Here is a 57,671-nt window from a genome sequence, read left to right as displayed (position 1 = left end):
GGTGACGGGGATTTTAAACATGCAAAGCTTTATAATTATAAAGTTGAGCGTGTTGTGAACGATGTGGTTGTCGATGTAATTGCTCTTCAAACATCAGCTTTTGCCGAGGAGCGTAATGTCGAGAATCCCCTTCAGTCCCTTGTCATGACAACCATTGTCACAGAAGAACAAATTGCCTTGTCATGGGAAGAAATTGAGGATGTTGATGAGTACAACGTATTTCGTAACGGGACTTTCATGGAAACAGTGCACGTAAATCGCTATATTGATCGTGACTTTTCATTAGAGGAACCTTATATCTATGCGGTCTATTCAAAACGTTCCCTTGCGAAATCTAAAGAGGCTTTGAGTAAAAGTAAATCTGCATTAGCAAGTGTTTTTGGTAAGTTGAAAGCAGATAGTAATACTGCAGAAGCAGAAATTGAAGAGTTTTCTATTCATAAATTAATAGATAGCCCCAAAAACCTGCTCGTTTCTACTTTACAGCAAGATGAGCATGGTGATGTGAATAGATGGCGTTTTCGTTATACGACGTTTTTAAAAGATGCCTTAATTAAAAATCCGAATTTTTTATCTGGGAATCGGTTTTTTAAGGGCGATGGCAGAGGGTTCGATGCGGAAGGTGAAAGTTTTCGAACACGTGTGGATATTGAACTTGCTTATGATAAAAAAGATGCGCCGTTGACGTTTACAAAAGATGTAGGACAAACAACCGCATACAATTATATGAAACGAATACGGGAGCAGGGCGTTGCGTCAAATGAGGGCATCACTTTAGAACGCCAGGATCATAATAGAAGGGAAACTGGGTTTCTCTTGACGCATGCTGTGGGAAATCCGCTTATGATTGCGCCCGATATAGATTATGAAGTGAAGGCTGTATTAAGGCGGGATGGTACAGTAGATATAACGGGTTTTCATGATCAAGCGCCGCATCATGAGGTTTATGTGATGCGCGGGGATGCGAGTCAATGGATACCTATTCATTTGGCTGAAAGTAAGGGGTTAGAATGGATGTCAGGAATTACAGGTTGGCATTATTGGCGATTTTCAAATTTCGAGTGAGAAGGCGAATTGCTTTCTCTTTTTTTGTTGAATAAACAAGTACTTTGACAAGCAACCAATCATTAGGTAAAATTATCTTGAATTCAAGGTAATTAAGTTGTAGGGGGATTGAAATGAAATATATATTTAAAGTTGGAAAGAATCCAAATAAACCAGTAATTTTACTACTTCACGGTACGGGTGGAACTGAAGAAGATTTATTGCCGATTGCTGAATTAATTGACTCGGAAGCTTCTGTTTTAAGTGTTAGGGGAAATGTACTGGAAAACGATATGCCACGTTTTTTTCGTCGTTTAGCGGAAGGTGTATTCGATGAAGAAGATTTAATTTTTCGAACGAAAGAATTACATAATTTTCTAGATGAAGCATCAATAGAGCATAATTTCAATCGTTCAAATATACTTGCAGTAGGTTATTCAAACGGGGCAAATATTGCGGCGAGTTTGTTATTCCACTACGAACATTCATTAGTTGGTGCCGTATTGCATCATCCGATGGTTCCGAGACGTGGACTATTATTACCTAATCTTACTGATGCGAAGGTGTTTATTGCTGCAGGTAAAAATGATCCTCTTTGCTCGGCTGAAGAATCTGTAGAGCTGGCGTATTTGCTCACAGAAGCGGGTGTAGAAGTTGTGACGCATTGGGAAATGAATGGGCACTCGCTGACAGGTACTGAAGTTGCAGCAGCATCGGCGTGGTATAAAGAAAAGTTTGAAGGCTAAATATAATATTAAAGCGGTGAATAAAAATGGGCTACTTATACAGACTATTTGGGAACATGACAACAAAGGAGACTGAACAAGTGTCTAATGTAAAAACGGCGATCGTTTATTATACTTCAGGTGGGACAAATTATCAGTTAGCGCAGTGGGCGAGTGATGCTGCTAAAGAGCTTGGTTCTGAAGTGAAAATATTGAAGGTTGCTGAAACTGCACCGCAAGCAGCAATTGATTCAAACCCAGCTTGGAAGGCAACGATTGAAGCGATGAAAGATGTACCCGAAGTAACACCAGAAGACCTTGCATGGGCAGATGCAATAATTTTCAGTGTTCCAACTCGGTTTGGAAATATGCCAGGACAAGTTAAAAACTTCTTGGATACAACAGGCGGTGTTTGGGCACAAGGAAAGCTTGCGAATAAAGCCGTCAGTGCCATGACATCCGCTGGGAATGCGCATGGAGGGCAAGAAGCTACCCTTCTTTCGCTTTACACAGCGATGTATCATTGGGGCGCAGTCGTTGCAGCACCAGGTTATACTGATGCATCTGCTTATGCGGCGGGTGGAAATCCATATGGTACAAGCGTAACAGTTGGTAACGATGGAAAAATGGTAGATGATGCCGAAGCGATTAAAGCGGCTGTTCAGCATCAAGCGAAACGCACAGTAAAAGTGGCGGAAGCAATGAAGCATTACCAAGTATGAAAAGAAGAATTGAAAACCGGCCTAGTGGGTCGGTTTTTTTGTACGTCAGCTAATTAGTTAGGAATCTTCGTTTTATTCTTGAATCACCGATCGTTAATCTATAAGCGCTAATTTCTGTAATTTTGGGTATACCAATATTATAGGATTGGTTTATTTGATATGGTATCGGAGGAATTAACATGAAAACTGAAGGTAGAAGAGGAAGTAGTAATGTTGAGGACCGTCGCGGGATGGGTAGTAAAACCGCAATAGGTGGTGGTCTTGGCGGAATTGTAATTGTTATTTTATTTATGTTGTTTGGCGGTAATCCTGACGATTTGACAAATTTACAAACAGATTCGGCGTCAGATGCTCCTTATACGGAAACTGCTGAAGAAAAAGAACTTGCCAATTTTGTATCTGTCGTATTAGCGGATACGGAAGAAGTTTGGACGGATTTATTTAAAAAAGAAGGGCTTGTTTATGAGGAACCCAAATTAGTGCTATATACGAATAGTGTAGAATCGGCTTGCGGTGTAGCGGGGTCTTCAGTTGGACCTTTTTATTGTCCGGGAGATCATAAGCTTTATATTGATTTGAGTTTTTATAATGAACTACGTCAAAAATTTAATGCGCCTGGTGATTTTGCAATGGCTTATGTAATTGCGCATGAGGTAGGACATCATGTGCAAACACTTTTAGGGACGACAGACAAACTTGCGCCTTTACGTCAACAGCTCAGTGAAACGGAATATAACAAATACCAAGTTAGCTTCGAATTACAGGCAGATTATTTGGCAGGCGTATGGGCGCATCATGCAGAGGGAATGGGTGTGCTTGATGAAGGTGATTTAGACGAAGCGCTGAATGCAGCTAGTGCAATTGGAGATGACACGCTTCAAAAGAGAGCGCAAGGATATGTTGTGCCTGAGAGTTTTACGCATGGTACATCTGAGCAACGTAGAAGTTGGCTTTATAAAGGATTTCAAAACGGTACGATAGAAGGTGGAGATACCTTCAATGCTAGTGGTTTCTAATAATAAAAAAAATCCATTTCACTGAAATTAGCTGAAATGGATTTTTTTATTCATTTATACAATAAAGTAAGCAAACACTGCAAGACAGATAGAAGATATTGTCATCGCAATAAGTGGTTTCAAAGCACGTGTGCGTAAATCACGTAAGCTGACATTTAAGCCGAGTCCGACCATAGCAGAAGTGAGTAACCATGCTGTGAATGTAGAAATTCCTTGCATCACGCCATCTGAAACTGGAATTGAATGACCGAACACATAACTGCCTAAAATACTTAATAAAACGAATCCGAGTAGGAAGTATGGGAATTCAATTTTAGCTTGTTCTTCGCCTGAGTTTTTGTTTTTTCTTTTCATAATAAAAATAAAGATAAAGGATAGTGGAACAAGTAAGAAAACACGACCTAGTTTTGCGAGTAACGCAATGGCAAGCGCGTCCTGTCCAGCAGGTTCCGCGGCAATCGCAACATGGGCAAGTTCATGTAAACTAAGGCCCGACCAAATACCATAATCCAAAGGAATCATTGGTAAAATAGGTCTTAAAATGGTGAATCCAATTGCGAATACTGTTCCCATAAGTGCAATAATACCAACACCAATTGCAGTATCTTCGTCTTTGGCTTTGACAATCGGTGCAATGGCTGCGATGGCTGCTGCTCCGCATACGCCGGTGCCAACTCCTAATAAGAGAGAAATCATATTGTCAGCCTTAATTAATTTAGCAATCCAAAGTGTTAAGCCGATTGCAAAAGCAATTACTAGGACGTCACGTGCGAGTAGTCCTAACCCATCACGGAAAACGACATCAATATTTAATTTTAGACCATATAAAATAATTGCAAATCTAAGTAGTTTTTTAGATGAAAAAGTAATGCCGTTTCTAAGTATTTCTGGATAACCAAAGAATTGTCGGTAGGCAACTGCGATGATAATTGCACAGGCTAACTGGCCAATATGATCAAATCCTGGAACCTTTGCTAAAAAGAATCCGAGTAAAGCAATGAGAAATGTAAATGCTATTCCTGCAACCCATGTAACATTTTTGTTTTTTAAAGTCATTAGCGCACCTCCTATTTCTATAATATTCTTGCCATATGTATAAGTAAAATAATTTATTATGATAACAATGATAAGTAAAATGATATAATAGATGAAAAAGGGTGGTGGATAAAGATGGATCCGCATTTACGAGTATTTATTACAGTTGCTGAGAAACAAAGTTTTTCGAGGGCGGCTGAAGAGCATCATATGACACAACCAGCAGTCAGTCAGTTTATCCGAGTATTTGAGGAAAATATCGGTACACGTTTACTAGAACGGAATAGTAAGTATGTACGTTTAAATAAAGCAGGTGAAATTGTTTATCACCACGGCAAAGAAATACTGGGACTTTATGTGAAAATGCAAAACCTCGTGGATGATTTAACAAAAAAAGCGAATGGATCTTTACTAATAGGTGCGAGCTATACTTTCGGTGAATATGTACTTCCGCGTATTATTGCCCAGTTACAGCATAACTATCCTGACATTCATCCTTCAATAACAATTGGTAACACAGCTAAAATTGCTGATTTAGTGGGAAGTCATCAGTTAGACATAGGGATTGTAGAAGGAAAATTTGATGTAGAACAATTAATTTCAGAGGAATTTTCGAAAGATTCCATGGTAATTGTCGCTCCGTCAAATCATCTTTTAACAAGTAAACAAATAGTAGTTGTTAAAGATTTGGAACAGGAGCCGTGGATTGTACGCGAGCAAGGATCAGGTACGCGTGAAGCGACGGAATCGCTATTTCAGTTGTTTCAAATTTGCCCTGCTAAAGTGATGAGTTTTAGTAGTACACAGCTTATTAAAGAATCAGTAGAAGTGGGGCTTGGCATTAGTTTATTGTCCAGGTGGACGATTCAGAAGGAACTAAGAACTGGTGATTTAAAAATAATAAACATTGAAGGACTACCGCTATCCCGCGACTTTTCTATGTTAACAAAATCACATTTTCAAACGAAGGCATTGGAAGTCTTTATTGATTTATTGCGTAATGATAAGACGCTGACGACATTGTAAAGGGTCGCTCTTGTTTTAATTACAGAAATAGTAATTGACAAGCCTCCTTCAGTTCATATAAAATATAAGTCAACCAACTATTATAAAAGGTTTACAGAAAAGGGGACTTATATATAATGACAGGATCGAATCTTAAACTACGTATGATGATTGTAACAGCACTTTTTGCAGCAATTATTGGCATATTAGCACAAGTAACTATTCCGCTTCCGCTTGTTCCAATTACAGGTCAGACATTAGCAATCGGACTTGCAGCAACTATTTTAGGTGCTAGATACGGCACGATTTCCGTAATCGTTTATTTGGGACTTGGGGCAGTAGGTGTTCCAGTTTTTGCAGGAATGTCTGGTGGGCTAGGAAGCTTGTTTGGACCGACGGGTGGCTTTTTGTTCGGCTTTATCCCAGCGACGTTCACCATTGGTTATTATTTGGAGAAAACGAGTTTCACAGTTAAAAATGCAATCATTGCCAATATTATTGGAATGTTTATCACGTTGGCGTTTGGTACTGTTTGGTTAAAGTTTGTTGCTGACCTTGCATGGACTGGTGCATTTATGGGTGGATTTGCTCCATTTATTCCAGTTGGTATCATTAAAGCATTACTTGCAGCATGGGTTGGAATTGCGGTTAGAAATCGATTGAAGTCAGCAAGTTTGTTGTATGTAGCAAATCATTGATTTTAAAGAGGTCACTTTACGCCATTAGGGGGCGTAAAGTGATTTTTTTATTTTGTATTTCCCGTACCGATTTATTTAACTTGTTATAGACCAAAGATTAAAAACTAATATGTAAATTATATACTTTTCAAAAAGCTGTTTACTTGGTATATTATTATTTTTATGTCAAAAATACTTCATTTGCCAGAATAAAAGAGTAGTTTGACATTATTGAATATTTGATATATGATGTTTTTAATCCAAAAAACACTAAAGGAATTTACCAATGAAAAAGTTGAATTCAGTCATTGTTACAGGTTATGCAAAAGCACCACAGGGAACTTCAATGTATGAAATATATCGACATGCGGGATTAGTATTAGAGATAAATCTTGTGACTCATGAAATCATTGATGCCGAATTTACAATGATTGCAGATCTAACAAAAAGGTTTCTAAAAAAACTTGTAGTTGGTTACGTTTTAAGTAATGGATTGGCCGATTTGGTGAAGCGTATAGAAGAGCATTATTTAGCGCCTTCTCAACAAGCAATTATAGTAGCGCTACAAGCAGCAAATCAAAGATATTGGAATCACTTGGAAAGTTAAGAACAATAACTCACATATGTATATTGGTTATATTGAAGTGGAAAGGTAACCCCAATCCATGGTCTCAATAAAGCCGAGCGAATGTCACATATTTTAAGAATGTACAAGTTTGTACAGATCTTATAATATACGATGTTTCTGCTCGGTTTTTTTATTTTTAAAATTATGACTGTAGGAGGATTATGGAGATGAAAGAAGTAATTACAGCAGATCAGGCAATTCAAATGATAGGCGATGATTCAACGATTATGGTTGGTGGATTTGGGCTTGTTGGATGTCCACTCGATTTGGTTGATGCGCTTTGTCGCTCAACGGTGAAAGGGCTTACAATTATTAGTAATAACTTAGGGGAACCTGGAAAAGGGCTCGGTTTATTAGTAGAAAATAAGCAGGTTAAAAAAGCAATAGGTTCTTACTTTACATCGAACAGAGAAGTTGTCAATGCGTATAAAAAAGGTGAAATTCAAATAGAATTAATCCCTCAAGGGACGTTGTCAGAAGCAATTCGTGCTGGAGGCGCTGGATTAGGTGGTATTTATACATCAGTAGGCGTGGGAACTTTACTTGCTGAGAAAAAAGAGAAAAAAGTGATTGCTGAAAAAGAATATTTATTGCAAGAGTCGATTAAAGCTGACTTTTGTTTGGTGAAGGCGAAGAAAGCAGATCGTTTAGGAAATTTAATATATAGTAAATCATCACGTAATTTCAATCCGGTAATGGCGACTGCTGCTAAAAAAGTGATTGTAGAAGTGGATGAAATTGTTGAAGTAGGCATGTTGAACCCAGAAGAAATAGTAACACCACATTTATATGTGGACTACTTAGTATTGAGTGGGGGGGGAAACAAGTGAAATCAAAAGAATATATTGCCTGCCGCGCAGCTGAAGAATTACAAAATGGAGACACTGTCAATTTAGGGATAGGAATTCCGACAATGGTCGTAGATTATATACCAAAGGATGTTCTTATTCATATACATTCCGAAAACGGTATTTTGGGACTAGGACCGACACCGGCAGAAGGAGATATTGATCCGGATTTAATTAATGCAGGAAAATTACCAGTTTCAATTGTAAATGGCTCCTCATTCTTTGATAGCGCTACATCATTTGCCATGATTCGCGGTGGACATATCGGAACTTCAATATTAGGAGTACTTCAAGTTGATCAGTTTGGACGTATTGCAAATTGGGCAATACCAGGGAAGAATGTATTGGGCGTAGGTGGTGCTATGGATTTATTAGAAGGTTCAAATAAAGTTATAGTGGCAATGCTCCATTCGACAAAAAATGGAGAAGCGAAAATCGTTAAAGAACTGACCTATCCGTTGACGTCATTGAGACAAGTAGACGTTATTATTACAGAACTCGCTGTTTTCCATTCAGATAAAGATGGGCTTATTTTAACTGAATTAGCCCCTGGAATAACAATTGAAGAAGTGACAAGTAATACAAGTGCGCCGTTTAGGGTACATCCTAAATTACAAAATAATGCAGTAGGGAGAGTAGTAAAAATATGATAGCAATCATTAATGCTTTTAGATCACCTATAGGCAAGTTTGGAGGCTCCTTAAAAGATATAGAACCAGATGAATTGGTAGCAACAATAATGAAGAACAATTTGTCAGCAGCTGGATACAACGGTTCAATAATTGACGAAGTTATTATTGGACAGACGAAACAAAGTGCACATTATCCAAATATCGCTAGGGTTGCATTATTGAAAGCAGGTATTCCAGAACATGTTCCTGGACATACGGTGAATATGCAGTGTGCATCCGGTATGCAGGCAATTGTTAATGGAATGATGTCTATAGAAACTGGACAAAGCAACGTTGTTTTAGCGGGTGGTGTAGAAAGTATGTCACAAGCTCCTTACTATCTCTTGAACAACAGATTTGGGGTCAATTCGGGGGATCTAACATTACTAGACTCAAATATTGAAAGTCAGCCTCGCTCTCAACCTGAGGAAATGTATGGACGTTTTTCAATGGGTGAAACGGCAGAAAACCTTGCAGTAAAATATGAGATTACGAGGGAAGAGCAAGATCAATTCTCAGTAAGAAGCCAAGAAAAAGCTAGAATCGCAATTGCTAATTCCCGCTTCACAGATGAAATCGTCCCGATAGCAGTAAAAAAAGGGAAAAATAATTATTTATACTTCGCACAGGATGAATTTCCTAGGGAGAGTTCACTGGAAAAACTCGGCAAATTAAAACCGGTTTTTAAAGAAAATGGAACTGTTACTGCTGGAAACTCTACGGGACGAAATGATGGTGCTGCAATGTTGTTATTAATGAGCGATTCGAAAGCGAAAGAACTTGGACTGACGCCGATGGCTTATATTAAATCGATTGCTTCGTCGGGTGTTGCTCCGAAAGAGATGGGAATTGGTCCAGTAACAGCAACAGAAAAAGCATTGTCGAAAGCAAACTTGACCATGGATGACATAAATATCGTGGAATTGAATGAAGCATTTGCAGCACAAAGTTTGGCCGTGTTAAAGGAGTGGGATATTGACGAACAAAAAGTTAATGTGAACGGTGGAGCAATCGCTCTGGGGCATCCGCTCGGTAGTTCGGGTGCAAGAATTTTAGTATCGTTAATACATGAAATGGCTAAAGAAAAACACCGCTATGGATTAGCAACGCTATGTGTAGCTGGTGGACAAGGAATTGCAATGGTGGTGGAAAGATATGAATAATAAAGAAGATTCTATATTCCATAGAGATTTTACAATAGATTATCCAATTATCAGTCATGGCGAGGGAATCTATCTTTATGACAATGAAGGTAAAAGTTATATTGATGCTTCGTCTGGCGCTGTAGCAGCAAATTTAGGTCATAGTAATCCGCAAATAGCTCAAGCAATGGCGGACCAAGCCACAAAGGTTGGTTTTGTCCACACAATGAGGTTTGAGACGGAAGTAATTCATCTATTGGCAAATAAAATAACAGACTTAACATCAAGTACTTTAAATAAAGTGTATTTCACATCAGGTGGTTCCGAAGCGAATGAAAGTGCTTTAAAACTTGCACGTCAATACCACCGTGATCGTGGTAATAACGATAAAACAATAACGATTGGTAGATGGCAATCTTATCACGGAAATACAATTGGTTCACTTTCGGTAGGGGGAGATGTCAAACGAAGACATCCATTTACACCGAATCTAGTACATGCTGAACATGTGTATTCTCCTTATTGTCATAGATGTCCATATAATCGAAATAAGGAAGAGTGCATCCAAAAACAAAATTGGTCATGTGTTACAGATATAGAGAGAAAAGTGTTGGAGTTAGGTGCAGAAAATGTAGCATCGATTATTATGGAACCAATTGTTGGATCACAGCAAGGAGCAGTTGTCCCGCCGGAAGGATATTTCCAGAAAGTTAGGGAGATTTGTGATAAGAATGATATTATTCTTATTATCGATGAAGTAATGACTGGATTTGGAAGAACTGGTAAGCACTTTGCAGTCGAACATATTGGCATTGAACCGGATATTCTAACTTTCGGAAAAGGGGTTTCAGCTGGATATGCACCTTTAGCGGGAATGATTGTAAACGATAAAATAGTCGATAGCATTATCGTAAACAGTAACGGTAAATTCATTCATGGTTACACTTATAGCGGTCATCCTGTTACAGCAGCTGCGGGTCTATCTGCTTTAGAAACATACGAAGAGCAAGCGATTATTAATAACTGTCAGAATGCTTCAAAGCATCTGGTTGAAAGACTAGAAGAGTTGAAGAGTAAGACTTCAATCATCTCTGATATTCGCGGAAAAGGGCTTCTAATTGGTATTGAATTAGTTTTAGATAATAAAAAAGATATATTGTTTGATCCTAGTGTACAAGCAGCTAATCAAATTAATAATATTGCTATCGAGCTAGGGGCTGTGTTTTATCCGGGGTCTGGTGGAATAGACGGTCATAATGGCGAGCATTTAATAATTAGCCCTCCGTTAAATGTATCTATTGAAGAAATCGATATCATTGTTGATATATTAGAAAACGCGATTGAGAAGTTTGAAAAGAAAATTCAAATGGATGAAAGGGGAGTGTTTTGTTATGAATAAAAAAATGTTGATGATAGTGGCTTTAATAGGGAGCATATTGCTAGTATTAACTGCTTGTGGAGGTAGTAAATCAAGTGAATCTACCAAAGAAGAAAATGCTGGCGGAGATGCTCTAAACAAGATTAAAGAAAGCGGTGTCATTAAAGTTGGCATTGAAGGCGCATACCCTCCGTTCAACTTTTTTGATGATAAAAATGAACTAGTTGGTTTTGACGTTGATATTTCAAATGAAATAGCATCACGTATGGGTGTTGAAGCTGAATTTATCGCAACACCATGGGATACAATCATCGGAGGATTGGTTTCTAATAAGTTTGATATCATTTTGTCAAGTATGGCAATTACTGAGGAACGTAAAAAGAAAGTGGATTTTACAGAAGCTTATTATCGCACAGGTGCACAGTTATTCACTCTAAACGAAAATGAAGAGATTAAAGATCCTGAAACTGATCTTAAAGGGAAAAATATCGGCGTCGCGACAGGAACAACCTTTACTGAAAAAGTAGAGGAATTGGGCGCAACACCTCAATTTTACAAAAATGATCTATTGGCATTTCAAGACCTAAGTAATGGACGGATTGATGGAGTTGTTACTGATAAAGCAGTTGGTAGCAGACTAATTCTTGAACATGATTACCCAGCACATGGGGCTGGCGATATTTTATATGATGAAATTGCAGGTATTACACTGAATAAAAACCAAAAAGACCTAATGGACGAAATTAACAAGCATTTAGCAGACATAACGGAGGATGGAACATATGAAGAAATTAGTCTGAAATGGTTTGGTGAAAATATACGGTAGAGGTGGATTAATATGCTAGATTTTAGCTTAGTAACTAATTTTATACCGTTCATGATAGAGGCAGCCTGGGTTACTTTAAAGTTATCTGTACTCTCTATAATCATCGGTGCGGTATTAGGTCTATTTATTGCATTAATGAAGATTTCGAATAATAAAGTTCTTTCTATTTTAGCTGATCTTTATTTGTGGATAATTCGAGGGACACCGATGTTAGTTCAATTGTTCCTTGTCTATTTTGGACTTCCTCAAATTGGTATTGAATTATCGCCATTTGTTTCGGCAGTTATTGCATTAGGAATTAATGCAGCAGCGTATATCGCTGAAATTTATCGAGGTGGTATTATGTCTATCTCGAATGGTCAGATAGAAGCTGCAGAATCACTTGGGATGAAATATCCATTAATTATGCGTAAAGTTATTCTTCCACAAGCAATAAGAGTAAGTATTCCTTCTTTAGGAAACCAGGCGATAATGTTGCTGAAAGATTCATCATTGGCATCTTTGGTCACAGTTTCTGAACTAATGATGGTTTCGCAAAGATATGCATCAACAAACTATGCATTCATTGAATTTTACTTGGCGGCCGCAGTATTTTATTTATTCATGACTACGATTTTCACTATGTTATTAAACAGACTTGAGCGAAGAATGTCCGTGAGTGAAAGATAGATAGAGCGAGGGAGGTAATTCAATGGTAGCGCAAACTTCAATGCAGGGAGAAAATAATATGGATAAGGTAACGGGTACAAGTACCGATGCAATTATTCGAGTAAACCAATTGAAGAAAAACTTTGGAGATGTGGAAGTATTAAAAGGAATAGATTTACAAATTAAAAAAGGAGAAGTAGTTGCACTCCTTGGTGCAAGTGGATCTGGAAAAAGTACGCTCCTAAGATGTTTAAATAATCTTGAAGAATTAACAGAAGGAAAAATTGTTATTGATAATATTCCTTTGGATGGTTCCAAGAAGAATATGAGTATTATTAAACAAGAAGTAGGAATGGTATTTCAGCAGTTTAATTTATTTCCACATATGACAGTATTAGAGAATATTACAGTTGCACCTATGTTTGTCTTGAAAAAAAGTAAGAAAGACGCTGAACTGGAAGCGTTAACTTTACTAAAAAAGGTTGGTCTAGAGGATAAGAAAGATTATTATCCGAAAAAGTTGTCTGGTGGCCAACAACAACGGGTTGCAATAGCAAGAGCGCTTGCGATGAATCCGAAAATTATGTTGTTTGATGAACCTACATCAGCTTTGGACCCTGAGCTAGTTGGAGAAGTTTTAGCAGTAATGAAACAGTTGGCACTGGATGGGATGACTATGGTTGTCGTTACACATGAAATTACGTTTGCCCATGATGTGGCCGACCGTGTGATTTTCGTTTGTGACGGAAAGATTGAAGAAGAAGGCGACCCGAAAATTATATTGAAAACACCAAAAAGTGAACGACTAAGTTCTTTTTTACGATTGGTAAAAATGGAGGACTAATGAAAAGAGGGAAGCAAAGAAATGGAAAACTCAACGTTATTTATAGATGGAGAATGGGTTTCAGAAGATGATCAAAAGTATGAATCTAGTATAGACCCAGCTACATTAGAAGAAGTCGGTATATATAGTTTGGCGACAGAAAAGCAAGTGAATGATGCTGTAATAGCTGCGGATAATGCTTATCATAATTGGAGAAATATGCAGATACCTACTCGTGCAGGTTATATCAAAAAAATTGTCTTAGCACTTCAAGATAAAAAGTCGGAAATGGCAGAAGTTATGACTAGAGAAATGGGGAAAGTTTTAACTGAATCATTAGGTGAAGTAGATGTGGTCATTCAAAATGGCGAGTATATGGCAGGAGAAGGTAAGAGGTTCCTGGGAGAAATAGTCCCGTCTGCAACTCCTAATAGAACAATACACATGATCCGCGAACCATTGGGTGTAGTAGCGTGCATCACACCATGGAACTTCCCGATTTCATTAGCTGCATATAAAATATTTTCAGCACTCATTGCAGGAAATACGATTGTTTGGAAGCCGGCTTCAGAAGTTGCTCTTTCCGCTAAGCTTTTGTCTGAAGTGATCGAAGAGGCGGGTTTACCAAAGGGTGTGTTTAATTTGGTAACTGGGTCCGGTAGTAAAATTGGTTCTTCTTTAGCGTCTCATGAAAAAGTGAAAGTCGTTGCATTTACTGGTTCAACTGAAGTAGGTAAAGCAATTTCCCAAATGAGTATTGAAGGATTGAAACGAGTTTCACTTGAATTGGGTGGGAAAAATGCGGTAGTTGTTTTGAAGGATGCTGATATTGAAAGTGCTGCTATTGGGATTATACAATCTGCATTTGCAACTACTGGGCAAAGATGCACTGCTGCAAGTAGAGTCATCGTAGAAAAAGATGTTAAAGAAGAGCTACTTTTAAAATTAAAAGAAAAAACAATGGCATTAAAAGTTGGTAATGGGCTTGAAAAAGAGAGTCAGGTCGGACCAATTGTAAATGAAAAACAATTAATTTCGATTAACGATTATGTGCAAAAGGCAATAAGTGAGGGTGGAGTACTTATTACAGGTGGGAAGAAAATAGAAGGAACAGGTTATTTCTATGAACCTACTATTATTTCAGAAGTTAAAAGAAACCATTTAATAGCGAAAGATGAGATTTTTGGGCCTGTATTGGCAATAATCGAAGTCGATTCATTTGATGAAGCAATGTCAGTAAATAATGATACCATTTATGGTCTTTCCACAGCTGTTTATACACGTGATTTGAACTTAGCGAATCGTGCTTCACGTGAAGCGGTTACCGGCCTCGTTTATATAAATAGTGGAACTTCAAGTGCTGAAATGGGCGTTGCATTCGGAGGTATGAAAATGTCAGGTAATGGACATCGGGAAGTCTCTCACCACGCGTTCGATGTGATGACAGAGTGGAAGTCTATCTACACTAATTATTAAGGGTGATGAAAATGAAGCAAGAAACAAATCTTTTAACAATGCTTGCTTTGAATGATGAAAAGGAAAACGAGAAAGATGCAGAAAGAGCAAAGTTTTCCTACTCAGCAATTCAAGGTTATTTAGATATAAAAAGAGAAGAGTCAAAAGCAAAACCCCATATTGCTATGGTTGGTGGAGGAATTATAAGCCTAATGACCGCTCATTATATGAGTGAATTAGGTTTTGAAATTTCTATAATTGAGAAAAAGTCAATTGGAGCGGCTGCATCTGGACGAAATGGTGGAGCCATCATGACGATGGGGCGTGAATTGTCCGAAGTCGCATTTGCCAAACATTCGGTAGACCTGTGGGGTAAGTTGAATCAAAAAGGTATATTAACGCATTACGAAAAAAAGGGACATTTAATGGTTGCCCGAAATCAGTTAGAAATAGAAAAGCTTGAATTGGCATATGAGCTGTATTTGAAAGCTGGCATTGATGTCAAAATGATGAATTATGATGAAATGAAAGAACAGGTGCCGTACTTAAATAAAGATATCCGTCGAGGACTTTTTAGTTATGATGATGCTCAAGCCTATCCCTTTACAACGATTCAAAGTCTTATAAAGTTGTTGAAAGAAAAAGGCGTAAAGTTTTATCCTCATACGGTAGCGAAATCTTTCGAAACTACTGGTCAATCGATTACAGCTGTAGTCACTGAAACGGGAAAGATTACTGCAGATTACTTTTTAATTAGCACGGGTCCTTGGTCTACAGATGTGTGTGAGTTGTTGGGTGAACATGTTTTGATTAGACCAAGAAGATCTCAAATTATGGCCACTGAAATAATTAGAAAGAGAATTGTACAACCATTCTTTACAGGAAATGGTATTTACTTACGGCAGACACATGCGGGGAATATCTTGTTTGGTGGTGGAGGACCTTGGGAGATAGATGGTTTTGACGTTAGTAATACGTCCTATGCTATGAAGTTACAAAGTAAGCGTTTCGTTGAACAATTTCCAGAACTTCATTCAAAACAATTATTACGAGGTTTTGCAGGAACAGTAGAGATTACACCAGATCATGTTCCAGCATTTGGTCCATTAGTTAATTGGGAGAATGGTTTTATTTCCGCAGGGTATAATGGACACGGTTTCGGTGTATCTGCTGTAATGGGGAAATTGATGAGTTTATTAATTTTTGATACAACAAATAATAAAGAGCTTAGCAGTGAAATAAAGCAAGTAATAGAGCCAATGTATATAAACCGATTTAAACAACTCAGTAGAGTATAGGAGGCCGACAGTTTAATGAGCATTCATGATTTTACTATTTGTCGGTGCGAAGAAGTAATGTTATCCGACATACAACGTGCAAAGGATTTAGGTGCAACAACGTCACAAGAAATTAAAATGGCGACAAGGCTTGGAATGGGTATATGTCAAGGTAGAATCTGCCGATCTATGGTGGATGAAATAGTTCAGGATACGGCGGAAGGGCTCTGTGACATGCCATCAAAGTTAACTATTCATCATCCGGTGCGACCAGTTTCAATTGGTATGGTCATGTTGAGAGAGGAGTGATTTTATGAGAATTACAAAGCATTCGATTATTTCAATCGAAGATCGGGAGAAAATCCGGTTCACCTTTAATGGTACCGAGTTATTAGGGCAAGAAGGTGACACCGTTGCATCAGCATTATGGGCAATGAGAATTAAAACGTTGAGACAATCCGAGAAGAAAAGTGAGTCTCGAGGAATTTATTGCGGCATAGGAAATTGCTATGATTGCAGAGTTAATTTAAATGGTTTTGGAACGGTTAGGGCTTGCATCACCCCCATTGAGGAAGGGATGGAGTTACTTTCGGACGATAGAGGAGATGTTTCTACATGATCTATGATGTGGCTATTGTAGGGGGCGGTCCGGCCGGTCTATCTGCTGCAATTGAAGTTGCGCGACGCGGTGGAAAAGTTATTATCATTGATGACCATCCGGATGTTGGTGGAAAATTGAACGGACAATTACACGAAGAGCCAGGTAATAATGGTTGGTGGATTGGACAAAAAATTGCATCTGAATTGAAAAAAGAAGCAGTGACACATGGCGTTGAAATATTATCGGGTACACAGGTTTGGAGTTTGGAAGAAGGTTGGAAAATTCATGTATCTTCAGTGCATAATCCGGCTAACTTGAGGAACTTAATAGAAGCAAAAGCACTAATTTTGGCAACCGGGGCGATTGAAAAAGCACTGCCTATGCCTGGATGGACATTGCCGGGGGTGTTAACAGTCGGTGGTGCACAAGTGTTAACGAATCAATATCAAGTGAAACCGGGAGAAAGGGTTATCGTTGCGGGTATTGATATTCTTTCATTATCCATTGCTCGTGCAATGAAGCTCGGAGGGGCAGAAGTTGTAGGGATTTATATGGCACCTCGTAATAAATTCACAGAAAGTATATCTGAACCTACTAAGTTGTTGGCATCATTCCAACCGGTTGCAAAGTTTGCACCTAACTTTCTCATGCGTTTAGGCGGTAGTGTTCTGCGATCAAAATTGGGCTGTAAATTAGCTGCAACTTTTTATCCTAAGAACGGCTTGAAAGTATGGGGAATACCGCTTCACATTCGACATTCGCTCTTGGACATACAAGGAGATAGTGAAGTAGAAGGTGTTACAATAACAAAAATCGATACAGAAGGTAATCCGATTGGTAATCCGTTTAAAGAAAATGTTGATGCGGTTTGTTTGTCGGGTGGACTTACACCACAAAGTGAATTAGCAGTTGCAGCAGGCTGTCAATTTGTTCGTTTAAAAGGTCTTAGCGGTGCTGTTCCACTTCATAATTCTGAAATGCGAACCAAAGTAGATTCACTTTATGTGGCGGGTAATATAACTGGAATTGAAGGTGCAAAAGTATCTGGAGCTCAAGGTAGAGTTGCTGGGTTTTCAGTTTGTCATGACTTAGGAATAGGTCAGGTTACCACTAAAGATATTAATCAAGAAGTAGAGAAGTTACGTAGTGTTAGAGATACCGCTGATATTCTATTTCATCCAAATGTGATAGATGCAAGGGATCAATTACAAGTAATATGGGAGCAACAAACTTAACAACTTTCTGTATCTTGTTAATAGGAGTGAGAAACATATGATAAACAAAAAGAGGATAGGTATTGCTTTTTTCTATCATGAATCGCATAGTTTTACACCGTTAAAGACTACTTTTGAAGAGTTTGAAAATGAGGCATATTTATTAGAAGAAGATATTATAAAGCATTATGAGAACACGAAAACAGAAATAGGAGGATTTTTAAACTTTTTACAAACGAAGGAAGATGTTATAGAGGTCGTGCCGATTTTATGTGCGGCAGCAATACCATCAGGAATTGTCGAACAAAGCGCATACGATGAAATTGAATCTGAAATGCTTCGATTAATAAAGGCCAATGAACCTTTAGATGGTTTTCTGTTAGCTTTACATGGTGCGATGGTCGTTGATCATGTAAGTGATCCCGAAGAGAAACTACTTCGTAAAATCCGCGGCGTTTTTGGGCCGGATATTCCTATTGCTACTACACTGGATATGCACGCGAACTTGAGTGAAAAGATGATTCAACATACACCACTTCATTTCGGTTTTAAAACGTATCCGCATATTGATATGTTTGACCAGGGATACGCTGCGGCAAGCCATTTGTTTAACAGCTTGATGAATAATAAAAAATATGTTGCTGCTTTTAGAAGTATACCAATGTTGTTGCCTTCATTAAACATGAGGACTGAAGAAGGTCCTATGAAAAAAATGATGGATCTGGCTAAAGAAGCGGAAAAAAATGAGCATATTGTCAACGTGTCGATATTTGGAGGATTCCCTTACGCTGATATTGATACTGCAGGGGCAAGCATAATAGTACTTGGAGAAAATCAAGAAATTGCTGAGGAGGTAGCTTCTTCGTTAGCAAAAGAGTATTGGGGAATTAAAGACGAATTTTTGGTTGAATTACCAGACGTCGATGAAGCTTTGACATTAGCTATGTCTACAACAAAACAACCTGTCGTGTTAGCTGATATTTCGGACAACCCATTAAGTTGCGGTAGTGGAGACACGACTGTATTGTTACGAGCCATGATTGAAAAAGGATTGACGAATTCATTGTTCGGTGGATTGTATGATCCAGAATCTATTACACAGTGTAAAGTTGCAGGTGAAGGAGCAAAAGTGCGTTTGTCACTTGGAGGAAAAGTATCACCTGAATTTGGTTCTCCCGTTGAGGTGGAAGCAGAAATTATTAAAATTAAAGATGGTGTTTTTTATAATTCGGGACCATTTAATCAATACCTGAAAGTAGATTTAAAGGATTCTGTTCATATTAAAGTTGGAGATTTGGATATTGTTCTAATTGGCCGTTCTATGTCGGCAAACGACCCGGAAATGTTCAGGCACTTAGAAATTGAGCCTGGAAGCAAGAAAATTTTAGGCATGAAAGTGAAAAATCATTTCCGTGCAGCATTTGATTCGCTAGTCGAGGAAGTAATATACGTCGATGCACCGGGTGTTTCGACAAATCGTTTGACAGAGATGTCTTATCAAAATATACCTAGACCAATTTGGCCATTAGATAAAGTGATTTATATGGAGGAGGAAAAAGCATGAATGCTAATTACTATATTGAAGTACCTGAATCATTAGATCCACCAATGCAAAAAATGATGATGGAATTGGAGATTGATGCATTTCCTGGCATAGGCGCAGTCGATGAGCAGACGCTAGTCCCAATGGCTCGTTACGGCAAAATCGTATTGTTCAGAGAAAAGGGTGATGATCGTCCAATTGCAGTAGCTGAATTGATGCGTTCTTATTCATCTGAAAAAGAAGCTTATGTTTTTGGATATTACGTACGTTCGGATCAACAAGGAAAAGGGATCGGGAAAATCTTTCTAGAGGAACTCCTTAAAGTAATTAAAGAAGATGGTTTTGAAACTATTAGCCTTACAGTAAATATAGAAAATGAGGCGGCTATCAAATTATATGAAAAGTACGGATTTGTCATTAAGGAGACAAGAAATGGTGAGTACGGTGTAGGAGAAGACAGATATTGCATGGTATTTAAGTTCTAAGGAATTATTCAAATAACACTATTTAAGTCGGTCAATAGTATTTCATGCCACTGAAAAATTGTTTGTATAATAAAGGGGACTTTCCGTGGAAGTGCCAACTCGGAAATTTAGACAGGTTATTTCGTTAGTCAGCCTGCAAGGTCTGAACTCGGTATTGCTCCAGACTCAGGCCTTTTAGTTTTACCTTGATTTATTTATGATTAGAATTCTCATTTATCGCGCTATCGAAATACTTTAAGTAAAGAAATAATATCTTCGTAATACCCAAAAATTTCTCTATCACGGTGTTGTTATAATAGTTTCCATTACGTAAAAAGTTATGTGGAAAGTCAGACTTGGTTGGAATAGAGTGGAAGTTTTTTATCGAATGTAAGTTGTCAAAAATAAATCCAATATGCTCCATACATATAGTTTTTCTTCAAATGATTTAAACTTTGTAATTTCTGTTACCCATTTCATATTTGGATTGTATGTTTATAAAATACGCGCTAAACTAGTCGGCAAAATTTCGCCGACTGTTTCATTGTATAAGTGATATTTAATCATACGTAGGAGAATCTTTAAACCAGTTCTTTTAGGATGTGTTGTAAAAACTTTGCTTTATATGCTGTCTCCGGTTTTCGAGTTCATCCCGAATACGACCAATGCGTAACGCTTATAATGTTCATCACGTTGGCGTTTGGTACTGTTTGGTTAAAGTTTATAGTTGACTTTAAGTGTATTGGTGCATTTATTTACATTAGCGATAATAAGTTTTGACTTGGAGCATAGAGCTAGGAAAATACAAAAAAACGCTCAGAAATGAGCGTTTTTAGTATTTGAAAATGACGGTTTTTCATAGATAAGAAAAGACCTAAAGTCTGAATAGTTGTTAGAACTCACCATTTTTAATTTTTTTAATTGCTTCTTCAAGCCAATAAATGGTGTGATCTGATTTAGTTGAGAAATATCCACTAAGAAATAGAGTAAGGTTTTCATAACTTTGGTCTTGTTGACTGGTGTTTTTAAATTTCATAATATGTTCCCAACGAGCTTTATAACTTTTTAACTTCGTTTCTAATATTTTTGCTACTTCTTCGCGTTCCACATATTTGATATTTGCAAAGCCTATGACCATATCATTGATAGTATCGGCATCTTTAAACATTTTATAGATTTTCTTAGGGAGTTCTTCACGACCTTTGGTAGTAATTTCAAATACATGTTTTTCAGGTCGATGTTCTTCTTTTATAGTTTCTACTATTTCAATTAAACCTTGTTTTGCTAAGGATTCAAAATGATAGTAAAGTTTGCTTTCTGTGATCCTGCCTAATTCGTCTAATGGAATTGGTTCTGACATCTGTTTTTTTAACTTATAAGGGTAAGTATTCTCTTTCATTAGTTTGCATAGTATAAAAACTTGAATGCTCATACTTTAGGCTCCTTTAAGAATAATTATTTTAATTATAACAAAGTTAAGTTGTACTTTTATATAAGTTCAAATAATTCCGCTGAATAAAAAAATTATTGCAGCGGCTCCTTCTCCGGACGAGTGTCATATTATTCAACGATTTTCTTCTTGTATCTTCTCAAACTATTAATGATAAACTTATTTTATGCTTATATAGAAAGCTCATCCATTACGGTGTTTGTTTCTAATTTTTCTGTGGGTAGTGTTTTGTGAATAACAGCAACGATAAGCATATTAATAAACATTGCTACGACACCAACAGCGGCTAATGACCAAACAAATGGACTTGGACTAGTGCTTCCGAATAGGTCTGCGACATAAGCCTGTACTGAGTAATACATTGGTGAAATATGACTCATCCATTCATACGGCAAGTACATCATGTCACGTGACATTACAGCACCATTTGATAATGTTTGGATGAATAAAATTGGCAAGTTTAAAATCATACCTGCTGGACCAACTAAAAAGATAAAAACTGCTGTGAAGTTGAAACATACTATATAGTTTAGCGTTTGAAGACCTACTATATGGAAGAACAAGCCCCCACTAGGTTCGTTAATTAAATAGGCTACTCCTGTAGCAGCGAGTGATGATAAAACTGCAATCAATAGTGCAGTTAATTGTAAATAAATGAATAACCTTGTTTTACTAGATTTTCCACGGTTTTCTTTAAAAACTGCTACTAATTGCATAGCTCCGATCATAGCACCAACATAACCAGCCATTGTTAAGAACATTGACAGCATATTATTATGCATTCCGTCTGGTATTTCGTTGATTGTAACTACGTTTCCTACATAACCAGTTTCAATTTTATCTGCTAATTCAGCAGCTTGATTTTCTGGTACATGGAAGTTCATTAATATGCTTTGAGCTGCTTGCTCTGAAAATTGCTCGCTTAACTGATTGTTAATTTTTGTAACAACTGAACTCATAGTCGTAGAAACGGCTGTTGCGCTTGCTTCATTAATTGTAAAGTCAATACTTGATGATGTCTCACCATTTTGCATATCCGAAGAGAATGTTTTTGAGATATGTATGACTAAGGCTAAATCATTTTTTTCTAAATCTTTTAAAGCTCTTTTATTTGTTAGATCCGTTTCTATTTGTTTAAAAGGTAAATTTTCTTGTAATTGATCAGCGATGATTGCGCCAATCTCACCAGTATCATCATTAATTATAGCAATTGGTAATTTGTCAATATTTCCCGGAATTGCTGCATAGCCAGGTAAGAAGATTCCTAGCATTGCAATTGCATAGAAAATCCCCATAAAGATTGCACCGATAGATCCTTTAGATTTTAAGAATTGAGTAAATTTCATTTGTTATTCCCTTTCTTTAGCTAGATTACACTTCAAATAATATACTTTTATTAAAGTACTCTGTATTGAGTACTTTATTCTATTCCTTTTATTCATAATGTCAAGTATCTTTATTTAAGAAATGGGATTCGAAGTCATGAAAGGGAAGGGGAGGTTAAAGTTTTTATATTTAGATTGTCTTTTTGACTATTATCCAGACAAAAAATCGCTAAATACGGTTGTATTTAGCGATTGGCAAGGTAGCGACCGAATCATTATTTAAATGGTGTCCTTAAATTAAGTTATGATTTAAAGTTTTCTCCCCATCAATTAAATGATGGCTTTTTCGTTTATTTCGGTAATATAATCGTAAATTTTGTACCTTTGTCTATTTCGCTTATGACGTCAATTGTGCCGCCGTGCATCGTTACGAGTTGTTTGACGATAGATAAACCAAGACCGAATTCCCCGTAAGGATTATCGGTTCTAGATAAGATTGCTTTGTAAAATCGACTCCATATTTTCTCGATTTCAGCAGGATTCATCCCGATTCCGGTATCTTCAATTTCTATAATCGCTTCTTGCTCATTTGTAAAAGCGCGTAAAGAAATGGTTCCGTTCTCAGTAAATTGAATGCTGTTTTTTGTAATGTTTATCAAAACCTGCGTGAGGCGGTCATAGTCAGCGGAAACGAAAACATCGTCTTGTGCTGAAATAAAGATCTCATTATTACGTTCGGCGGCAGGTGAATTAAGCTGTTCTTTAATAATTTCCAGCAATTCGACAAGTTGGATATTTTGTTTATTCAAAGTAACTTGGTTCGAACGAATCTTTTCGTAATCTAAGTTTTCATTGACGAGACGAAGGAGTCTTTTTGTTTCGTTTGTTGCAAGCTTTAGACCTTTTTCTTTTTCAGAATCAGAAATCATATCATTATTCAAACCTTCGATAATTCCCCGAATTGTCGTGAGTGGTGTTCTTAATTCATGGGAAACATCAGCCATAAACTCGCGTCGCCGAATTTCAAGGTGTTCAATTTCTTCCATTGAAGCGTTAAGCTTTTCGACCATACTGTTGAAGTCGTTGGCAAGCTCACTTATTTCATCGAAATTACGTGACGGGATACGGACCGAATAATCGCCGCCTGCGACTAGGGAAGTAGCAAGTTGTAATCGTTTAATCCGCCGAACATGAAATGTCGATAAAATCCAACTAAGTAATAATGAAAAGAAAAGCGCAATGGCTGTCGTATAGAGTAAATAGTTGTTCATCTCCGAAATGACTTTTCGTGAACCCTTTATCGGCGATGTGAGTAAGATTCCCCCGACAAACTGATTATTGTTAACATATGGCAGTAAAACAAATGTGACGCCTTCTTTAAAGCGATTATAATCTTGTTTAACAGTGACGATATGACCATTTTTAATTTTTGCCCATTCGGTTTCATTGAGTTCAATAAGTGGTGTATTTGAGCTAGTTGAGTAGATAATGGTCGACTTTTCATCAAATAAACTATATTGGATTTCGCGTCTTTCTAGTACATGTCCATATGATTGTAAGGTGTTTCTAGAATTCCTACTATCGGCGCCAATATCCTTCAAAATATTATGTCCATATGTCACGAGTTCTTCCGTTTTCGTATCATAGACAAACTTCTCAACGTAATGGGAAAAAAGTAAGCTTAAAATGAGAAAAGCAATGATGATTACACTAAAATGACTTGCGAGTTGTTGAACTAAATACTTTACCCTCATTTACCATCACCCGTTGTTTCATCAAAACGATAGCCAACGCCCCAAACTGTGTGGAAAAAAGGTTCTTCATCTGTTGAAACTTTTGACCGTAGCCTCTTAATGTGTACATCAACAGTTCGATCGTCCCCGTAAAAGTCAAAGCCCCATACTTGATCAAGTAGCTGATCGCGTGAAAATACTTGTTTTGGATGTTGAACGAAGTGATAAAGTAAATCAAATTCTTTTGGTGTTAAGTTTTGGATAGTCTTGCCGTCTAGTAGCACTTCACGTGTTTCTTTATTAATAATAAAATGCTTCGACTTAATTTCTTCGCTGCGTTCAGGTTTGTATCTTCTTGTGACAGCTTTAATGCGCGCCATGAGTGTAAGGGGACTAAATGGTTTTGTGACATAGTCATCGGCACCCATTTCAAGTCCAAGTACTTGGTCGGATTCACTATCCTTTGCCGTCAGCATAATAATTGGCCCGTCGTATTGTTCTTCCCTTAACTTTCGGCAAATTGTTATGCCGTCCATGCCAGGTAGCATCCAGTCTATAATGAGACAATCCCAATGGCCATCACATGCCTGGTTATAACCGTCTAGCCCATCTTTACTAAATACGCCTTCAATTCCTTCTTTTGAAAAAAACAATTCAATCATTGAAGAGACACTTTCATTGTCTTCAATTACTAAAACTTTCAACTACACGCATCTCCTCTCAAGTTTCTAGTCCTTTCAAAATAAAGTAAAAACTGAAAATATGCAAATACCAATGCAAAATAGATCATACACCCAATACTTATGGACGTATGATCTACAGGGTTATTTACTTACTCTTTTAGAGTCGGCTTGTTGCTTGTCACAGTGAGTGGAATTTTCCGCTCATCTTTTCCGCGGTAGATAGTGAATGTTGCTTTATCCCCAACTTTTAATTCTGTGTATAAAAACTTTCGTAATTCACTAGCGCTTTTAATTTTTGTGTCGTTAATTTCTGTGATGATATCCTCAACTTGAAGATTCGCTTTCCCAGCAGGTGATTCTGGGTCAACATTGGTAATAATGACGCCGCCCTCTACAGTATCAGGTAGAAATTGTACATATTGAGGCGGTACATGACTTAGGTCTTCCAGTCCAACGCCTAAATAAGCGCGTTCGATATATCCTGAAGTTGTCATTTCTTCAATTAAAGGAACAACTTCATTACTAGGAATAGCAAATCCTAGTCCTTCCACGCCACTTTCGGAGATTTTCAAGCTATTAATACCGATTACTTCTCCGGCTGCATTCAATAAAGCGCCACCAGAGTTACCAGGGTTAATGGCGGCATCGGTTTGGATGACGTTTAATTCCCATTCTCCAGCAGAAGTATTTACATTAATCGAGCGATCTATTGCACTAACAATACCCTGAGTGACTGTTCCAGAGAAATCTAGCCCAAGTGGATTCCCAATTGCAACTACAGGATCACCTGCTCGGAGAATGTCGGAATCCCCAAACTTTAGTGTAGTTTTCGCATATTTCGCATCAATTTTTAACACAGCTAAATCGCTAAGTGCGTCTTTCCCGACTAGTTCTGCTGTAGTTGTTTCTCCGCCCTCAAAAGAAACTTCTAATTTCTTTGCATTTTCAATTACATGGTTATTTGTAACGATATAAGCATCATTTCCATCTATTTTATAAATAACGCCGGAACCTTCACCGCTTGCCGCATTCTGATCGGTGCCAGTAAATCGATTGCCTGCACTTTGGTAATTAACAATACCGACAATTGCGCCTGAAGACTTTTCAACCATATCTGAAAGTGTTAAGTCTTTATTAAACGAAAGTTGTTCTGCGTTGTAGGAACTGTCTTTTACGAGTGGTTTATCTACTTTTTGTGAACTCATAGGAATGATATTTGTATTGGTTACAACGCCAAGAGTTAGCATTGAACCGATAACACCTGCACCGACTGTTGATAAAAGCCATGTGCCTGTCCTACCTTTTTTTTCTGTTGTCATGATAAAGCCTCCCCCGCTACTAACTTAATACCTTAATACTACTTGGAAAGTGTGAACAAACTATTACGGTAATGTTACTAATTATTAAATTTGGAAATTGTTTTATATTAGTTGCAATAGTTTGTATAGTCTGACATTATTAATATACAAGCTTAATTCTATCAAACTAGCTTGTAGATGCATATCTTTGTCACTCGGTACGTATAGTAGCTTTGTGTGAAAAATTTTATCAAAGATTAATGTGCGCTAATTCATCTATGATGAAGTGTACTATTTCATCTATGGTGAAAGTGTGAATTTCATCTTTAATGAAAAGAAAGCCAATTAGACGAGGAGGAATGGAATATGGTACAAGCAATAGAAAATCAAGTTTATGCATTTCCGAACACTAAAGGGGCAAAAATTAATTTTAAGGAAAAATATGATAATTATATAGGTGGTAAATGGACACCGCCCGCAAAAGGCGATTACTTTGATAATATAACACCAGTAACGGGGAAAGTATTTACACAAGTAGCTCGTTCAACTGCGGAGGATATTGAACTGGCACTAGATGCAGCACATGCTGCGAAAGATGCTTGGGGAAAAACGTCTGTTACAGTACGTTCAAATATTTTGCTGAAAATTGCTGATCGCATTGAAGAAAATCTAGAAATGCTTGCAGTAGCGGAGACGTGGGATAACGGTAAAGCAGTTCGCGAAACGCTTAATGCAGATTTACCATTAGCAATCGATCACTTCCGTTATTTTGCTTCGGCAATTCGTGCACAAGAAGGCGGCGTGAGCCAAATTGATGAAAATACAGTTGCCTATCACTTCCATGAACCAATCGGTGTTGTTGGTCAGATTATTCCGTGGAACTTCCCAATATTAATGGCGGTTTGGAAACTTGCACCGGCACTTGCAGCAGGAAATTGCGTTGTATTGAAGCCAGCTGAGCAAACACCAACGTCAATATTAGTGCTCATTGAGCTAATCGAAGACTTGCTTCCAGCTGGCGTGCTGAATGTGGTTAACGGTTTTGGTTTGGAAGCAGGGAAGCCACTTGCATCAAATCCTCGAATCGGAAAAATTGCCTTTACTGGTGAAACGACAACAGGCCGTCTCATTATGCAGTATGCAGCACAAAATGCTATTCCAGTAACGCTTGAGCTAGGTGGTAAATCACCAAACATCTTCTTTGAAGACGTCATGACTGAAGACGATGCATTCTTAGATAAAGCAGTTGAAGGATTTGTTATGTTCGCACTGAACCAAGGTGAAGTGTGTACTTGTCCATCACGTGCTTTAATCCAAGAATCAATTTATGATAAATTCATGGAACGTGCAATTGAGCGTGTAAAAGCTATCAAAGTAGGTAATCCACTTGATCCTACAGTTATGATGGGTGCACAAGCATCTACAGAGCAGATGGAGAAGATTCTTTCTTACTTGGACATAGGTAAGCAAGAGGGTGCAGAATGTCTAGTAGGTGGGGAGCAAAATAAATTAGAAGGCGATTTGGCAGAAGGATATTACATCCAGCCGACAGTCTTTAAAGGCGACAACAAAATGCGCATATTCCAAGAAGAAATTTTCGGACCTGTCGTTTCTGTAACGACATTTAAAACGAAAGAAGAAGCATTGGAAATTGCGAATGATACGCTATATGGATTAGGTGCGGCTGTTTGGACGCGTGATACGAATACAGCGTATCGTTTTGGGCGTGGTATTCAAGCGGGGCGCGTATGGACGAATTGCTACCATATGTATCCAGCTCACTCGGCGTTTGGCGGTTACAAAGCATCCGGTATTGGACGGGAAAATCACTTAATGATGTTGAATCACTATCAGCAAACGAAAAACATGCTTGTTAGTTATGATGAGAATAAGCAAGGATTCTTTTAAGTCGAATTGGGAGGTCGGTGTAGATGATTGAGCGCGTTTTAGCAACTGACGCTGCACTTGAGCTCATTGAATACCTAAAAAAGAAGCATGGTCCATTAATGTTTCATCAATCGGGTGGCTGCTGTGATGGTTCATCGCCGATGTGCTACCCAGATGGTGAATTAATTATTGGCGATCAAGACGTGCTGCTTGGTTCAATAGGCGACGCATCATTTTATATGCACAAAAACCAATTCAAGTATTGGAAGCATACTCAGCTTATCATTGACGTTGTTGATGGTCGAGGCGGTATGTTTTCACTCGAAGGCGTTGAAGGTAAAAGGTTTTTAACACGGTCACGTGCATTCACTGCTGAAGAAAATAAAGAATTGCAATCAAGTTAATGTAGCAAAAAGCCTTCTTAATAGATTGAGAAGGCTTTTTGCGTTGTGTAATTACAGAAATCGCTTTCGTTCATCAGGTGTCGGCAGTGCACAAGCTGCTTCTTGATCCTTCTTACCAAACCATTTATAACGATTAGTAGAAATAAAATCATATACTGTATCACGAATCTTGCGTGGTACTAGCATGAATATAAATAGTAAATGCCATAAGCCATCAAGTTTTTTAGCTATGCGAAGTGCAGCTGATGACTTTACGTAAGCCTTGCCTTTCTCAATAAGTACTAAACTATCAACTTCTTTAGGAATACCATATGTCTCAACTAATTTAATTCCCTTGTCGCTTTGTAGTGAGGTAAATTGAAAGTGTGCAACAGGGTCTCTTTTTATAATAAACTGAACACTGGCATCGCAAAAATTGCAATCCCCGTCGAATAATACAATTCTCTTCATGGTCATCCTCCTTCATTTAAGTATATCCTTTCACTAATGAAGTCAAACAAATATGAAAAAGAGTTTGACAGGTGACTGAATATTTAGTATAATAAATATACGTATAATCGATCTTAAGTCACGGAACCAGATTAGAATGTTACTCTACTCACTACTCTTTTCTAGTATAGCTAGACACTGATAATATGAAATGGAGGCTGATTGTTTTGTATAAATTACCAGTTGATCCGGAAGAAATGTTGCTTAGACAGGATGAGGATTTTATTGCTTCATTGAAAATGGTCGGTGAAGGTGCACCTAGCTTCAGTTCATTCATAAAGGATGAAGAAGAAGATGAAAAGTTGGACGATGAAGATAAAGAATTGCCACGCGCTTACCAGTAATTTAACTAAAAAACTAAATGATTTTTTTACTTCATATGCAGCACAAAGCGAGTCGTCCTAATTGGTCGGCTCTTTTTGTTGATTCAAACAGAGTTGACTAGGAGGCCTCGGTGCGATTAGTTCTAGTTGGTTTACAGTTACGACGTAATCTAAGCAGTACTCTAAAGAATCTAAAACATATTAGATGTAAATACTTAAAATGGTAGAGACCAACCTACCAGTTCAAATAACGGTGGACGGTCTCTTACTGCTTTATATTTGAATTTCCTTCCGTTTACTAGAGGAGGGAATTCGTAATTCTTCGCGGTATTTACTAATTGTTCGTCGTGAAATGGAAATTCCTTGTTCCGTATTAAAGTATTCTGCAATCTTTTGATCAGAATATGGCTTAAACTTATTTTCCTGTGCAATGAACTTCTCCAAAAGAGTCTTTACTTTTGTTTGGGAAATACTATCGCCATCCGCCGTCTCCAATTTGGATGTAAACAGATTGCGCATTTCATAAGTGCCGTGTGGTGTTTGAATCACTTTATTTGAAGTCGCCCGACTCACAGTAGATTCATGCATTTCAATTTCATCTGCTACTTCCTTCAATGTCAGCGGTTGTAATGAAGAAAATCCATTTGTGAAAAAGTATTTCTGTTTATCAAGTAAAACTGTAACAATCTTAATGATAGTATTACGGCGTTGTTCAATACTAGAAAGTAACCACTGAACGTTCTTTTGCTGCGATTGTAAGTATTTGGAGACATCGTTTTTTGCTTTAAGATGGTGCGTGTATTCTGTATTCAATTGAATAGATGGTAAATAACCGTCATTCAAGAAAAATATCAATTGGTCTTCCTTCAATTCTACAACGATATCGGGTGTCATATATTCAGTTGAAAAATCAGAAACAAATGAGCAAGGTCTCGGATTAAGCGTCAATATGAAATCATGTATTTGCTTCACTTCAGTCATCGGTATTTTCAGTTTGCTAGCGATGTCGTTCCATTTTCGGTCTGCAATTAACGTTAGATGGTTTTTCACAAGTGTCTCGGCCAAACTGTTATCCGGATAGGAGTACTGGATTTGTAAGAGTAAGCATTCTTGTAAACTTCGTGCGCCTATGCCAATTGGTCCTATTTGTTGAAGAAAGTGAATTCCTTTTTCTATCTGTAGCTCACTGAATTTAATTGGATATTCTATATCCGCTTCGAAGTCGGGTGAATAGCCGTTTTCATCTAAATTAAAAATGAGGAATTTCAATAGCTTCTGCGTTTTTTCATCAGGAAAAGTGAATTTTGCAAGCGCGAATAATTCATCACGCATGTTTCGGTCATTGCTACGTACTGCTTCTTCCGGCATTCCAGATGATGAGGAATAGCTGGGTCGTGAACTAATTCTTTCTTCAAATGTATTTATATGTTCTTTTTCTTTTAGTTCAATTAGTGGGTTTTCCAATTCCTGTTGTCGAATATATTGTTCGAGTTCACAGTTTGTATATTGCAACAGCTCAATGGCTTGCCTCAATTCCATCGTCATTAATAGACTTTGCTCTTGCCGTTGTTGAAGTACGAGTTCCATGAATACGCCTCCTTTTTAAACTGAATTAAATGATAGCGCTCGCAAGAATATTTCTATTACTATATCACAAATAACGTTTAATTTCGATGCGTAATAGGAATATTCAGATAAAACGGGAACCTATCTTCTCGCAGCTTGATAAGGGGAAGTAATTCTCGTTTTTCGCTAGTTTAATCTTTTATAACAGAATCAATTTCATAATGACCTTATTCTGCTACAACGACGCAATATATAGTTTGAGAACGCTTCAACTCAACTATATATTGTGGTGGAGTAGCAATAAAACCCAATTATGAAATTGATTGAACAACCAAAACTTTAAAAAATATTGTGCCTATAGTCTCTAGCCCGTATCCTTTCTAGTTTTTCACATGTACTAGATGGAGGAGGTGAGAGTTATGATGCAACAATGGAATAATGATAATATGAACAATCAATGGGGTAATAACAACATGATGCAACCGATTGTTTGCCCAACGCAGTATCGTTGCCACGATGAGTTTATGCCGCGTGAAGTTCCAGTTGTTCACCCGATTGTAAACGTGAATCGTCAGCATATTGTCGAGGTTCCACGTCATTACTATACGGAAACGACGCAGAATATGATGGGAGAAACATTGCCGGCATATCCTGGTTATGGCCCGCAAGTAGGCGGCGCTATGGATCCGGGTATGGGAATGGGACCTGGTTACGGGCCTGGAATGGGCGGTATGGGCCACGGTCACGGTCATGGTTACGGTCATGGTCATGGTCACTGCCAATGTCAAGGTCGCTGTAATTGCCGTAAACAATGCGGTGGAGGTCGTTCACCGTGGTGATATTTCATTATTATGGTAGACTAGAGCTACTATAATGTGATGAGGGTGGAAGTTATGAAAGCTTTTAAATTTGTCATTCCGATTATGATTATTATTGGCTGGGCTAGTTGGTTTGTTTTGAACCGGGATCATACGGAAGTTCCTGAGCAAACGCGTATTTATATAACAATTGGCGCAGTGATTTTAAGCGGAGTGATTTCGTTCTTTCTTTTTCCTAAAAATGAAGGCGAAAAATATTAATGCTAATAAATGAATACTAACTTGAAATGGTACCTTGTGCACTAGTCGCTTAAAATGACTACTGCACAAGGTCTTTTTTTATTGAAAATAAATTAGTGTTAACCTTTTATTTAAATAGGTTGACTCAAATGGTGTTCTTTTTGTATGATTAGGTAACAAATGAAATATTGAGGTGACTTATGGGGACTGTAGTTGAGAAAAGAAGAACTGGTATGAGTGCGTTAAGTCTTGTTTATAGTGCAATGTTTGCGTCGCTAATGATGATTGGTGCGAATATTACAGCGTTCGTTCCGTTTCTCGTTGTGGGTAGCGTGCCAATTACTTTGCAAACATTTTTTGCTGTTTTATCTGGATTGATTCTTGGGAGTCGACTTGGCGCAATTTCGATGACGGTGTATATGTGCATCGGGCTTGCGGGTGCGCCTGTTTTTTCAAAGTTTAGTGGCGGTGCGGGTGCTATTCTAAGCCCAACTTTTGGATTCATAGTTTCTTTTATTTTAGTAGCTTATGTTGCAGGGAAAATTGTTGAAAAGAATAGTAGTTTAAAAGCTTATGTATCGGCCGGGCTTATTGCGACGGCAATCAATTATATAATCGGGACAAATTGGATGTACTTTGCTTACAAAGCTTGGGCAGCGGCTCCGGATGTATTCACGTATAAAATTGCTTGGATTTGGATGTTGCCGCCGTTGCCGAAAGATATCGCGCTTGGCGTTCTTGCGGGTATGTTTGGTCACAGAATGTATAAAGTATTGAAAGTGAGGAAATAACATGACAGTTTATGAAAAAATTGCGGACCAAGTACTAGCAGGACATATTTTAACGGATGAGGAAGCACTTTCGATATTGGAAAGTCCCGACGAAGATTTACTACCACTTCTCCATGCGGCTTATAAGGTGCGAAAGCATTATTACGGCAACAGAGTTAAATTAAATATGATTATTAATACGAAATCAGGGTTATGTCCTGAAAACTGTGGCTACTGTGCGCAGTCGATTATTTCAACAGCGCCTGTTGAAAAGTATTCCATGATGAAAAAAGATGAAATCGTTGCAGGTGCAGAGCGTGCAGTATCAGTGAATGCTGGAACGTATTGTATCGTAGCAAGTGGGCGTGGACCAGCGGATCGTGAACTTGATATTGTTATTGATTCTGTTAAGGAAATTAAATTAAAGCATTCACATATGACGGTATGTGCCTGTCTTGGTTTATTAAAACCAGAACAGGCGAAGCGTTTAAAAGAGGCGGGCGTCGATCGGTACAACCACAATATTAATACGTCGGCGGAGCATCATGAAAGTATTACAACATCTCATACTTATGAAGACCGCGTGAATACTGTAGACATCGTGAAGCAGTCAGGCATTTCTCCTTGTTCGGGTGTTATTATCGGGATGCGTGAAACTAAACAAGATGTTATTTCAATGGCTCGAAGCTTGTATGCAATGGATGCAGATTCAATTCCAGTAAATTTCTTGCATGCAGTAGACGGTACACCGCTGGGGGGGACGGACGAATTAAATCCGCGTTATAGTTTGAAAGTGCTTTGCCTCTTTAGATTCATTAATCCAACAAAAGAAATACGGATTTCGGGTGGACGAGAAGTAAACTTGCGTAGCTTGCAACCACTAGGCTTGTACCCGGCAAATTCAGTTTTCGTAGGAGATTATTTAACGACTGTTGGCCAAGAAAGTGATCGTGACCGAGAAATGCTTGAAGATTTAGGGTTTGAAGTAGATTTGGAGCCATTAAATAGAGCACCAATATTAATTTGAATAAAAAATGGACTGCCTTGGATGAAAAAGGCAGTCCATTTTTTTATATCGGACAGTTGGTGCAGGATATCGGACATAAAAGAGATTATATCAGCGCATGTAGCTCATATATCGGACAATTAACCAGTTATATCGACGAGCTTTACTATTATATCGGCAAATCATTACTTTCGAACTATCCCTTCAAACAAATTTAAAAAATAAAAATGAAACGAAATTGAAACTGAGTCGTATTATTAGATAGACGACCAAATCTAACGAATAGAAAAGAGTGTTATTATGATTAACTTATTACTATTTTCATTAATCGCAGGCGCAATTGCGAGTATAATCATTGTCCCTTTAATGCCGGGGAAGAAGGATGAAGAGGGCACTTTATCATTTAACAGATTGACCGCAATTATTGTAATCACAGTCGTTGCTGCAATTGGTCTATTTGCGTTTTATTACGTGACTCATATGGATCGTAACTGGAATTCGCTATGGGTTTTACTTATCATTGTTACTTTACTTGGTGCGTTGGCATCTAAAGGCATTGAACGGAAGACGAAAATTGTTTTATTTCTAGTGACGCTAATTTTTGGCGCCTATATTTTAAGTGCACCACTATTTAATGCGAACAAGAAATACAAAGCAGTGGAAATGGATCAGCAAGTTGAAATTACAGCATTTGATCAAACAAAAACGCCGGCAAGTGTGCCGCCGAAGTTTGCGCGTAATAAGATGAAAAAAGCATTCGGGCAAGTGCCGAATACAAGTTATTATGAGCTTGGCCATTTGCAAATTCAAAAGGTAGACGATAAGTTTGTCTACATCGCACCAGTTGAGTTTTCAGGGTTTTTTAAATGGTTTAACGGCAAGACAACGCCTGGTTATTTTACAATGAGCGCAACTGATTCGTCGGATAATCCGAAGTTTGTGAAGGCTGAAATGGCTTATACACCGTCTTCGTACTTCCATAAACAAGTAACGCGTCATATACGAATGGCGATGCCGAATCTCATCTTCTATGGTGATGTCCAGCTTGAAATCGATGATGCTGGAAAACCATTTTATATTCGATCGTATGGGGACTTTATTACGGGAAGAAATGGTTTTGATGTACAAGGTATTGTGACGGTTGATTCGGATACGGGTAAAGTTGAGAAATATGCGCTTAAAGATATACCAGAATTCATAGATGGAGCAGTTTCACCAGAAGCGGTAAGCTTGCAAAATAGTTATTTTGGTAATTATATTCATGGTTTCTGGAATTCAATTGTAGGAAAAAAAGAAGTGAAGTTGCCTTCTGATGAAGGAACGGAAGCGAATGTAAGCCCAGTTTTTGATGAGTCTGGTCATATGTTCTATTTCACAGACTTTACGAGTCCAAAAGAAGGTGTCGATTCAATGCTTGGTTATGCTTTGACAGATGGCCGAACTGGAAAAGCAACCTATTATACAGGTAATTTGGAAGAGTCATATATGGATTCGCAAGGGGCACTTCAAATTATTGAGAAGAAGTTTATAGAAAAGAAATGGGTAGGAGAAATGCCGGTCCTTTACAACTTTTACGGAGAGGCAAGTTGGTTGACGCCGGTTCTTGATTCAAACGGCTTCCTGCAAAATTATTTTATCGTTTCTGCTGCCAACCCTGAAATATCAGTTTATGGGAATACACCCAATGAATCATTAAAGCTTTATAAGGTAGCTCTCCAACGAGGTGGTAGCACTTTGAACGGTAGTTCGAATGCGGATGAGGCAAAGGCTGCTTTCACTGTTATGCGGATCTTTAAAGAGCGTGTGGGTGATTACACACTTGTGTCGGTACTTGCTGACGATGGACAAAACTACCTTGTTTCATCTGAGACGGAACCTCTTGCGATTTATATTCAAGAAGGAGACAAGCTCATTTTAACTTATTTAGAAACAGGAGAATTATTCCTACCAGTGAAAGAGTTAACGAATGTGAGCATGGAATAGTTTTATTCCGAAAAAATGGACTTCCCGTTGTATTGGGAAGTCCATTTTTGCTCATGATGTAGAAAAAGGCTTTAGTATATCTTTTTTGGGTTCCGTTTGTAAGGTGAGTACTTTATCTGTCGGCTCATACTTTTCACCGTAAAATGTTTCATCTTTATATGTGTGTATTTCGTCGTAAGTTTTTGTCATTGCTTCATATATTTCTTCTTCGTCAGCGTCGTTAGGTGACCAATATAAAATTTCTAAACCTGTATTTTCGCCCGTAGCGAGTGAGCGACGATTAAAGTCAATACGCTGCGCATGTGAAAAGTTTTCGCGTGCATAAAACTTGAGTCGTTTTTCTGTATCTGTATCTTCATAATCAACTGGTTCTACTTCTAAAAGAATGTGTTTATTTTTGGCTTTTAATTTGGACAGGATTTTATGCCCCAGACCTTCGCCCCTTGCTTGTTTTGAAACGAATAAATAATCTACAAACACGAAGTTTTGAAATTCAACATACATTAAAACATGATTTGGGCCTTCATCTTTTTTGTAAACTGTCTTTTTCTCATTTAATAAAGCTTCCATATGTTCCTTGGACTTCATTTCTTCAACAGGAAAGTACTCATTTAACTTCTCATACCAATTCAAAACTTATTGCCTCCAATAATTGATTTGCCCGGCGTTTTTGTTTCGATTTAATTAAGACAGGAACAAAATAGCGCTGGAAAAATCCTGCTAATATTTTAATACCCCCTATTATAGAAAAGTAAACAAATTAGCAAAAGAAGCAGGAGTGCATATCAATTGCGAATTGGTTTACCCGTCTGTAGAATATAGTCAAAGATAGTCAAAGTCAATGACTAATCACCCGTAATGAAAGAGGTGAGAAGATGCGAAGTATTTCCGATATTATTGAAGGATATTTAAAGAAGATTATAGAAGATGAACAGGATGGGTCAGTTGAAATTAAAAGGCATGAAGTTGCTGAAATGTTTCAATGTGTACCCTCACAAATTAATTATGTCATTAATACCAGGTTCACAGCTGAGCGTGGCTATGCTGTTGAATCCAAAAGAGGCGGTGGCGGTTATATCCGTATTTTTCGTGTCCGCACAAATTCATGCAAAGAATTAATTGAACATGTTTTATCTGGTTTAAATGCAGGTGCATCTCACACGATGGCCGAAGATGTTGTATTAAGGTTGATGGAGGCAGAAGTAATATCCGAACGAGAATCTAAACTTATGCTAGCAGCAATCGACCGCACAACAATTCGTCCACAGTTTTCTGATCGTGACGAAATTCGTGCGCGCGTTTTAGAAGCAATGCTTTTAACGCTAATATATGAGCAACTTGATTAAAATAATCCTACTACGGTGAGGCGGTATTTTATGATTTGTGAAAATTGCAAGGAGCGTCCTGCTACGGTCACTATTACGAAGGGCTTTATTGGTGAATCATTTGAACGCCATTTATGTGAAAAATGTGCATTTCAGTCTGAGACATTTAGTTTTAATCCGAATCACGAGCCTTTGTCTATTCAACAATTTTTATCGCATTGGTTTAGTGGTACGGATCCATTTCAAGCGCAGCCTCAAAAAACAGACTCAGCAGTTCCTGAATTAGAATGTGCTGGCTGTAAATTAACCTTTAATAAGTTTTTAGATATAGGGAAATTTGGTTGTCCAACCTGCTATGAGACATTTCGCAACAGACTACCTCAAGTTTTTGGGAAATTGCATAATGGTCAATCAAAACACAAGGGTAAAATACCTGTTTCATTTAATGAGTTATACGCGATAAAGCGTAATATAGAAGAGGTTCGCTTGAAAATGCAAGAAGCTGTTAATGAGGAGCGTTTTGAAGAAGCTGCCGTTTTACGTGATGAAGCAAATCAACTTCAAAATCAACTTGTACTAGGAGGTGAGGAAGACAATGTCAATTGAAAAATTCATGCAAAATGCGGTAACCGGCTGGATGGTAGCGCACGGTGAACACTCTGACATTGTGATGGCAACTCGAATCCGGCTTGCTAGAAACTTCCGAGGATATAACTTTCCAATTGCTGCTTCAGAGGAACAAGCGTTAGCTGTCGATAAAATGGTTACGGGAACATTAATGGATTATTCTGAGGAGGCATCGTATACCTATTTGAAGATGTCTGAACTTCCTGCATTGGAACGCGAAGTGCTTATAGAGAAGCATTTAGTGAGTCCGCAGCTTACCGATACTGACCGTTATGGTGCTGTTTTGTTGTCAGCTGATGAGACGGTCAGCGTTATGGTGAATGAGGAAGACCACGTTCGAATACAGTGTATTTACCCCGGCTTACAGTTAGCTGATGCATATGATAAAGCAAACGAAGTAGATGATTTATTAGAAAAAGAGCTACCTTACGCATTCGATGAAGAGTTTGGTTACTTGACGAGTTGTCCTTCAAATACCGGAACCGGCATGCGTGCATCTGTGATGATGCATTTGCCAGCACTGACAATTACGAAACAGATTGAACGAATTATTCCAGCCATTTCTAGGTTAGGCATGGTTGTACGTGGTAGTTATGGTGAAGGTAGCAAAGCGCTTGGCAATGTTTACCAAGTGTCGAATCAGGTAACACTAGGTAAAACCGAAAAAGAAATTCTGAAAGAACTTGAAAATATTACTTCCCGATTAATCACATATGAACGTAAGTCACGAGAAAGTTTATTATTAAAATCACGCGTCGCATTAGAAAATAAGTTATTTAGATCTTTGGGAACTTTAGTTTATTCACGCTTACTTCAAACTGGAGAAGCAGCACATTGTTTATCGGATGTTCGACTTGGCATAGACTTGGGTATCATTAAAGATGTAGACGTTTCTATTTTAAATGAATTAATGATTTTCATGCAGCCTGGTTTTCTTCAACAGTATGCAGAAACAGAATTATCCCAAGAAGAAAGAGATATTTTCCGAGCAAAACTTTTTCGTGAAAGACTTCTTGTCGTTAAGGAAATCCCGTTATCAGAAAAGGAAGTTGATGATTGAGCATTGAGCAACATTTTTGCATGACGTACTGCTATTTAGTATAGTTAAGTCAAAGATAGTCAAAGTCAGTAAATGAAGGGTTTTTATTGAATGAATTGAATACATTGTATAGAGTGAATCTTTTTTTGAAAGTTAGGTCTGCATCATGAAGAAATTTATTATATATAGATAGAAGGAGAGGACTGAATATGATGTTTAATCGATTCACACAACGCGCGCAAAAAGTATTACAACTAGCTCAAGAAGAGGCAATCCGTATGAAGCACGATTCAATCGGAACAGAGCATATTTTACTTGGTTTAATTCGCGAAGGCGGAGGCATTGCTGCTAAGGCGCTTGAGGCGATCGAAGTTGACTTTACAACAATTGAAGAAGGTGTTGAAAAATTAGTCGGCTCTGGAACAAAAGATGTTGGACCGATTGTTCACTATACCCCTCGTGCAAAAAAAGTTATTGAACTTTCAGTTGATGAGTCTCGTAAATTAGGCCATTCATATATTGGTACAGAACATATACTACTTGCGCTTATTCGTGAGGGTGAAGGCGTCGCAGCACGTGTGTTAAGTAATGCTGGCGTTAGTTTAAATAAAGCGCGTCAACAAGTACTTCAATTGCTTGGCAGTAATGATAGCTCTGCTGGTAGCAATACAACATCTACATCAGCTGCAACTCCTACATTAGACGGACTTGCGCGAGATTTAACTGAAGTAGCCCGCGAAGGTCTACTGGATCCGGTAATTGGAAGAAGTAAAGAAATTACTCGCGTGATTGAAGTACTAGCGCGTCGTACGAAAAACAACCCTGTACTAATCGGTGAACCAGGTGTTGGTAAAACAGCGATTGCTGAAGGTCTTGCACAACAAGTTGTCAACAATGAAGTGCCGGAAATTTTACGTGATAAAAGAGTAATGACGCTTGATATGGGTACAGTTGTCGCGGGGACGAAATACCGCGGTGAATTTGAAGACCGTATGAAGAAAGTAATGGAAGAAATCCGTAACGCAGGTAATGTTATTTTATTTATAGATGAACTTCACACTTTAATTGGTGCAGGCGGAGCTGAAGGAGCAATTGATGCTTCTAATATATTGAAACCATCTCTTGCACGCGGCGAACTTCAGTGTATTGGTGCAACGACAATTGATGAATACCGTAAGTATATCGAAAAAGATGCAGCGCTTGAACGACGTTTTCAACCAATCCAAGTCGATGAGCCGTCTGTAGAAGAATCAATCCAGATTTTACACGGTTTGCGTGACCGTTATGAGGCGCATCACCGCGTAATTATTACGGATGAGGCAATTGAAGCAGCTGCTAAAATGTCTGATCGTTATATTTCTGACAGATTTCTTCCGGACAAAGCGATAGATTTAATCGATGAGGCAGGTTCTAAAGTCCGTTTACGTTCGTATACGACACCGCCTAATATGAAAGAGCTCGAATCGAAACTTGAAGCAATACGATCTGAAAAGAATGCTGCGGTTCAAAGCCAAGAATTTGAGAAAGCAGCTTCTTTCCGCGACTCTGAGCAAAAGATGAAAGAAGAACTTGATAAGACAAAGTCTGCTTGGAAAGAAGAACAAGGGAAAACGGAGTCGAAAGTGACTGTCAATGATATTGCGGAAGTAGTCGCAATGTGGACGGGGATTCCGGTTTCGAAAATTGCTGAAACTGAATCAATTAAATTATTGAAAATGGAAGACACGCTTCACGAGCGGGTTATAGGGCAAGCTGAAGCTGTTACAGCTATTTCTCGGGCAATCAGGCGTGCTAGAGCGGGCTTGAAAGATCCTAAGCGTCCAATAGGTTCATTCATCTTCTTAGGCCCTACAGGTGTAGGGAAAACAGAATTGGCACGTGCGCTTGCAGAGACTATGTTCGGAGACGAAGATTCGATGATTCGTGTCGACATGTCGGAATACATGGAAAAACACTCTACATCTCGACTTGTCGGTTCTCCACCAGGATATGTTGGACATGAAGACGGTGGGCAGTTAACAGAGAAAGTTAGACGTAAACCTTATTCAGTTATACTTCTAGATGAAATAGAAAAAGCGCATCCGGACGTTTTTAATATTCTTCTTCAAGTACTTGAGGATGGTAGACTAACGGATTCCAAAGGTCGCACAGTCGATTTCAGAAACACAGTCGTGATTATGACATCTAACGTTGGTGCACAAGCACTTAGACAAAATCGTTACGTAGGCTTTAATTTACAAGACAGTGATCATGACTACGAAGGTATGAAATCGAAGATGCTTGAAGAGTTGAAGAAAACATTCCGTCCAGAGTTTTTAAACCGTGTGGATGAAATGATTGTATTTCACTCACTTGAAAAAGAGCATTTACGTAAGATTGTATCTCTTATGTCGAATGAATTATCTAAGCGTCTTAAAGAGCAAGATATTGAACTTATATTGACAGATGCCGCTCAAGAAAAGATAGCTGAAATTGGCTATGACCCAGAATACGGAGCGCGACCACTTCGTCGGGCTATTCAAAAGCATATTGAAGACCGTTTATCTGAGGAGCTCTTAAGTGGAACGGCTTTAGTCGGTGGTAAAGTAACTGTAGATGTAGAAGAAGGCGAATTTGTTGTTCAGACGGATGAAGTAAAAGAAAAACAAATAGCGGAAAAGTAAAGAGAAGAACAGGATAGTCTACCCGCCAATTTTTGGTGCGAGTGGGCTGTCCTTTTCGTCTTAGGAGGTACATATGTCGAAAAGGAAATCTAAGTTTATGTGTAAGTCTTGCGGGTATGAATCTCCTAAATGGATGGGACGCTGTCCGGGTTGCGGTGAATGGAATTCTATGAACGAAGAAATTGAAGTTGAGCGAAAAGGTCCGCGCGGTGCATTTCAACATACGGAAAATGTACGCCAAAAGGCGATGCCAATCAGTTCAATAGAAATTGCAGATGAACCAAGGGTGGATACAGATTTAGATGAATTAAACCGTGTGCTAGGTGGTGGGATTGTACCGGGTTCTCTTATTCTCACAGCTGGTGATCCGGGTATTGGAAAGTCTACATTGCTCCTCCAAGTATCTTCTTTGCTCGCGAATAAAGGGCACCGAGTTCTTTATATTTCAGGAGAAGAATCAATACGCCAAACGAAGCTGCGTGCTGGACGATTAGGTGTGACGTCAGATGAATTATATATTTATGCGGAAACGGATTTAGAACAAATTCATTTAACAATTGAAGAAGTAAAACCACGCTTCGTAATTGTTGACTCAATCCAGACAATTCACCATCCAGAAGTGAAATCTGCACCTGGAAGTATTACGCAAGTACGTGAATGTACGGCAGAATTAATGCGTATCGCCAAAACACAAAATATCGCAATCTTTCTCGTAGGACACGTTACAAAAGACGGTCAAATTGCAGGTCCACGTTTACTTGAACATATGGTAGACACTGTTCTTTATTTTGAAGGTGAACGACATCACACATATAGAATCTTGCGCAGTGTGAAAAATAGATTTGGCTCGACAAACGAAATTGCGATATTTGAAATGTTGCAGTCTGGATTAAAAGAAGTTCTTAATCCGTCGGAGTTGTTTTTGCGTGAGCGTTCACAAGGTGGGGCGGGTTCTACGGTTGTTGCGTCCATGGAAGGAACGAGGCCAATCCTTGTTGAAATACAAGCGCTTGTCACACCGTCTAGTTTTAATTATCCTAAGAGAATGGCGACGGGCTTGGACCAGAACCGTGTGTCACTTTTAATGGCTGTTCTGGAAAAACGCATGGGTATGCTTCTGCAAGCGCAGGATGCTTATATTAAAGTTGCCGGCGGCGTTAAATTAGATGAACCTGCAATTGATCTTGCGGTCTTAGTTAGTATCGTCTCTAGCTACCGTGATGCAGCAGCGGGGCTATCGGATTGTTTTATTGGCGAAGTTGGTCTTACTGGGGAAGTGCGCCGCGTTTCACGAATAGAACAGCGCGTTACTGAAGCCGCAAAACTTGGTTTTGAACGCGCAATTGTGCCGTCCTCGAACATTGGCGGTTGGGATTTTCCAAAAGGTATTAAAGTTGTGGGTGTAGAAACTGTTAGTGATGCTTTAAAAATTGCTTTTACAAAGGAATAAAAATTATGGCGGCTGGGTCAAGGTATAATAAAGATTGCGATTTAAGAAACGTTAATCTTGATTCAGTCGTCTACTATGTATGCTCAAGTAAGCATTCAGACTAAGTTTATTTATTTGAACAGGTTAAAGTGCGCGAGTTTCAGGGAATACATGTATAATTAAAAAAAGGTGGTGGTTCATAATGTTAAAGAAAGTAGTTCAGCTTTCGTTCCTGCTAATTGGTGGAACACTAGGGGTTTTATTTTTACCGCTATTATTCGCGATTATTCCTTTTACTGCAAACCCATTTATTAATAATCCCTATGTTTCTGCAATCCTAGGTGCAGTATTATTCTTTTTCTTGAGTATCTTTCTGACGTTACCAATTGTGAATTTTATAAAGTGGATGGAAGACCGTCTATTAAAAGCGCCCATTTTCGATTTATTATTTGGTACAATTGGCTTGATGGTTGGATTAATTGTGGCATTTCTTGTTAGTTTCGGAATTGGAAGTATTGAACTTCCGATTATTACACCTATTTTATCTGTTTTACCGATTATATTATTTGTTATACTTGGTTATCTGGGCTTTCAGGTTGGTTTTAAACAACGTGCTGAAATTATTGAGGCTATGCAAACTGCTAAAAGTTCTGGGCCTAAGAAGAAAGATATTGATGGAGTAGTTACTGAAACAAGAGGGAAAGTATATAAAATTTTGGATACAAGCGTGATTATTGATGGACGAATAGCGGATATATCTGCTACTGGTTTTCTGGAAGGTGTTTTGGTTGTTCCGCAGTTTGTTTTAACGGAACTTCAGCATATTGCAGATTCATCGGATACGTTGAAAAGAACAAAAGGTAGGCGTGGTCTTGATGTACTAAGAAGATTGCAAACAGATGATGGACCAGGGATTTTAATTACAGATCAAGACTTCGTTGATGTAGCAGAAGTTGATTTAAAACTCGTCAGACTTGCCAAGGACATGGGTGGACTTGTGGTTACCAATGACTTTAATTTAAATAAAGTAGCGGATCTTCATGGTGTCTTCGTTCTTAATATTAATGACTTGGCGAATGCAGTTAAACCTGTTGTTATTCCTGGAGAAGACATGCATGTAGTCGTTATTAAAGACGGCAAAGAACATAATCAAGGCGTTGCATATTTGGATGATGGAACAATGATTGTTGTTGAAGATGGTCGAAACCATATTGGGAATGCAATTGATGTAGTCGTAACGAGCGTTCTGCAAACGTCTGCTGGTCGAATGATTTTTGCGAAGCCTAAAAATGAAAAATCTGCGCGTGCTAATTAATCAAATCATAGCTAAATTGCTTATCTATGAAAAAGAATAGGAAGATAGCGATTGAATTATACAGTAATGGTACCAGCAGCTGGAAGTGGACAGCGAATGGGTGCGGGACATAATAAACTGTTTCTAATGCTTGAGCAGATGCCGATTTTTATTCATACGCTTACAGTATTTGAAGAAGATACAGCTTGTGAAGGTATTATTATAGCTGTGAAACCAACCGAACGTTTAGAAATCCAATCTATGATCAAGCAATTTCAAATTACCAAGGTAAAAGAAATTGTGGATGGGGGAAGCGAGCGTCAACATAGCGTTGAGGCCTGCATTAAAGCGCATGGTGAAAAAGGGATTGTTCTCGTTCATGATGCTGCGAGACCTTTTATTCGCGTTAATGTAATTACGAGTTTAGTCAATGCTGCAGTGGAGCACGGCGCATCTATTGCGGCAGTTCGGGCTAAAGACACGATGAAATTGGCACCGTTTGGTATTGTAGAAAAGACAGTAGACCGCAATGCGTTGTGGATTGTTCAAACACCACAAGCGTTCCAATACGATGTGTTGAAAAAGGCCTCTGACCAAGCCCATGAAGACGGGTTCTTGGGGACGGATGAATCTATGCTTGTAGAACGAATTGGATATCCTGTGCACATTGTTGAGAGTTCATATGACAATGTTAAGATGACAACGCAGGAAGATCTGGTTTTTGGAGAGATATATCTAAGAAGACAGCGACAGGAGGCAAACAAATGATTCGAATAGGACAAGGTTTTGATGTACATGAATTTGAAGAGGGAAGACCGTTAATTATTGGTGGTATCACAATCCCTCATGAAAAAGGTTTAGTTGGGCACTCGGATGCTGATGTTCTTTTACATACAATTACTGATGCGGCACTTGGTGCGATTGGTGAAGGAGATATCGGACGCCATTTTCCGGATACGGATCAAGCATTTAAAGACGCGGACTCTGCTATATTATTAGAGAAAATCTGGGAGATTGTAACGGCACGTGGCTATAAACTCGGCAATATCGATTGTACGATAATCGCCCAAAAACCGAAAATGGCACCGTATATTGGTGAGATACAGAAGCGGGTTGCTAAGTTGCTAAATGCGGATGTTTCACAGGTGAATGTAAAAGCAACAACAACTGAGAAGTTAGGGTTTACTGGTCGTGAAGAAGGTATTGCTTCAATGGCTGTAATTTTACTAGAGAAAATATAATTTAACGTCAAAATAACTTATTGTTAATAGACATGCAAAATTAGGAGGATTTATTATGACAAATGAAGTACGCGTTAGATACGCACCGAGTCCTACAGGACATTTACATATTGGTAACGCAAGAACAGCGCTTTTTAACTATTTATATGCGCGTAATCTTGGTGGGAAATTTATAATTCGAATTGAAGATACAGATGGTAAACGGAATATTGAAGGTGGCGAGAAGTCACAGCTTGATTATCTTAAATGGTTAGGTATGGATTGGGATGAAAGCGTTGATGTAGGTGGAGATTATGGCCCGTACCGACAATCCGAAAGAAATGAGATATATAAAGGGTTATACGAGCAGTTACTAGAAAAAGATTTGGCATATAAATGTTACTGTACATCTGAAGAACTCGAAGCTGAACGTGAGGCACAGTCTGCTAAGAGTCAAATGCCTCGATATGGCGGGAAATGTCGTCACTTAACTGCGGATGATCGTGCTGCGCTTGAAGCTGAGGGAAGAGAGCCGAGTATTCGATTTGCGGTGCCTAAAGGGAAAACATATACGTTTAATGACATGGTGAAAGACAATGTATCCTTTGAATCGGATGGTATTGGCGACTTTGTTATCGTGAAAAAAGACGGGATACCAACTTATAACTTTGCAGTAGCTGTTGATGATGAATATATGAAAATTACGCATGTTTTACGAGGCGATGACCATATATCGAATACACCTAGACAACTTATGATTTATGAAGCGTTTGGGTGGAAAGCGCCAATCTTTGGCCATATGACATTGATTGTTAATGATCAACGTAAAAAGTTAAGTAAACGTGATGAGTCAATTATTCAGTTTATTGAACAATACGAAGAGCTGGGTTATTTACCGGAAGCTATTTTTAACTTTATCGTTCTTCTTGGCTGGTCTCCTGAAGGGGAAGAGGAGTTATTTACGAAAGAAGAGCTAGTTTCTATTTTCGATGCAAATCGTTTATCAAAATCACCGGCGGTATTTGATAAAGACAAATTGGCATGGATGAATAATCAATATATTAAAAAGTTGCCACTTGAAAAAGTGATTGAAATTGCATTGCCGCATTTGCAAAAATCTGGGGCGTTACCAGTGGAGTTAAGCGATGAACAAAAGGATTGGGCGCATGACTTAATCGCACTTTATCACGATCAATTAAGCTTTGGTGCTGAAATTGTTGAGCTATCCGCCCAGTTCTTCACTGAGGCAATTGAATATGATGAACAATCTAAGGCTGTACTTTCTGCTGAGCAAGTACCGGAAGTAATGGCGTCACTAAAAGGACAGTTTGAGGCGCTAGAGACATTCGATGCTGACTCGATAAAAGCTGCAATCAAAGCGGTTCAAAAAGAAACTGGGCATAAAGGTAAAAACTTGTTTATGCCGGTTCGTGTAGTTACAACTGGTCAAACAAATGGACCTGAGTTACCTGCAGCAATCGCGTTAATCGGTAAAGAAGTTGCGATTTCACGTATTTCAAATTTTTCTGGTCAGTAAAATTGACATTTTAAATACTGTGTGTAAAATTGAACTATTAAGAAAATTCGAGAGTATAATAGTGGTTAAAGCGTTTATTCTTGCTTAGTAACCCTATAATTAAAACCTAGATAAGGATAAGTACACAATGTAAGCTCTACAGAGAGGATCGTCATTGGCTGCAAATGATCCGTGCCGCTACGTTGTGGAAATGCCCCTTTGAGTGTCGCGCCGAAAGAGTAGTAGGCCGAACGCTTCGCCAGCGTTATAGGGCTTTAAGCGGGAAGGTGTGACCTTTCAAGCGGAGTGGAACCACGTATTTAATACGTCTCTGTCATTTTTGGCAGAGGCGTATTTTTATTTTCTAAAATAAGGAGGAGAGCTGATTGTTTCGAAAAGTGAGAGAAGATATAAAGTGTATTTTAGAGCAGGATCCTGCGGCACGTAGTGGTTTTGAAGTTATATTAACTTATTCTGGTTTGCATGCGGTATGGTCACATCGAATTGCACATGCATTATATAAAAAGAATCTTCGTTTTTTGGCACGATGTGTTTCGCAAATTAATAGATTTTTTACGGGTATTGAAATTCATCCAGGTGCAACAATTGGGCGGCGATTATTTATTGACCACGGTATGGGGATCGTTATTGGAGAAACGTGTGAAATTGGTAATGATGTAACACTTTACCAAGGCGTTACACTTGGTGGAACTGGTAATGAACAAGGAAAAAGGCATCCTACACTACTTGACAACGTTTTAGTAGCATCGGGAGCAAAGGTTCTAGGGTCGATTACAATAGGAGAAAACAGTAAAGTCGGTGCTGGTTCTGTCGTATTGAAAGATGTGCCGGCGAATTCTACGGTTGTAGGTATTCCGGGAACTGTCGTTATTACAAACGGCGTAAAGGTTAGAGGTAAACATGACCATCAAGACTTACCGGATCCGGTGGCGGATAAGTGTAACCAGCTAGAAAGTAAAATAGCGTCTTTACAAAAACAAATTGAGCAGATTGAAGATACGAAAAAGAAAGAAGTGAATTTGTAATGGGTATTCAAATATATAACACATTAACAAGGAGTAAGGAGCCCTTCATTCCACTTGAAGAAGGTAAAGTAAAGATGTATGTATGCGGACCTACAGTTTATAATTACATCCACATTGGTAATGCGCGACCAGTTATCGTATTTGATACAGTGCGTCGCTATTTAGAATATCGGGGTTATGAAGTTAATTTTGTGTCTAACTTTACAGATGTTGATGATAAAATTATTAAAGCGGCCAGAGAACTTGGTGAAGATGTAAGTGAATTAACAGAGCGTTTTATTAATGCTTATTTTGAAGACGTTACAGCACTTGGTTGCAATAAGGCTGATGCGCATCCAAAAGTGACAGATCATATTGAAGATATTGTTGAGTTTGTTCAAGTCCTTGTTGACAAAGGCTATGCTTATGAGTCTCAAGGAGATGTTTATTACCGTACGAAAAAGTTTGAAGGTTATGGAAAATTATCCAGCCAATCTACGGATGAATTACTTGTTGGAGCGCGTATTGAAGAAGGCAATAAAAAGGAAAATTCGTTGGATTTTGTTCTTTGGAAAGCAGCAAAAGAAGGGGAAATCTCATGGGATAGCCCTTGGGGTCATGGTCGACCGGGATGGCATATAGAATGTTCTGTTATGGTGCGTGAGCATCTAGGAGACACAATTGATATTCATGCTGGTGGTCAAGACTTGGCATTTCCGCATCATGAAAATGAAATAGCGCAATCAGAAGCGATGACTGGAAAACAGTTCGCGAGGTATTGGATGCATAATGGGTATATTAATATTGATAACGAAAAGATGTCGAAGTCACTAGATAATTTTGTGCTTGTGAACGATATAAGAAAAAGTATCGACCCTACAGTTCTACGCTTTTTTATGTTATCAGTTCATTACAGACATCCAATTAACTTTTCGCAAGAGTTGGTTGAAAATGCATCAAATGGGCTTAATAGAATATTAACTGCTTATAATAACTTAAAGCATCGCCTTGAAAGTTCAACTAACTTGGTGGAGCAAAATAATATATGGGTGCCAAAGATTAATGAATGCAAATTCCAATTTGAAAAATCGATGGACGATGATTTTAATACGGCTAATGGTATAGCGGCGATATTTGAGTTAGCATCGCAAGCAAACGTATATTTATTAGAAGAGAATACAGAATCAGAAGTAATTGAGCAATTCATCTCTGCTTTTGAAGAATTGATGGATGTGTTAGGACTTAGAATTAGTAATAATGAAAATGATTTACTTGATGCTACAATTGAAGATTTAATTGAGAAAAGATTAGAAGCGCGTCGTAATCGTGATTTTAGTCGTTCGGACGAAATTAGAGATCAGTTAAAAGCACAAGGAATTCAACTGGAAGACACAGCGCAAGGTACACGTTGGAGAAGAGGGTGAAATAGATGTATGTATTACGCGATATGGATGTAAAACAAATGAACGCGCTTGGGCTCGCCTATATGGGGGATGCTGTTTATGAACAAGCGATTCGAGAGCATTTGATACGTTCAGGCCGTGTGAGGCCGAATGTATTACATCGCGAAGCAACGAGCTATGTGTCTGCGAAATCCCAAGCGAAAGTGATACAACATATGGTGGCGATTGAGTTCCTGACAGATGAAGAGTCTGCTGTTATGAGACGAGGGCGAAATGCGAAATCTGGTTCCGTACCTAAAAATACTGATGTAGTTACCTATAAGAGCAGTTCTGGTTTTGAGGCGGTTCTGGGTTATATATATCTGCTTGATAGGACCGATAGGGTTCAGGAATTTATAAAAGAAGCGATTCGATTTATCGAAGAACTCAAGGAGGAAAAGTTAACATGACAGAAATAGAAAATGAAAATGAAGTTGAAATAATCGGTGGTAAAAATCCAATTGTAGAAGCGCTACGGTCTGGTAGAGAGCTTAATAAGATATGGATTGCAGAGGGGTTAAATAAGAAAAGTATTGGTGAAATTCTATCACTTGCAAGAGAAGCAAACGTTATTGTTCAATCTGTTCCTAAACAAAGATTAGACAACTTACTTGATGCTAATCATCAGGGGATTGTTGCTTCGATTGCTGCTTATAAGTATGCGGAACTGGAAGATTTATTTAAAGTTGCGACTGAACGGGGAGAAGACCCGTTATTCATAATATTGGATGAATTGGAAGACCCGCATAATTTAGGGTCTATTCTTAGAACTGCTGATGCGTCAGGAGTTCATGGTGTCATTATTCCAAGACGTCGTTCTGTAGGTCTAACAGCCGTTGTGGCTAAATCGTCTACGGGTGCGATTGAACATGTACCTGTTGTTAGAGTGAACAACCTTTCGCAAACGGTGGAAGAATTAAAAAAGCGTGGTCTCTGGATTGCGGGCACGGATGCTGAAAAATCAACTGATTATCGACTGATGGACGCGACATTGCCGCTTGCTGTAATTATCGGAAGTGAAGGGAAGGGGATTTCTCGCTTGCTGAAAGAGAAGTGTGACTTCCTTTATCACTTGCCTATGAGAGGACATGTAACATCGCTGAACGCCTCCGTAGCAGCCTCGCTTCTAATGTATGAGGTCTTGCGTAAGCGATACCCGATCAATCAAAATAAATGAAAAAAGAAGATATACTGCTAGTCGATGGTTATAACATCATTGGGGCGTGGGAGGAATTACGCCAGCTGAAAAGTAATCGTCTATCCGATGCACGTGATTTACTTATTGAGCGAATGGCGGAATACAAAGCTTTCACAGGGTGGCGCGTCATTGTTGTTTTTGATGCTTATTTGATGCATGGATTAGAGAAGAAAAAGCTAAGCCATGATGTTGAAGTGCTTTTTACGAGGGAAAATGAAACAGCAGATGAAAGAATTGAAAAACTAGTAGCAGAACTAAGTCATCGACGTGTTCAAATTCATGTGGCTACGTCTGATTTAACAGAGCAATGGATTATATTTGCACAAGGTGCCCTGAGAAAATCGGCTAGAGAACTTGAGGTTGAAATGAATGAAATAGGTAAGCTTATCTCTAAGAAAGTACGTGACTTCAAGGAACAGCGTCCCTTTTCAAAGATTCCTTTAACTGATGAAATTGAGAAAGTATTCGAAAAGTGGAGAAGGGGATTAAAATAACGGTTGACGTTAAAATTTTCCATACTTATACTTAGATTAGACCAATGGTGAATCGGGGTGATCCAGTTGTTGGGAACAGCGTATGTTAACGGAGAAATTTTAGATTTCACTAAACTATCTGATGAAGATATCATTATCATTATTCAAGAAGGAAACACGGATGCACTTGACTTCCTAATTACGAAGTATCGTTCGTTCGTTCGATTAAAGGGACGCTCGTATTTTATAATCGGCGGGGATCGTGAGGATATCATTCAAGAGGGTATGATTGGTCTATACAAAGCGATTCGCGATTTTAAAGCGGACAGGCTAAGTTCGTTCAAAGGTTTTGCTGAACTTTGTATAACACGGCAAATCATTACAGCGATTAAGACAGCGACCAGGCAAAAGCATATTCCGCTTAATACATCAATATCCCTCGATCGGCCTGTATATGCTGAAGAATCGGAACGAACGTTACTTGATATAATCTCCGGGCCATTACTTGATGATCCTGAAGATCTAATTATTCATAAGGAAGATTTTGTTTTCATGGAAAAAGAAATGAACAAAGTTTTAAGTGGTCTTGAGAAAAAAGTGTTAGCACTTTATTTGGAAGGTCGCTCGTATGAAGAAATATCTAATCAACTTAATCGTCAAGTAAAGTCAGTAGACAATGCACTACAAAGAATTAAACGCAAACTTGAACGTTATATGCAATTAGATGCTATACGTTAATAGTCGACCTGCTTTATTGACATACAGTATTTTAGATGGTACTCTTTAGCAAGACAAAAAGTCGTATAGGATGAGTGAGAATGTCTAAGAAAATTATATTAAGCTGTGACGAATGCGGATCACGTAATTATTCCGTACCAGCCCGTAACAATAAGCCAACAGAACGATTAATTTTGAAGAAACACTGCAAACGTTGCAACACGCATACAGTACACAAGCAAACAGCTTAATGTTTGCTTGGAAATTATTAGCAATACATTTTTTATTCGGAGGGTCACGATACGCATGAGTAAAATAAGTGGTTTTTTAAAAGCCGTCGTCTCAGAAATGAGAAAAGTCAGCTGGCCGAAACGTAAACAATTAACACGCTATACAATTGTTGTTCTAGTAACAGTTGCTTTTATGGCTGTTTACTTTGCACTTACGGACCTCGGTATTTCAAGCATAATGGAATGGTATCTAGCGCTTTAAAAATTTAAATAAAATCTCCCCTTAAAAATAGCCCGTCTATAAGTATGAGCGGGTTTTTTTACATTGTATGGGAAAAGGAGGGACGGACGTTCAGTCCTCTAAATTATGGATATGGAAAAGAATTGGTACGTTGTTCATACGTACTCCGGTTACGAAAATAAGGTCAAAGCAAACCTGGAGAAACGCGTAGAAACAATGGGGATGGCGGATAAAATTTTCCGTGTAATTATACCTGAAGAAGAAGAAACGGATTTTAAAGATGGTAAGAAACGTGTGCTTATGAAAAAAACATTTCCGGGATACGTCCTTGTTGAAATTATTATGACGGACGATTCTTGGTATGTCGTTCGGAATACGCCTGGTGTCACCGGGTTTATCGGATCGTCGGGTGGCGGGGCTAAACCAACACCTTTACTAGAAGAAGAAGTTGACTTTATCCTTAAACAAATGGGCGTTAAAGAAGGCAGACTTGATTTTGACATAGAAATTGGAGAAACGGTTCAAGTACTTGAAGGTCCGTTCGCAGAATTTCAAGGTAAAGTTGAAGAAATTGATGAAGCAAAAGGTAAAGTGAAGGTATCAGTAGACATGTTTGGACGCGAGACTAAAATGGAACTTGACTTTGTGCAAGTCCAAAAATTATTATAAGTATAAAAATACTTGCGCTTCTTGCGAAATAGTGGTATCCTTTCAAAGGTCAGGCTATAAATGTCTGGTTTGAACAAATATAACTAAATCTATCAGTGTAAGCTGGCAGAAACATATTGATGAGTGGGAGGGGCAACCCTGTTACCACATCACGGACTTAAGGAGGTGTGTCTCGTGGCTAAAAAGATTACAACAGTTGTTAAATTACAAATTCCAGCAGGGAAAGCAAATCCGGCTCCGCCGGTTGGACCAGCACTTGGACAAGCGGGCGTGAACATCATGGGATTCTGTAAAGAATTCAATGCACGTACAGCGGATCAAGTAGGACTAATTATTCCAGTTGAAATTTCTGTGTTTGAAGATCGTTCATTCACATTTATTACAAAAACTCCACCTGCAGCAATATTGCTAAAGGTTGCAGCTAATCTTCAAAAGGGTTCAGGTGAACCGAATAAAACGAAGGTAGCGACAGTTAAACGTGATAAAGTTCGCGAAATAGCAGAACAAAAAATGCCGGATCTAAACGCGGCGTCAGTTGAAGCGGCGATGGCGATGGTTGAAGGTACTGCACGCAGTATGGGTATTACAATCGAAGATTGATTCCCATTAAATAGAGCTTTATTGTAACAATGGGTTGCGGCAGTTCTCCGGAACACGCAACCTTTATTCGTGGGAGGGTTTAACCCGCTAATACCACAACGGAGGAGGAATTTTTAAATGGCTAAAAAAGGTAAGAAATTAGTTGAGGCATTGAAACTTGTCGACAACACAAATTTATACAATTTCAAAGAAGCGATCGAACTTGCGAAAAAAACTAGCATAGCTAATTTTGATGCAAGTGTAGAAGTTGCGTTTCGTCTAGGTATCAACACGAAGAAAAACGATGAGCAGATTCGTGGCGCAGTCGTACTTCCGAACGGTACTGGTAATACACAACGTGTACTTGTTTTCGCTAAAGGTGAAAAACTTAAAGAAGCTGAAGCGGCTGGAGCAGATTATGCTGGAGACGTGGAATATATTACTAAAATCCAACAAGGCTGGTTCGATTTCGATGTAATCGTAGCGACTCCAGATATGATGGGTGAAGTTGGTAAGATTGGTCGTGTTCTTGGACCTAAAGGGCTTATGCCAAACCCAAGAACAGGTACTGTTACATTTGATGTTACAAAAGCAGTTGAAGATATTAAAGCGGGTAAAGTTGAATACCGTGCTGATAAAGCAGGTATCATCCACGCGCCAATCGGAAAAGTTTCATTTGATAATGAAAAACTTGAAGAGAACTTCTTAACTGTATTTGATACAATTCAAAAAGCTAAACCAGCTGCAGCTAAAGGCACATACATGAAGTCTGTTAACGTGACGACTACAATGGGGCCGGCAGTTAAAATTGATTCATCAAGTGTTACGATGAAGAAATAATGTTGACAACATCAGCCTCTTCATGTAAGATGGCTATTGTTGTGAATAACAATATTTATTTGTACCGTAGACAGTAGGAGTGGCTTGCCACTTAAATATCCTGCCGAGGACAAGACGCTCTCTTTTATTAAAGACGACGACTTTTCTACCCTCTGTCTGCTTAATGTGGATAGAGGGTTTTTATATCGGTATAAGTAATTCTAAAAATTTTTAGGAGGTGTCCAGATGAGCAAAGTATTACAAGCTAAACAAGCAGTTGTTGGCGAAATTACAGAGAAACTGAAATCAGCGGCTACTGTAGTTGTTGTAGATTACCGTGGATTAAGCGTAAGTGAAGTAACAGAACTTCGTAAAAATCTTCGTGATCAAGGTATTGAGTTTAAAGTTTATAAAAACTCAATGTCACGCCGTGCAACTGAAGCGATCGGACTTGAAGGGTTAAACGAACACCTAACAGGACCAAACGCTTTAGCATTTTCAAACGATGACGTTGTTGCTCCTGCTAAAATCCTTAACGATTTCGCAAAGAAAAACGACAAGCTAGAAATTAAAGCTGGTATTATTGAAGGTGTTATTGCTTCTCAAGAAGAAATAAAATCTTTAGCAGAACTTCCATCACGCGATGGTCTACTGTCAATGCTACTCAGCGTTCTTCAAGCACCAATGCGCAATCTAGCAGCTATTACAAAAGCTGTTGCAGATCAAAAAGAAGAACAAGAAGGCGCTTAATTAAGCGAAAAATTGCGGGGGCTAAGCCGATAATTTTATTGGTGAATACCTGACAAACACAAATATTAGGAGGAAATTATAATGACTACAGAACAAATCTTAGAAGCTGTTAAAGAAATGACAGTTCTTGAACTTAACGACTTAGTAAAAGCAATTGAAGAAGAGTTTGGCGTAACAGCAGCAGCACCAGTTGCAGCAGCAGGAGCTGGAGCAGCAGTAGAAGAAGAGCAATCAGAATTTGATGTTATCCTTACATCTGCTGGAGACAAAAAAATCCAAGTAATTAAAGCGGTTCGCGAAATTACTGGTCTTGGTTTGAAAGAAGCTAAAGCACTAGTTGATGAAGCTCCTAAAGCTGTTAAAGAAGCAATTTCTAAAGAAGATGCAGATGCATTAAAAGCTAAACTTGAAGAAGTTGGCGCTTCAGTAGAAGTTAAGTAATAATTTTACGAACAAAGTAGAAAAGCTCGTCGGCTAAGACGGGCTTTTCTTCATTTTTATATCCGTGATATACCGTAAAGAAGGAGTGCTTGCATGTCTGAGCATTATTACTCGAAAAATCCAAAAGTTGAAAGTCGACCTAAAGAATGGTCTGCTGAATTATGTGGTGTAACGTTGCGTTTTATGACTGATGCTGGCGTGTTCAGTAAAGGTGAAGTTGACTTTGGTTCTCAGCTACTCGTGGAAAGCTTCGTTTTGCCTGAAATTGACGGCGAAATACTTGATGTTGGCTGCGGTTATGGTCCTATTGGATTAACGATTGCTACATTACTTCCGGAAAGAAATATTCACATGGTTGATGTGAATGAAAGAGCACTTAATCTTTGCATGCATAACGCCAAACAAAATAGTGTTTCAAACGTACTGATTTATTCAAGTGATGCGTTGTCTGCTGTGCAAGGAAATAATTTTGCTGCGATACTGACTAATCCTCCAATACGTGCTGGAAAAGAAACGGTTTTTAGTTTCTATAAGAATTCCTTTGATAAGCTTCGAATTGGTGGCGAGTTATGGATAGTCATCCAAAAGAAGCAAGGTGCACCCTCAACGATAAACTACTTAAACGAGTTATTTGGAAATGTTGAAACGGTTATTAAGAAAAAAGGCTACCTTATATTAAAAGTGAAAAAGATTTGATGTTTTGCTGCATATGTGGTAGGGTTATTGAATGTATAAATTAATATTGTGCAATCGTGTGCCCTTTTGCATGAAAGATAACAATAAATGGCATACTGACGATGTAAGAAAGATTGTCAAACCGAAAATGAGCTCTTGCTAGAACTCATTTTCTTTTTTAATTACGCAAAGAATTATTATTGCATATGAGGGGTGAATGAGTTGACAGGTCATCTAGTTCAATATGGTCAACACCGTCAGCGTAGAAGTTTCGCGCGGATCAAAGAAGTTCTGGAACTTCCCAATCTAATCGAAATTCAAACGGCGTCATACGATTGGTTCTTAGAAGAAGGTTTACGAGAAATGTTCCACGATATTTCACCGATTGAAGACTTTACTGGGAATCTATCGTTGGAGTTCGTCGATTATCATCTTGAGGATGCAAAATATCCAGTAGGTGAGTCTAAAGAACGCGACGTGACTTACGCGGCACCATTACGAGTAAAAGTACGACTTCACAACAAGGAAACAGAAGAAGTGAAGGAACAAGATGTATTTATGGGTGATTTTCCACTTATGACAGAGAACGGAACATTTATTATTAATGGGGCTGAGCGGGTTATTGTTTCCCAGCTTGTCCGCTCGCCAAGTGTCTACTATAGTGCGAAAGTAGACAAGAACGGAAAAAGAGGATTCGGAGCAACGGTTATTCCTAACCGCGGTGCGTGGCTTGAGTATGAGATAGATGCGCGGGACGTTGTTCATGTAAGAATTGATCGTACACGTAAATTACCTATTACTGTACTTATTCGTGCGCTTGGTTTCTCGACTGATGATGAAATCATAGATTTAATAGGTGATAACGAATATTTAAGAAACACGCTTGAAAGAGATAATACTGAAACAACAGAAAAGGCATTACTTGAGATTTACGAGAGACTTCGCCCGGGTGAACCACCAACACTTGATAGTGCAAGAAGCTTATTGTACTCTCGCTTCTTCGATCCGAAAAGATATGACCTAGCTAATGTTGGTCGTTATAAGATGAATAAAAAACTTGACGTTCAAAATCGTTTATTTAATCAAACACTTGCAGAGACACTAGTAGATCCTGAAACAGGTGAAATTCTTTTGGAGAAAGGCGAATTAATTGATCGCCGAGCATTGGATCGTTTAGTTCCTCATTTGGAAAAAGGGGTAGGCTTCCAAGCAATTTCTCATAAAGACGATGTTCTAGATGAGGATATGGTTATACAAACGATTAAAGTTTATGCACCGAATCCTAACGGTGAAGAAGAACAAGTGATTAATGTAATATCAAACGCGTATATTGATGATTCTATTAAACATGTTACGCCCGCTGATATCACTGCGTCAATAAGTTATTTCTTCAATTTGCTTCACGGAGTTGGAAATACAGACGATATAGATCATCTTGGAAATCGTCGCCTTCGTTCTGTTGGCGAATTACTTCAGAATCAATTCCGAATAGGTTTATCACGAATGGAACGTGTTGTTAAAGAGCGTATGTCTATTAACGATACTGCTTCTATTGTGCCGCAACAACTGATTAATATCCGTC

At 38.5% G+C, this 57,671-nt stretch carries 62 protein-coding genes and 2 other annotated features (2 of these 64 cut by a window edge); of the genes, 53 read left to right on the top strand and 9 right to left on the bottom strand.

Annotated elements, in window-relative coordinates:
• From AC3RV6_RS17965 to ypfJ, 4 genes are all read left to right on the top strand, one after another.
• A protein-coding gene (locus tag AC3RV6_RS17965; protein ID WP_489747322.1) for a DUF3238 domain-containing protein crosses the window boundary here: on the top strand, nt 1–1,065 show its 3' portion. It extends 141 nt beyond the left edge of the window; 1,065 of the gene's 1,206 nt are visible here — the last part of the coding sequence; the start codon falls outside the window, past its left edge; its stop codon occupies nt 1,063–1,065.
• Between the two features lie 113 nt (nt 1,066–1,178).
• Entirely contained in the window at nt 1,179–1,790 is a 612-nt protein-coding gene (locus AC3RV6_RS17960; RefSeq protein WP_489747321.1) for an alpha/beta hydrolase, read from the top strand.
• A gap of 26 nt (nt 1,791–1,816) precedes the next feature.
• Complete coding sequence (gene wrbA, locus AC3RV6_RS17955) at nt 1,817–2,491, top strand: NAD(P)H:quinone oxidoreductase (protein WP_489747320.1); 675 nt, start codon at nt 1,817–1,819, stop codon at nt 2,489–2,491.
• Nucleotides 2,492–2,670: 179 nt separating this feature from the next.
• Nucleotides 2,671–3,507: a KPN_02809 family neutral zinc metallopeptidase gene (ypfJ, locus tag AC3RV6_RS17950; RefSeq protein ID WP_489747319.1), complete on the top strand. Its 837-nt coding sequence runs from the start codon at nt 2,671–2,673 to the stop codon at nt 3,505–3,507.
• 54 nt (nt 3,508–3,561) lie between these two features.
• On the opposite strand, the gene AC3RV6_RS17945 is transcribed toward ypfJ, so the two are convergent.
• A complete protein-coding gene (locus AC3RV6_RS17945) occupies nt 3,562–4,563 on the bottom strand; it encodes a YeiH family protein (protein ID WP_489747318.1) in 1,002 nt (333 codons plus the stop codon).
• 114 nt (nt 4,564–4,677) lie between these two features.
• Between AC3RV6_RS17945 and AC3RV6_RS17940 the strand changes: the two genes are divergently transcribed.
• The 17 genes from AC3RV6_RS17940 (at nt 4,678) to AC3RV6_RS17860 (ending at nt 19,763) form a co-directional block, all read left to right on the top strand.
• Nucleotides 4,678–5,568 carry a LysR family transcriptional regulator gene (locus tag AC3RV6_RS17940; protein WP_489747317.1) on the top strand — a complete coding sequence of 297 codons (891 nt, stop codon included), beginning with the start codon at nt 4,678–4,680 and terminating at the stop codon, nt 5,566–5,568.
• 116 nt (nt 5,569–5,684) lie between these two features.
• The gene (locus AC3RV6_RS17935) at nt 5,685–6,245 is read left to right on the top strand and encodes a biotin transporter BioY (RefSeq protein ID WP_489747316.1); all 561 of its coding nucleotides are present in this window, start codon (nt 5,685–5,687) and stop codon (nt 6,243–6,245) included.
• Between the two features lie 265 nt (nt 6,246–6,510).
• Complete coding sequence (locus tag AC3RV6_RS17930) at nt 6,511–6,831, top strand: DUF3870 domain-containing protein (RefSeq protein ID WP_489747315.1); 321 nt, start codon at nt 6,511–6,513, stop codon at nt 6,829–6,831.
• 188 nt (nt 6,832–7,019) lie between these two features.
• Nucleotides 7,020–7,682 (top strand): CoA transferase subunit A, encoded by a 663-nt coding sequence (locus AC3RV6_RS17925; RefSeq protein WP_489747314.1) that lies wholly within the window; start codon nt 7,020–7,022, stop codon nt 7,680–7,682.
• Nucleotides 7,679–8,350 carry a 3-oxoacid CoA-transferase subunit B gene (locus AC3RV6_RS17920; protein WP_489747313.1) on the top strand — a complete coding sequence of 224 codons (672 nt, stop codon included), beginning with the start codon at nt 7,679–7,681 and terminating at the stop codon, nt 8,348–8,350. The genes AC3RV6_RS17925 and AC3RV6_RS17920 overlap by 4 nt, the downstream gene beginning before the upstream one ends.
• Entirely contained in the window at nt 8,347–9,534 is a 1,188-nt protein-coding gene (locus AC3RV6_RS17915) for a thiolase family protein (RefSeq protein ID WP_489747312.1), read from the top strand. Before AC3RV6_RS17920 ends, AC3RV6_RS17915 begins: the two co-directional genes overlap by 4 nt.
• Complete coding sequence (locus AC3RV6_RS17910) at nt 9,506–10,912, top strand: aminotransferase family protein (protein ID WP_489747311.1); 1,407 nt, start codon at nt 9,506–9,508, stop codon at nt 10,910–10,912. Before AC3RV6_RS17915 ends, AC3RV6_RS17910 begins: the two co-directional genes overlap by 29 nt.
• Nucleotides 10,905–11,717, top strand: a complete 813-nt coding sequence (locus AC3RV6_RS17905; RefSeq protein WP_489747310.1) for a transporter substrate-binding domain-containing protein — start codon at nt 10,905–10,907, stop codon at nt 11,715–11,717. Before AC3RV6_RS17910 ends, AC3RV6_RS17905 begins: the two co-directional genes overlap by 8 nt.
• 12 nt (nt 11,718–11,729) lie before the next feature.
• Nucleotides 11,730–12,386, top strand: a complete 657-nt coding sequence (locus tag AC3RV6_RS17900) for an amino acid ABC transporter permease (RefSeq protein WP_489747309.1) — start codon at nt 11,730–11,732, stop codon at nt 12,384–12,386.
• A 91-nt stretch (nt 12,387–12,477) separates the two neighbouring features.
• Nucleotides 12,478–13,209 (top strand): amino acid ABC transporter ATP-binding protein, encoded by a 732-nt coding sequence (locus tag AC3RV6_RS17895; RefSeq protein ID WP_489749302.1) that lies wholly within the window; start codon nt 12,478–12,480, stop codon nt 13,207–13,209.
• Nucleotides 13,210–13,230: 21 nt separating this feature from the next.
• Nucleotides 13,231–14,664 (top strand): aldehyde dehydrogenase family protein, encoded by a 1,434-nt coding sequence (locus tag AC3RV6_RS17890; RefSeq protein WP_489747308.1) that lies wholly within the window; start codon nt 13,231–13,233, stop codon nt 14,662–14,664.
• An 11-nt stretch (nt 14,665–14,675) separates the two neighbouring features.
• Nucleotides 14,676–15,941, top strand: a complete 1,266-nt coding sequence (locus AC3RV6_RS17885; protein WP_489747307.1) for an NAD(P)/FAD-dependent oxidoreductase — start codon at nt 14,676–14,678, stop codon at nt 15,939–15,941.
• Between the two features lie 15 nt (nt 15,942–15,956).
• Nucleotides 15,957–16,229 (top strand): (2Fe-2S)-binding protein, encoded by a 273-nt coding sequence (locus AC3RV6_RS17880; RefSeq protein ID WP_489747306.1) that lies wholly within the window; start codon nt 15,957–15,959, stop codon nt 16,227–16,229.
• A gap of 4 nt (nt 16,230–16,233) precedes the next feature.
• Nucleotides 16,234–16,539 (top strand): (2Fe-2S)-binding protein, encoded by a 306-nt coding sequence (locus AC3RV6_RS17875; RefSeq protein WP_489747305.1) that lies wholly within the window; start codon nt 16,234–16,236, stop codon nt 16,537–16,539.
• Nucleotides 16,536–17,756: an NAD(P)/FAD-dependent oxidoreductase gene (locus AC3RV6_RS17870; protein ID WP_489747304.1), complete on the top strand. Its 1,221-nt coding sequence runs from the start codon at nt 16,536–16,538 to the stop codon at nt 17,754–17,756. The genes AC3RV6_RS17875 and AC3RV6_RS17870 overlap by 4 nt, the downstream gene beginning before the upstream one ends.
• Before the next feature lie 37 nt (nt 17,757–17,793).
• Nucleotides 17,794–19,299, top strand: coding sequence for a M81 family metallopeptidase (locus tag AC3RV6_RS17865; RefSeq protein WP_489747303.1), 1,506 nt, complete (start codon nt 17,794–17,796; stop codon nt 19,297–19,299).
• Nucleotides 19,296–19,763 (top strand): GNAT family N-acetyltransferase, encoded by a 468-nt coding sequence (locus AC3RV6_RS17860; RefSeq protein WP_489747302.1) that lies wholly within the window; start codon nt 19,296–19,298, stop codon nt 19,761–19,763. Before AC3RV6_RS17865 ends, AC3RV6_RS17860 begins: the two co-directional genes overlap by 4 nt.
• An 871-nt stretch (nt 19,764–20,634) precedes the next feature.
• Here AC3RV6_RS17860 and AC3RV6_RS17855 read toward each other — a convergent pair.
• The 5 genes from AC3RV6_RS17855 to AC3RV6_RS17835 form a co-directional block, all read right to left on the bottom strand.
• Nucleotides 20,635–21,174 (bottom strand): PadR family transcriptional regulator, encoded by a 540-nt coding sequence (locus AC3RV6_RS17855; protein ID WP_489747301.1) that lies wholly within the window; start codon nt 21,172–21,174, stop codon nt 20,635–20,637.
• A 188-nt stretch (nt 21,175–21,362) separates the two neighbouring features.
• Nucleotides 21,363–22,538, bottom strand: coding sequence for a YhgE/Pip domain-containing protein (locus AC3RV6_RS17850; RefSeq protein WP_489747300.1), 1,176 nt, complete (start codon nt 22,536–22,538; stop codon nt 21,363–21,365).
• A gap of 329 nt (nt 22,539–22,867) precedes the next feature.
• Nucleotides 22,868–24,271: a sensor histidine kinase gene (locus tag AC3RV6_RS17845; protein ID WP_489747299.1), complete on the bottom strand. Its 1,404-nt coding sequence runs from the start codon at nt 24,269–24,271 to the stop codon at nt 22,868–22,870.
• Entirely contained in the window at nt 24,268–24,954 is a 687-nt protein-coding gene (locus AC3RV6_RS17840; protein ID WP_489747298.1) for a winged helix-turn-helix domain-containing protein, read from the bottom strand. Before AC3RV6_RS17840 ends, AC3RV6_RS17845 begins: the two co-directional genes overlap by 4 nt.
• A 128-nt stretch (nt 24,955–25,082) precedes the next feature.
• Complete coding sequence (locus AC3RV6_RS17835; RefSeq protein WP_489747297.1) at nt 25,083–26,252, bottom strand: S1C family serine protease; 1,170 nt, start codon at nt 26,250–26,252, stop codon at nt 25,083–25,085.
• A gap of 345 nt (nt 26,253–26,597) precedes the next feature.
• Between AC3RV6_RS17835 and adh the strand changes: the two genes are divergently transcribed.
• Together adh and AC3RV6_RS17825 are read left to right on the top strand one after the other, a co-directional pair.
• Nucleotides 26,598–28,139 carry an aldehyde dehydrogenase gene (gene adh, locus AC3RV6_RS17830; RefSeq protein WP_489747296.1) on the top strand — a complete coding sequence of 514 codons (1,542 nt, stop codon included), beginning with the start codon at nt 26,598–26,600 and terminating at the stop codon, nt 28,137–28,139.
• A gap of 23 nt (nt 28,140–28,162) precedes the next feature.
• Nucleotides 28,163–28,522: a DUF779 domain-containing protein gene (locus AC3RV6_RS17825; protein WP_489747295.1), complete on the top strand. Its 360-nt coding sequence runs from the start codon at nt 28,163–28,165 to the stop codon at nt 28,520–28,522.
• Nucleotides 28,523–28,573: 51 nt separating this feature from the next.
• Here AC3RV6_RS17825 and AC3RV6_RS17820 read toward each other — a convergent pair whose 3' ends face one another.
• On the bottom strand, nt 28,574–28,972 hold the full coding sequence (locus AC3RV6_RS17820) for a thiol-disulfide oxidoreductase DCC family protein (RefSeq protein ID WP_489747294.1): 399 nt from the start codon (nt 28,970–28,972) through the stop codon (nt 28,574–28,576).
• 206 nt (nt 28,973–29,178) lie between these two features.
• Here AC3RV6_RS17820 and AC3RV6_RS17815 point away from each other — a divergent pair, with 206 nt between their 5' ends.
• Nucleotides 29,179–29,355, top strand: a complete 177-nt coding sequence (locus AC3RV6_RS17815) for a hypothetical protein (protein ID WP_489747293.1) — start codon at nt 29,179–29,181, stop codon at nt 29,353–29,355.
• A 252-nt stretch (nt 29,356–29,607) separates the two neighbouring features.
• On the opposite strand, the gene rpoN is transcribed toward AC3RV6_RS17815, so the two are convergent.
• Nucleotides 29,608–30,921: an RNA polymerase factor sigma-54 gene (rpoN, locus tag AC3RV6_RS17810; RefSeq protein WP_489747292.1), complete on the bottom strand. Its 1,314-nt coding sequence runs from the start codon at nt 30,919–30,921 to the stop codon at nt 29,608–29,610.
• Nucleotides 30,922–31,319: 398 nt separating this feature from the next.
• Here rpoN and AC3RV6_RS17805 point away from each other — a divergent pair, with 398 nt between their 5' ends.
• The 5 genes from AC3RV6_RS17805 to AC3RV6_RS17785 all read left to right on the top strand — a co-directional run bounded on the left by AC3RV6_RS17805 (nt 31,320) and on the right by AC3RV6_RS17785 (nt 35,717).
• Nucleotides 31,320–31,739: a hypothetical protein gene (locus AC3RV6_RS17805; protein WP_489747291.1), complete on the top strand. Its 420-nt coding sequence runs from the start codon at nt 31,320–31,322 to the stop codon at nt 31,737–31,739.
• 54 nt (nt 31,740–31,793) lie between these two features.
• Complete coding sequence (locus AC3RV6_RS17800; RefSeq protein ID WP_489747290.1) at nt 31,794–31,979, top strand: histidine kinase; 186 nt, start codon at nt 31,794–31,796, stop codon at nt 31,977–31,979.
• A gap of 179 nt (nt 31,980–32,158) precedes the next feature.
• Nucleotides 32,159–32,749 carry a biotin transporter BioY gene (locus AC3RV6_RS17795; protein WP_489747289.1) on the top strand — a complete coding sequence of 197 codons (591 nt, stop codon included), beginning with the start codon at nt 32,159–32,161 and terminating at the stop codon, nt 32,747–32,749.
• Between the two features lies 1 nt (nt 32,750).
• The gene (bioB, locus tag AC3RV6_RS17790) at nt 32,751–33,755 is read left to right on the top strand and encodes a biotin synthase BioB (RefSeq protein WP_489747288.1); all 1,005 of its coding nucleotides are present in this window, start codon (nt 32,751–32,753) and stop codon (nt 33,753–33,755) included.
• Nucleotides 33,756–34,034: 279 nt separating this feature from the next.
• Nucleotides 34,035–35,717 carry a hypothetical protein gene (locus tag AC3RV6_RS17785; protein ID WP_489747287.1) on the top strand — a complete coding sequence of 561 codons (1,683 nt, stop codon included), beginning with the start codon at nt 34,035–34,037 and terminating at the stop codon, nt 35,715–35,717.
• Nucleotides 35,718–35,768: 51 nt separating this feature from the next.
• Here the strand turns inward: AC3RV6_RS17785 and AC3RV6_RS17780 are convergent, their stop codons facing one another.
• The gene (locus AC3RV6_RS17780; protein WP_489747286.1) at nt 35,769–36,350 is read right to left on the bottom strand and encodes a GNAT family N-acetyltransferase; all 582 of its coding nucleotides are present in this window, start codon (nt 36,348–36,350) and stop codon (nt 35,769–35,771) included.
• A gap of 242 nt (nt 36,351–36,592) precedes the next feature.
• On the opposite strand from AC3RV6_RS17780, the gene AC3RV6_RS17775 reads away from it, so the two are divergent.
• The 24 genes from AC3RV6_RS17775 to rpoB form a co-directional block, all read left to right on the top strand.
• Nucleotides 36,593–37,063, top strand: coding sequence for a CtsR family transcriptional regulator (locus tag AC3RV6_RS17775; protein ID WP_489747285.1), 471 nt, complete (start codon nt 36,593–36,595; stop codon nt 37,061–37,063).
• A gap of 30 nt (nt 37,064–37,093) precedes the next feature.
• Nucleotides 37,094–37,648 (top strand): UvrB/UvrC motif-containing protein, encoded by a 555-nt coding sequence (locus tag AC3RV6_RS17770; RefSeq protein WP_489747284.1) that lies wholly within the window; start codon nt 37,094–37,096, stop codon nt 37,646–37,648.
• Nucleotides 37,638–38,729: a protein-arginine kinase McsB gene (gene mcsB, locus AC3RV6_RS17765; RefSeq protein WP_489747283.1), complete on the top strand. Its 1,092-nt coding sequence runs from the start codon at nt 37,638–37,640 to the stop codon at nt 38,727–38,729. Before AC3RV6_RS17770 ends, mcsB begins: the two co-directional genes overlap by 11 nt.
• Before the next feature lie 188 nt (nt 38,730–38,917).
• Nucleotides 38,918–41,371: an ATP-dependent Clp protease ATP-binding subunit gene (locus AC3RV6_RS17760; RefSeq protein WP_489747282.1), complete on the top strand. Its 2,454-nt coding sequence runs from the start codon at nt 38,918–38,920 to the stop codon at nt 41,369–41,371.
• Between the two features lie 73 nt (nt 41,372–41,444).
• Nucleotides 41,445–42,821, top strand: coding sequence for a DNA repair protein RadA (radA, locus tag AC3RV6_RS17755; protein ID WP_489747281.1), 1,377 nt, complete (start codon nt 41,445–41,447; stop codon nt 42,819–42,821).
• Nucleotides 42,822–43,002: 181 nt separating this feature from the next.
• Nucleotides 43,003–44,115 (top strand): PIN/TRAM domain-containing protein, encoded by a 1,113-nt coding sequence (locus AC3RV6_RS17750; RefSeq protein ID WP_489747280.1) that lies wholly within the window; start codon nt 43,003–43,005, stop codon nt 44,113–44,115.
• 51 nt (nt 44,116–44,166) lie between these two features.
• Nucleotides 44,167–44,862, top strand: coding sequence for a 2-C-methyl-D-erythritol 4-phosphate cytidylyltransferase (ispD, locus tag AC3RV6_RS17745; protein ID WP_489747279.1), 696 nt, complete (start codon nt 44,167–44,169; stop codon nt 44,860–44,862).
• A complete protein-coding gene (gene ispF / locus AC3RV6_RS17740; protein WP_489747278.1) occupies nt 44,859–45,335 on the top strand; it encodes a 2-C-methyl-D-erythritol 2,4-cyclodiphosphate synthase in 477 nt (158 codons plus the stop codon). Before ispD ends, ispF begins: the two co-directional genes overlap by 4 nt.
• Nucleotides 45,336–45,390: 55 nt before the next feature.
• Nucleotides 45,391–46,851, top strand: a complete 1,461-nt coding sequence (gltX, locus tag AC3RV6_RS17735; protein WP_489747277.1) for a glutamate--tRNA ligase — start codon at nt 45,391–45,393, stop codon at nt 46,849–46,851.
• A 98-nt stretch (nt 46,852–46,949) separates the two neighbouring features.
• Nucleotides 46,950–47,166, top strand: a binding site (T-box leader).
• Nucleotides 47,167–47,216: 50 nt separating this feature from the next.
• The gene (cysE, locus tag AC3RV6_RS17730) at nt 47,217–47,876 is read left to right on the top strand and encodes a serine O-acetyltransferase (protein WP_489747276.1); all 660 of its coding nucleotides are present in this window, start codon (nt 47,217–47,219) and stop codon (nt 47,874–47,876) included.
• Nucleotides 47,876–49,279: a cysteine--tRNA ligase gene (cysS, locus tag AC3RV6_RS17725; protein ID WP_489747275.1), complete on the top strand. Its 1,404-nt coding sequence runs from the start codon at nt 47,876–47,878 to the stop codon at nt 49,277–49,279. Before cysE ends, cysS begins: the two co-directional genes overlap by 1 nt.
• A gap of 5 nt (nt 49,280–49,284) precedes the next feature.
• The gene (locus tag AC3RV6_RS17720) at nt 49,285–49,707 is read left to right on the top strand and encodes a Mini-ribonuclease 3 (protein ID WP_489747274.1); all 423 of its coding nucleotides are present in this window, start codon (nt 49,285–49,287) and stop codon (nt 49,705–49,707) included.
• Complete coding sequence (rlmB, locus tag AC3RV6_RS17715; protein WP_489747273.1) at nt 49,704–50,474, top strand: 23S rRNA (guanosine(2251)-2'-O)-methyltransferase RlmB; 771 nt, start codon at nt 49,704–49,706, stop codon at nt 50,472–50,474. Before AC3RV6_RS17720 ends, rlmB begins: the two co-directional genes overlap by 4 nt.
• Entirely contained in the window at nt 50,471–50,989 is a 519-nt protein-coding gene (locus tag AC3RV6_RS17710) for an NYN domain-containing protein (RefSeq protein WP_489747272.1), read from the top strand. Before rlmB ends, AC3RV6_RS17710 begins: the two co-directional genes overlap by 4 nt.
• Nucleotides 50,990–51,055: 66 nt before the next feature.
• Nucleotides 51,056–51,706, top strand: coding sequence for an RNA polymerase sporulation sigma factor SigH (gene sigH / locus AC3RV6_RS17705; protein WP_489749301.1), 651 nt, complete (start codon nt 51,056–51,058; stop codon nt 51,704–51,706).
• Nucleotides 51,707–51,786: 80 nt separating this feature from the next.
• The gene (gene rpmG, locus AC3RV6_RS17700) at nt 51,787–51,936 is read left to right on the top strand and encodes a 50S ribosomal protein L33 (protein ID WP_489747271.1); all 150 of its coding nucleotides are present in this window, start codon (nt 51,787–51,789) and stop codon (nt 51,934–51,936) included.
• Between the two features lie 55 nt (nt 51,937–51,991).
• Nucleotides 51,992–52,177 (top strand): preprotein translocase subunit SecE, encoded by a 186-nt coding sequence (gene secE, locus AC3RV6_RS17695; RefSeq protein WP_489747270.1) that lies wholly within the window; start codon nt 51,992–51,994, stop codon nt 52,175–52,177.
• A 111-nt stretch (nt 52,178–52,288) separates the two neighbouring features.
• Entirely contained in the window at nt 52,289–52,825 is a 537-nt protein-coding gene (gene nusG, locus AC3RV6_RS17690) for a transcription termination/antitermination protein NusG (RefSeq protein WP_489749300.1), read from the top strand.
• 174 nt (nt 52,826–52,999) lie between these two features.
• Nucleotides 53,000–53,425, top strand: a complete 426-nt coding sequence (gene rplK, locus AC3RV6_RS17685) for a 50S ribosomal protein L11 (protein WP_489747269.1) — start codon at nt 53,000–53,002, stop codon at nt 53,423–53,425.
• Between the two features lie 117 nt (nt 53,426–53,542).
• Complete coding sequence (gene rplA, locus AC3RV6_RS17680) at nt 53,543–54,244, top strand: 50S ribosomal protein L1 (RefSeq protein ID WP_489747268.1); 702 nt, start codon at nt 53,543–53,545, stop codon at nt 54,242–54,244.
• A 46-nt stretch (nt 54,245–54,290) separates the two neighbouring features.
• Nucleotides 54,291–54,436 (top strand) — a sequence feature (ribosomal protein L10 leader region).
• 33 nt (nt 54,437–54,469) lie between these two features.
• A complete protein-coding gene (rplJ, locus tag AC3RV6_RS17675; protein WP_489747267.1) occupies nt 54,470–54,973 on the top strand; it encodes a 50S ribosomal protein L10 in 504 nt (167 codons plus the stop codon).
• 81 nt (nt 54,974–55,054) lie between these two features.
• Nucleotides 55,055–55,414, top strand: a complete 360-nt coding sequence (gene rplL / locus AC3RV6_RS17670) for a 50S ribosomal protein L7/L12 (protein ID WP_489747266.1) — start codon at nt 55,055–55,057, stop codon at nt 55,412–55,414.
• A gap of 93 nt (nt 55,415–55,507) precedes the next feature.
• Nucleotides 55,508–56,110 carry a class I SAM-dependent methyltransferase gene (locus AC3RV6_RS17665; RefSeq protein ID WP_489747265.1) on the top strand — a complete coding sequence of 201 codons (603 nt, stop codon included), beginning with the start codon at nt 55,508–55,510 and terminating at the stop codon, nt 56,108–56,110.
• A gap of 192 nt (nt 56,111–56,302) precedes the next feature.
• Nucleotides 56,303–57,671, top strand: partial view of a DNA-directed RNA polymerase subunit beta gene (gene rpoB / locus AC3RV6_RS17660; protein ID WP_489747264.1) — the 5' end (the start) only. The gene runs 2,180 nt beyond the window's last position; 1,369 of the gene's 3,549 nt are visible here — the first part of the coding sequence; its start codon is at nt 56,303–56,305; its stop codon lies off the right edge, out of view.

It is taken from the genome of Sporosarcina sp. So3-204 (assembly GCF_058068165.1).
The sequence above is the reverse complement of the archived record's forward strand: the minus strand, read 5'-3'. Positions and strand labels throughout refer to the sequence as shown.

Excerpts from the sequence above, each read along its gene's own strand:
- gltX (WP_489747277.1), top strand. The coding sequence starts at position 45,391 with ATGACAAATGAAGTACGCGTTAGATACGCACCGAGTCCTACAGGACAT.
- AC3RV6_RS17930 (WP_489747315.1), top strand. The coding sequence starts at position 6,511 with ATGAAAAAGTTGAATTCAGTCATTGTTACAGGTTATGCAAAAGCACCA.
- rlmB (WP_489747273.1), top strand. The coding sequence starts at position 49,704 with ATGACAGAAATAGAAAATGAAAATGAAGTTGAAATAATCGGTGGTAAA.
- AC3RV6_RS17865 (WP_489747303.1), top strand. The coding sequence starts at position 17,794 with ATGATAAACAAAAAGAGGATAGGTATTGCTTTTTTCTATCATGAATCG.
- AC3RV6_RS17875 (WP_489747305.1), top strand. The coding sequence starts at position 16,234 with ATGAGAATTACAAAGCATTCGATTATTTCAATCGAAGATCGGGAGAAA.
- mcsB (WP_489747283.1), top strand. The coding sequence starts at position 37,638 with ATGTCAATTGAAAAATTCATGCAAAATGCGGTAACCGGCTGGATGGTA.
- AC3RV6_RS17870 (WP_489747304.1), top strand. The coding sequence starts at position 16,536 with ATGATCTATGATGTGGCTATTGTAGGGGGCGGTCCGGCCGGTCTATCT.
- AC3RV6_RS17960 (WP_489747321.1), top strand. The coding sequence starts at position 1,179 with ATGAAATATATATTTAAAGTTGGAAAGAATCCAAATAAACCAGTAATT.
- AC3RV6_RS17940 (WP_489747317.1), top strand. The coding sequence starts at position 4,678 with ATGGATCCGCATTTACGAGTATTTATTACAGTTGCTGAGAAACAAAGT.
- rplL (WP_489747266.1), top strand. The coding sequence starts at position 55,055 with ATGACTACAGAACAAATCTTAGAAGCTGTTAAAGAAATGACAGTTCTT.
- AC3RV6_RS17885 (WP_489747307.1), top strand. The coding sequence starts at position 14,676 with ATGAAGCAAGAAACAAATCTTTTAACAATGCTTGCTTTGAATGATGAA.
- adh (WP_489747296.1), top strand. The coding sequence starts at position 26,598 with ATGGTACAAGCAATAGAAAATCAAGTTTATGCATTTCCGAACACTAAA.
- AC3RV6_RS17720 (WP_489747274.1), top strand. The coding sequence starts at position 49,285 with ATGTATGTATTACGCGATATGGATGTAAAACAAATGAACGCGCTTGGG.
- radA (WP_489747281.1), top strand. The coding sequence starts at position 41,445 with ATGTCGAAAAGGAAATCTAAGTTTATGTGTAAGTCTTGCGGGTATGAA.
- AC3RV6_RS17805 (WP_489747291.1), top strand. The coding sequence starts at position 31,320 with ATGATGCAACAATGGAATAATGATAATATGAACAATCAATGGGGTAAT.
- ypfJ (WP_489747319.1), top strand. The coding sequence starts at position 2,671 with ATGAAAACTGAAGGTAGAAGAGGAAGTAGTAATGTTGAGGACCGTCGC.
- AC3RV6_RS17825 (WP_489747295.1), top strand. The coding sequence starts at position 28,163 with ATGATTGAGCGCGTTTTAGCAACTGACGCTGCACTTGAGCTCATTGAA.
- AC3RV6_RS17945 (WP_489747318.1), bottom strand. The coding sequence starts at position 4,563 with ATGACTTTAAAAAACAAAAATGTTACATGGGTTGCAGGAATAGCATTT.
- secE (WP_489747270.1), top strand. The coding sequence starts at position 51,992 with ATGAGTAAAATAAGTGGTTTTTTAAAAGCCGTCGTCTCAGAAATGAGA.
- bioB (WP_489747288.1), top strand. The coding sequence starts at position 32,751 with ATGACAGTTTATGAAAAAATTGCGGACCAAGTACTAGCAGGACATATT.
- rplA (WP_489747268.1), top strand. The coding sequence starts at position 53,543 with ATGGCTAAAAAAGGTAAGAAATTAGTTGAGGCATTGAAACTTGTCGAC.
- AC3RV6_RS17835 (WP_489747297.1), bottom strand. The coding sequence starts at position 26,252 with ATGACAACAGAAAAAAAAGGTAGGACAGGCACATGGCTTTTATCAACA.
- rpmG (WP_489747271.1), top strand. The coding sequence starts at position 51,787 with ATGTCTAAGAAAATTATATTAAGCTGTGACGAATGCGGATCACGTAAT.
- AC3RV6_RS17900 (WP_489747309.1), top strand. The coding sequence starts at position 11,730 with ATGCTAGATTTTAGCTTAGTAACTAATTTTATACCGTTCATGATAGAG.
- AC3RV6_RS17775 (WP_489747285.1), top strand. The coding sequence starts at position 36,593 with ATGCGAAGTATTTCCGATATTATTGAAGGATATTTAAAGAAGATTATA.
- AC3RV6_RS17880 (WP_489747306.1), top strand. The coding sequence starts at position 15,957 with ATGAGCATTCATGATTTTACTATTTGTCGGTGCGAAGAAGTAATGTTA.
- rplJ (WP_489747267.1), top strand. The coding sequence starts at position 54,470 with ATGAGCAAAGTATTACAAGCTAAACAAGCAGTTGTTGGCGAAATTACA.
- AC3RV6_RS17785 (WP_489747287.1), top strand. The coding sequence starts at position 34,035 with ATGATTAACTTATTACTATTTTCATTAATCGCAGGCGCAATTGCGAGT.
- AC3RV6_RS17860 (WP_489747302.1), top strand. The coding sequence starts at position 19,296 with ATGAATGCTAATTACTATATTGAAGTACCTGAATCATTAGATCCACCA.
- AC3RV6_RS17760 (WP_489747282.1), top strand. The coding sequence starts at position 38,918 with ATGATGTTTAATCGATTCACACAACGCGCGCAAAAAGTATTACAACTA.
- AC3RV6_RS17750 (WP_489747280.1), top strand. The coding sequence starts at position 43,003 with ATGTTAAAGAAAGTAGTTCAGCTTTCGTTCCTGCTAATTGGTGGAACA.
- wrbA (WP_489747320.1), top strand. The coding sequence starts at position 1,817 with ATGGGCTACTTATACAGACTATTTGGGAACATGACAACAAAGGAGACT.
- AC3RV6_RS17820 (WP_489747294.1), bottom strand. The coding sequence starts at position 28,972 with ATGAAGAGAATTGTATTATTCGACGGGGATTGCAATTTTTGCGATGCC.
- rpoN (WP_489747292.1), bottom strand. The coding sequence starts at position 30,921 with ATGGAACTCGTACTTCAACAACGGCAAGAGCAAAGTCTATTAATGACG.
- AC3RV6_RS17905 (WP_489747310.1), top strand. The coding sequence starts at position 10,905 with ATGAATAAAAAAATGTTGATGATAGTGGCTTTAATAGGGAGCATATTG.
- ispF (WP_489747278.1), top strand. The coding sequence starts at position 44,859 with ATGATTCGAATAGGACAAGGTTTTGATGTACATGAATTTGAAGAGGGA.
- AC3RV6_RS17770 (WP_489747284.1), top strand. The coding sequence starts at position 37,094 with ATGATTTGTGAAAATTGCAAGGAGCGTCCTGCTACGGTCACTATTACG.
- AC3RV6_RS17795 (WP_489747289.1), top strand. The coding sequence starts at position 32,159 with ATGGGGACTGTAGTTGAGAAAAGAAGAACTGGTATGAGTGCGTTAAGT.
- AC3RV6_RS17850 (WP_489747300.1), bottom strand. The coding sequence starts at position 22,538 with ATGAAATTTACTCAATTCTTAAAATCTAAAGGATCTATCGGTGCAATC.
- AC3RV6_RS17935 (WP_489747316.1), top strand. The coding sequence starts at position 5,685 with ATGACAGGATCGAATCTTAAACTACGTATGATGATTGTAACAGCACTT.
- AC3RV6_RS17890 (WP_489747308.1), top strand. The coding sequence starts at position 13,231 with ATGGAAAACTCAACGTTATTTATAGATGGAGAATGGGTTTCAGAAGAT.
- nusG (WP_489749300.1), top strand. The coding sequence starts at position 52,289 with ATGGAAAAGAATTGGTACGTTGTTCATACGTACTCCGGTTACGAAAAT.
- AC3RV6_RS17855 (WP_489747301.1), bottom strand. The coding sequence starts at position 21,174 with ATGAGCATTCAAGTTTTTATACTATGCAAACTAATGAAAGAGAATACT.
- AC3RV6_RS17925 (WP_489747314.1), top strand. The coding sequence starts at position 7,020 with ATGAAAGAAGTAATTACAGCAGATCAGGCAATTCAAATGATAGGCGAT.
- AC3RV6_RS17800 (WP_489747290.1), top strand. The coding sequence starts at position 31,794 with ATGAAAGCTTTTAAATTTGTCATTCCGATTATGATTATTATTGGCTGG.
- AC3RV6_RS17845 (WP_489747299.1), bottom strand. The coding sequence starts at position 24,271 with ATGAGGGTAAAGTATTTAGTTCAACAACTCGCAAGTCATTTTAGTGTA.
- cysS (WP_489747275.1), top strand. The coding sequence starts at position 47,876 with ATGGGTATTCAAATATATAACACATTAACAAGGAGTAAGGAGCCCTTC.
- AC3RV6_RS17710 (WP_489747272.1), top strand. The coding sequence starts at position 50,471 with ATGAAAAAAGAAGATATACTGCTAGTCGATGGTTATAACATCATTGGG.
- AC3RV6_RS17665 (WP_489747265.1), top strand. The coding sequence starts at position 55,508 with ATGTCTGAGCATTATTACTCGAAAAATCCAAAAGTTGAAAGTCGACCT.
- AC3RV6_RS17915 (WP_489747312.1), top strand. The coding sequence starts at position 8,347 with ATGATAGCAATCATTAATGCTTTTAGATCACCTATAGGCAAGTTTGGA.